Origin of the sequence: Halosimplex halobium, from assembly GCF_051414055.1 — an archaeon.
GTDB lineage: Archaea > Halobacteriota > Halobacteria > Halobacteriales > Haloarculaceae > Halosimplex > Halosimplex halobium.
This window is the reverse complement of record NZ_JBLKNX010000019.1, coordinates 1-53,512: the sequence shown is the minus strand read 5'-3', so window position 1 is coordinate 53,512 and position 53,512 is coordinate 1. Positions and strand designations below refer to the sequence as shown.

The following is a 53,512-nucleotide window of genomic DNA, read 5'->3' as shown; positions in this document are numbered from 1 at the left end:
CACGACCGCCTACCTCGCCGTCGCCGCGGTCGTCGAGGGCGGCTTCTTCGTCGACGTGCTCGTCCGGGACGTGGGGCTGTCGGCGCTCGCGTGGGCCGTGCTGTTCGACGCGATCCGGCGGTCCGGACAGTGACCGCGTGCGCTCGCCGAACCGACCCTTTTGCGGCGCGTCAACCGAGGCTGCGGGTCGCGGTGCTCGGTTGCGACGAGCTAAAAGAGCGGGGCGACTCTCGGTCGGTCACTCCTCGCCGTCGTGTTCGAGCCCTTCGGTGAGCGCGACGATGTTCTCGGCCTCGCCGTCGAGTCGCTGGGGGTAGATGCCGACGGCGACGACGTAGTCACCCTCGTGTTTGAACTTCGCGGCGTGGACGTACACGTCGACCTCGCTACCGCCGAGCGTGGCGGTCCCCTCGAACTGTTCGAGGGTGCGCTGGCTCCCGAGCGCCCGCACGCTCCGGTTGTCGACGCTTTCGCCGACGCTCAGGCCCTCGTACCGGGACTCGAACTGCCGGAGCACCTCGCGGGTGGACATGTCGGAGATGGGGTTGAACGTCCGGGTGGCGACCTCCACCTCCGGGCTGGCGAAGGTGACGAACACGGCCGCGCGCTGGGAACCCAGCGGCCCGAGGTCGACCGCCCGCTCGTAGCGGGCCTGCCGGTTGGTCACCTCGACCTGTCGGGTCTGGCCGGCGGCGCTGAAGTTGCGCGTGACCGTCGTGTTCGTCACGGCCCGCTCCTCGTAGCCGGTCTCCGAGAGCGCGGCGTCGCTCGCGGTCGCCGGCGAGGCGCTGAACGCCAGCGCGCTCCCCCCGGTGATGAACCCGCAACCCGCCGTCACCGTCAGGACGAGGACCGCCAGCGTCGCGAACGCCTGTCGTGTGTGCATGCGCCCCTCGTTGCGCCAGAACCCGGATAAACCTGCTGATGCCCGGAATTCCGGTTCGCTCGCGGGAATGTTCCGGCGGTTGATCGGTCCGCGGCGGTGCGGCGGTCGCTGGTGGCGACGGCCGCGCGTCCGCCGGCAGCCCCGACGGCGGGACCCTCAACAGTTATCGGGGAGCGCGCCCGCCGTGGGAGTATGACGGAGTTCTCCCGACGCGTCGAGCAGGTGTCGATAAGCGGCATTCGCGAGGTCTTCGAGGCCGCGGGCGAGGACGCGATCAACCTCGGGCTGGGCCAGCCCGACTTCCCGACGCCCGAGCACGCCCGCGAGGGCGCCGTCGAGGCCATCCGCACGGGGGAGGCCGACGGCTACACCTCCAACAAAGGCACCGAGTCGCTGCGGGAGGCTATCTCCCATCGGTACGCCGAGGACCGCGGCATCGACGTGGACCCGAACGACGTCATCGCCACCGCCGGCGGCAGCGAGGCGCTCCACATCGCGCTGGAGGCCCACGTCGACCCCGGCGAGGAGGTGATCTTCCCCGACCCCGGGTTCGTCTCCTACGACCCGCTCACACGGCTCGCCGGCGGCGATCCGAAGCCGGTCCCGCTGCGCGACGACCTGACGATGGACCCCGCCACCGTCGAGGAGGCGATCACCGACGACACCGCCGCGTTCGTCGTCAACAGCCCCGCCAACCCCACCGGCGCGGTCCAGCCGCCCGAAGACATGCGGGAGTTCGCCCGCATCGCCGACGAGCACGACGTGCTCTGTATCTCCGACGAGGTCTACGAACACATCGTCTTCGAGGGCGAACACCGCTCGCCGCTGGAGTTCGCCGAGAGCGACAACGTCGTCGTCGTGAGCGCCTGCTCGAAGACCTACTCGATGACGGGCTGGCGGCTGGGCTGGGTCACCGGCTCGAACCGCCGGATAGAGCGGATGCTCCGGGTCCATCAGTACGGCCAGGCCTGCGCGACCGCCGCCGCCCAGCACGCCGCCGAAGCCGCGCTGACCGGGCCGCAGGACCCCGTCGACGAGATGGTCGAATCCTTCGAACAGCGCCGGGACGTGCTGCTCGACGGCCTCGCCGATATCGGCCTGGAGTGCCCGACGCCCAAGGGCGCGTTCTACGCGATGCCGAAGGTGCCGGAGGGGTTCGTCGACGAGGTCATCGACCGCGGGGTCGTCGTCGTCCCCGGCGACGCCTTCGGCGAGCACGGGGAGGGGTACGCCCGCATCTCCTACGCCGTCAACGTCGAGACGCTGAAGGAGGCCCTGGCGATCATGGACGACGCCTACGACGCAGTGGCCTGACTTAGTTCGGCGCGCCGCCGCCGTCGGTTTCCTCGTCCTCGCTGGCGCCCGCCGCGTCCTCGTCGGGGAACGGCGAGCCGAGGACCACGAGCGGGACGGTCGTCGCGACCAGCAGGGCGCCGAGCGCACCGTATGCCGCCACGGGGCCACGAGCGCCCGCTGCGACGCCCGCGAGGACGACGAACGGCGTCCGAGCGAGGCCGACGACCATCGAGACGGCCGACAGCACGGTCGCCCGACCGACGCTCTCGACCCGGTCGTTGACGTGCCCCTCGACCATCGGCCGGAGCAGGTAGTGGACCGCGCGGAGCAGGTAGAACGTCGCGAACGCAGCCAGCGGGGCCGCGAGCGGGACGAGCGTCGCCGCGACGAGGACCAGCGCGGCTCCCGCGAGGACGCGCGAGAGGCCGAACCGCGCCTCGATCGGCCCCGCGTAGTAGCTGACGACGCCCGCGACGACGGCGAAACTCGCGTACAGCGGTCCCAGCCCGGTCGCCGCCGACACCGGGATCTCGACGGGGAGCGATACGGTTCCGATGGCTCCGACGACGCCGCCGACGACCGGGAGCGCGCCGAGGTCGACCCCCTCGACGACTGCGACGGCGATCGGCTGGACGTACTGGTTGCCGGCGCCGACGGCGCCGAAGACGAGCGCGGCGAAGGCAACGAACGACCGCAACGGCGGGCGAGCGAGGCGGTCGCGCAGCAATGGGAGCGCATCGCGGACCGACGGGCCGACCGTCTCCCCGGCCTCGAACTGTTCGGTCCGGGGGAGCGTCGCGACCACGGCCGCGCCGACGAGCATGAGCGCGCCCGCCGCGATGAACGGCGCGCGGGGGTCGACCCCGTAGAGGACGGCGCCGACCACGGTCGTCACAGCGGAGCTCCACCGGGCGATCGACTGCCCGCGGCCGCGGATCGTCGTGAACTGCTCCTCGCCGACGGTCGATTCGAGCACCTCGTAGAGCCAGGCGCCGCCCGTCCCCGAAGTCAGGGCGACTCCGGCTCCCCAGAGCACGTAGACGACCAGGTACGAGGCGAACGAGTCAACGAGGAGAAACCCGAGCAGCGAGGCGGCCATCGCGATCTTGCTCGCGACGAGCGTGTCCCGGCGGCCCGCACGGTCGCCGACGTACCCCGTCGGGATCTCGCCGCCGACCAGCACCAGCGAGTAGACGGCGCTCAGTGTCCCGTACTGCGGGTAGGTCAGATCCCGCAGGACGAACAGCGCGAAGACCGGGGAGACGAACCCGACCGCCGCCAGCGCCTGGAAGAGGTAGTACCGGCGGATCAGCGCCCGCGGGTCCGACAGGTCGACGCGCACGGGCGGTCCGTCGGACGGCGCGGACTTGACGTTTCCCTGAACGCCGTTGAAGTATCCCGTCTGACACTCGGGCCGACATTCGCCTGCGGAACGTAGAAACGTCTCGCGGCCCTACCTCCGGGCGATGGACCAACTGGCGCCGTCGAACGTGCCGACCTACGAGACCAAGGCGGAGGGGCGGTCGCTGTGGGACCGCTGCGCCGACCGCGGGCTCCCCGTCGTGGCCGTCCGCGAGGGCGAGCGCGGCTACGTCGTCCGCTACGACCTCCAGCACCTCGACGGCCAGCTCTCCGAGCGGGCGCTGCGGCGGCTCCGCGAGCACGTCCGCTCGCTGCGCTCCTACTCCGTCCGCGTCGACCCCGACTCCCAGACCGCGGGCGTCGGCGGCGAGACGGGCCACGTCGCCGGCGAACTCCACGCCGAGACCGAGGACGACGCCCGCCGGCTCGCCTCCCACGTCTCCGCGTTCGTCTTCGACGACGACAACCTGGTCTGAGCGGCGCGTCTCGGTCTCCGTCGAAACGCCCCGACGGTCCGCCCCGTCATCCCGACCGGTCGTGGAGCGTCTCGTGGATCCCCAGCACCAGCGCCGGGACGACGAGCATGAACAGGTGTTCCTCGACCGGGATCCCGACGAACTCGACGCCCGTCCGCAGCGGGATGGCGAACACCCCAACCTCCAGCGTGTACCAGTCCCAGACGTACGCCAGCGGGTAGACGACGGCGACGGTCACCGCCGCGCGCCGTAGCGCCGCCCGGCCCGCGCGGACGAGCAGCCCCAGCGCGAGCGACCCGAACACGAGTTCGGTCGCGAGGTAGGTGTACGGACCGAGGACGCCGATGTCGGGCAGTGGAACGCCGGCCAGCGGTTCGACGGCGACGGCGACGACGAGCGCGGCCAGTCCAGCGGCCAGCCCCGACGCCAGGCGCCGCTCCGCCCGCGCTACCGGTCCCCCGGCAACCCCCAGCGCCGTCCCGAACCAGACGACCGCGGCGACGCCACCGCTCGGCGGCACGACCCCGGCCACAGCCGCCCAGAGGACGGCGACGCCGAGGCCGAAGGTGAGGGCGACGAACCCTTTCGCGCGACCGCTGTCCATACCGTCACGTGCGGTGCCACCCACATGAGAACCGGGTCTTCGCTGAGGACGGTCGGTTTCTTCTGCAAATACAACGCCGGAACATCCGCCAGATTGCGTCAAGGTCTACAGCATCGTGACGAATACAGGGCGCAGATCTCGCACGGAGTCGGGTTCCGTCTGCAGGCAGATCGGGTAGTCGATAGATGAGTCGTGGCGCCCGATCAGCGACGGTTAGTGATGACTCTTAGTTATTCTCCCCTTCTATTAGCGAGGAGTGCTACGGCGGAAACGGCAAGCAGTGTAGCTACGATACCGAATCCGGGTCCTCGGGACCCCGAGGCACCGTCACGATCACCGTCTAACTCTGAGTCCTCTTCCGTTTCTGATTTCGTCTGCAGTTGTGCGGAGTTTTCTTCCGCGGTAGATCTCTCCGAATCGGTTACCGTTGGAGTAGCTGATCGTCTGGAGTCCGACTGCTCCGTCTGCTTGGGTGGAACGCTCTCGGGAACGAGCCCGTCGAAACGGGACTCTCTCCAAGGATTGATGTTTACAATCTCTCCCTGACTCGAAACGTTGCCCCCCTCTCCTTCTGGGAGGACAGCTGGGTAATGGGGGCCACTCGGTGCCCCCCAGTAGTTATTTTCCGCGATAACCTCTGCATCAGTCCCTGATTCGTATGTCAGAGCGGCCCCGTTATCATAGATATTGTTCCGGTGAACAGTGAAAACAGTCGCCGAATCAATAGCCGGTCCATCTGCAGCCAGCCGTATCCCCGTCTTATTGTTTCCAACGACGTGGTTCTGTTCTATGACAGTCGGTTTCCCCTTGATCAGTTCGATACCGAACGTATTATTCACAAGATGGTTCCCACTGATCACTGATTTGGCGTCGTCGTCACAGCAGATGTTCGCACTGCGCGAGTTGATAAAAATGCCAGCACCGCCGTTTCGAGCAATCATGTTGTTCGAAATATTGGTACCGGTCACGTCCCCTACGCTGGGGTGCGTTGTTTTAATATAGATCCCCGCCGATTCCGCCCAGTAGATCCGGTTTTGAGTCAACTCAGCGTTCTCGACCTGATGTTCAGCAATCAATTCGATTCCTCGACTCCCCCCGATAAGCGTGTTCTCGCTAGCTTGAATGTTAGAGAGGGAGGAACCGCGGAGCTGAAGCCGTGTATTCTGGAACTCGTTCCCTCGAACAGTGATGTCCTCGAGATCGTCTTCCCCGATGATCTTGATGACACCGTTCTTTCCAGTGTTCGATTGAACCCGGACGTGCTGGGTTGTACCCGAGGATGAAATCAGGAAGCGGCCGCTAGTCAGATTGTTTTCCGTGACGGTGACATCTGAGAGAGTGTCGATAACTGAAACCGACACTTTCCCGGCAGAGGTGATCGTGTTCTGTGTAAAGACGAAACCGCTTCCACCGCCGTATCGCCGCTCAAATGTTACCTCGTCTCTGATTAGGTTATTTTTGAATGTCACCTCATTCGTTCTGCCCGGAAGCGAGAGTTCCCCTCGAAAATCGTTATTTATCGCCGTTAGATTGGTGACTCCGGCATTGTCCGAGTGGCCGCTGATCCCATGCGGGACGACAGAAGAGCGAATCGTGAGCCCACTCCGACCCTCGAAGGATATATCTGAACCGGAGGGCCCATCGCCGACATCTCCGAACTTTGCATCAACTAAAACTGCGGTACCGCCAGAGTCGAGTACGACGGCGGAATGTTGAGTTTCATGGAACTGTATGCTAGTGGCCTCGGCAGCACCGCCGTTGTTTACAACGAGACCACGTGCCGGCTTGTTGATTGATACATTGTTCAACTGGGCCGACCCCTGGATGATCAATCCATCCCAATTACCTGCGCTGGCATCATCATACAACGTTGTGAATTGAACGTTCTCGCTACTATTCTGGCCAGCAACCAGTTCTCCTTTGATTATCAGCGAACCGCCCTCCACAAATTCAACAGTCGTCCCGGGTTCTATCGTCAGCAGAGTTCCATTAGAAACCGTGATATCGTCTGTGACACGATAGGGGCCTTCCCCGGGAGTCCATGTTTCGTCATTGGAGATCGGCTCCTCGACGAAGGTTGGATCGTCACCAGCCGCGACGCCACCGAACAACGAGATTCCAATAAGGAACAGGATCGCAATACAGGTAGCAGTTGTACTCGTAGTAAATTCACTCATATCCCCATCACTCTATCTAATATTGATAAATCTTCGGAAATATCGGTCACTGTGTCAGATTCAGCAAGTATCAGAGGTCTGTACCGACCGATTCATGGCCTATATCTCGCACGCCGCTCTTTGCCAATATCTGATATTTGATTGAGGGGTTCGCTCGTCCCGCTGTACGGAACAGCGGGCGCCTCCGGCACCGGCCCGTTCCCGCTCGTGTGTTCTCGTCCTGTGCCGACAGGGAGCGCAGCGACCGAGAGCAGACGGGTCGCAGACCAGTGAGACGGAAGGCCAATCTTAAGACGGTTCCGGCCGCTCCCGTGTACATGGATTACCAGCTCGCCATCGAGTCGGCGCCGGACACGGTACCCGGCGGGACGGGCATCCTCCTGCTGCATCCGAGCACGGGCGAGACCGACCGCATCGACACGGAGTTTCTGAGCACGGACACCGACGAGATGCTGGTCATCTCGACGCGGACCACCGCCCGCGAGGTGCGCCAGAAGCTCGAACACTACGAGGTCGACGAGGAGCGGGCGACGATTCTCGACGCGCTGTCGGTCGAGCGGGGCTACACCCGCCGCCAGTCCGAGAACGTCAGGTACGTCTCCGCGCCGGACGACCTCGAGGGGATCGTCGAGGAGACGCGCGCCTTCCTCGAATCGACCGAGGGCAAGCGCCGGGTCAGCCTCGACTCGGTGACGGAGATGGTGTACTACTCCGACGCCGAGCGGGCCGCCGAGGCCGTCGACGCCATCCTCGAACTGCTGGACGAGCACGACGCCGTCGGCCTGTTCCACCTGGCGAAGGGGGTCCACGACGACGCGGAACTGGCGGACTTCCGCGCGCGGTTCGACGGCGTCGTCGACCTCTCCGAGGACGGGTCGGTCGCCGCCGACTTCTGACCGGCTCCGGCGCCGCGACGTTTCCCCAGAACCGCCGGGCTGCGGCGCCGTCAGTCGTCCGAGCGGGTCGAGTCGACGCCGCCCGAGGGGCGCACGCGGTCGTAGCCGGCGCGGAGACGGCCGCCGATCCAGCGGCGGTGGTAGACCGCCTCCGTGCCGACCCAGCCGAGGGTCAGCAGGGCGGCGCCGAGCGCCGCGACGAACGCCCACGGGTCCATCCAGACGGGGCGGACCCAGGGGGCGACGTGGGCCCACCGCTCGGCGAACGAGGCGACCGGTCCCGAGATCGGCGTGCCGGCGAACGTGCTGTGGAGCCACGAGGCGAAGGTGGCCCGCTCGGTCGCGCCGGGCGTGAGCGCGGCGCTGCCGTTCAGGCCGTAGGCGCCCTCGGCGTCCTGGTCGGCGATGGTGGGGCCGCCGGGCTCGTCGCCGAGGTGCATCCGCTCGGCCTCGTAGGTGCCCCAGGGGGCGTAGTACTCCCAGACGACCTCGCCCTCGGGGGTGACCTCCATGACGCGGTGGTTGAGCGAGTCGGTGACCAGCGTGTTCCCGTTGGGGAGCCGGTCGGCGTCGCGGGGCCAGTTGAGGTTGCCGTCGACGCCGAGGTTCCAGGTGCGCTCCCAGGTCGCGTTGCGGCCCTCGCCGCCCTCGTACTCGTACTCGACGACGCGGTCGTTCTCGCTGTCAGCGACGACGATGGTCGGGGTCCCGTCCTCGCTGGTGAGGTAGTTGGGGTTGTGCTGCTCGTAGATGACGCTGTGGTTGCCCGGCGCGCCCAGCGACAGCTCGACCTCCTTGGTCGAGCGGTTGATGACGACCACCTCGTCCATGTTGCGTGGCGAGGCCATGTACCGGCCCTCGCCGATCTTGTCCACGTCGTTGACGTGGGTCCAGTCGCCGGTGTAGCTGCCGCCGTCGCCGCGGTCGTAGATGCGCTCGAAGCGGTACTCCCACTCCGTCTCGCCGGTCGTCCGGTTGTAGACGAAGATGCGGTCGTTGTTGGTCTCGGTCATCTCGTTGTAGTTGCGCATGTTGGCGATCAGCAGCTGATCGCCGTTGATCAGGTCCACGTCGTGGGTGTCGTGGATGTCGAGCCGCTCGGTCCAGACGCGGCTGTTCGTGTCGGGGTCGTACTTGAAGACGGTCGTGCCGTCGGGGCGGGCGCCGACGACCAGCAGGGTGCCGTCGTCGAGGGGATCCACGTCGTAGAACCACGTCACGTCCTCCTTTGGCTCGTAGTGCCACTCGAGGTCGCCTGCGGGGCCGACGCCGACGAGCCGCGCGGGCTTCTTGGAGCTGTTCTGTCCGCGTCCCTTGAACCCCTGGACGGCGATGACGGTGGTGCCGTTGGCGGGCTCGTCGATGGCACCCTTCTGGAGTTCGACGGGTTCGTGCGTGAGCGCCGAGACGCCCGACGGCACGAGCAGTGCCGCGATCAGGGCGACCACGCAGAGACGGGCGGCCAGGGGGCGCGTGAGTTCGAGTGAATCCCAGTCCATTCGGAGACCTCCGGAACTGCGGTCCGGTTGTCCGGTTCCAGCCGTCTCTCGGTAATAACCGTACCGCTCTGGTGCAGTTGTGCCCGGCCACCGCTCCGACCGACCGAAGCAGCGAACGGCGTTCCCCATCGTCATCTGGCTGTTCTTAGGGGGGTCGATCCCGTTCTCGATGTCCGGATCGAGATCCGCGCCGTGGCCGCCGTCCGGAACCGGCGCTGACGCCGTCACGCCCGGGTTCGACGGGGTGTGAGTGCTACTACCAAATCACCAACCATTAAGGTCCAGTACTCGAAGGGATGTACTGTATGCCGGAATGCCAGAACTGCGGTTCCTTCGTGACGGCGGACTACGCACGGGTGTTCACGCCCAACGGGGTCGAGTCGCCGCGCGTCTGTCCTCAGTGCGAGGACAAGATCCGCGACGGGGCCGACGTCCGCGAGGCGCGCTCGACCCGTCGCGGCTAGGGTCCTGAATCGTCGTGAACTATCGGGGGGAGGCGACCTGGCGGGTTCGGGGGGACCCGCCCGGGACGCTGCCAGGACGCTTCTCCTGTTCCGTTCTCCGTGGAGCGAACGCCCGCCGAGCGACCGCTCCCCCTGTCGGCTGGTCCACGTCCAGAGAGCCTGGTCCCTCGCGCGGACGGCTGGGCCCTACGCCCCGACGGCGTCGTCCAGCAGCTCCCACGCTTCGGCGAAGACGGCCTCGGCGCGGTCGGCCTCGCGGGCCTCGGCGGTGATCCGGACGAGGGGCTGGGTGCCGCTGGCCCGCAGGAGGAACCAGGCGTCGCCCAGGTCGACGCGGACGCCGTCCAGCGTCGTCACGTCGTCGTACTCCGCGAGGACGCGCTCGGTCACCCGCTCCATGACGGCGCCCTTCTCGGCGGTCTCGACCGAGTCGCGGCGGATCGGGTAGGTCTCGACCGCGGCCAGTCGGTCGGCCAGCGGGCGCTCGGCGGCGAGCGCGGCGACCTTGCAGGCCGCGAGCGGGCCGTCCGGGCAGAGCGTCTCCGCGGGCCAGATCCAGGCGCCGCTGGGCTCGCCGCCGAAGGCGACACCCGACTCGCCCGCGCGCTCGGCGACGTACACGTCGCCCACCTGTGTGCGCTCGACGGACACGTCTATCTCGGCGAGGTGGTCGTCGACGGCGAGGCTGGTGTCGACGGGCGCGGCGACGCGGTCGCCCGGGCTCGCGGCCGCGCGGGCCAGCAGCGCGAGAGTCACGTCGCCCGAGAGGTAGGTGCCGTCGGCGGCGACGCAGCGCATCCGGTCGGCGTCGCCGTCGTGGGCGATCCCGAGGTCGGCGTCCGTCTCCGCCACGAGGGCGGCGAGCGACTCGCAGTTCTCCGGTGTCGGCTCGCTGGGCCGCCCGGGGAAGGAACCGTCGGGCTGGGCGTTGAGCGTCTCGACATCGCAACCCAGCCGCTGGAGGGCGTCGACGGTGACGCCGCCGGCGCCGTTGCCCACGTCGACGACGACCGACAGCGGCTCCGGCACGTCGACGGAGTCGACCAGGGCGTCGACGTGGCGGTCGTCGGCGGTGACGCGGTCGACCCGGTCACCGAGTTCGTCCCACGCCGCCAGGTCGGCGGTGTCCTCGCGGAGTCGCCGTTCGATCTCGGCCCGCAGGTCCGCGTCGTAGGCCTGCCCGGAGGGCTGCCAGAGCTTGATGCCGTTGTCGGGTGCGGGGTTGTGGGAGGCGGTTATCACGGCGCCGGCGTCGGCATCCTCGCGGGCGACACTCCGGGCGACCGTAGGCGTGGCGGACAGGCCGAGGTCGACGACATCGACGCCCGACTCGCGCAGGCCCGCGGCGAGCGCGTCCGCCAGGAGCCGGCCGCTCTCGCGGGCGTCGCGGCCGACGACGACGCGGTCCGCGTCGACGCCGAGGGCTCGCCCGACCGAGAGGGCCAGCTCTGCGGTCACGTCTTCGCCGACCGGTCCCCGGATGCCGCTGGTTCCGAACATAGTCGACGCGACGGCGGGTCGGACCAAAAAACTCGGCCGTCGACGCGGTCGCTCGGCGTCGGCCGGTCGAGGGGAAAAGGGTGGATGCCTGACAGTATCCAGTGACTCGCCGCGCGGGCGGGTGGCTGTACCGCTCGTCCCGGGGTCAGTCGGCGCCGTGGCGCGGCGCGTGACCGCAGTCGCTGCACTCCCAGGACTGGTGTTCGAACGTTATCTCGCCGCCGCAGTCGGGACACCTGTACGCCCCGACGGCTGTGTGCTGCTGCGTTGCCATTACCGGAGTTCAGATCGTTCTCCGATTTAAGCGTTCCTATTATCGCGACTTGAGAATATAAGGACGTACGTCTCGGCCTGTGTGACCGTTTCGCGGGGGTATTGTGAATTGTTCACGCGCTTCTGGGACTCGGTTCCGAGATAATCTCTTTCGGGACAGAAAAATAATAGGGTGTTTAACCACCAATCCATGTACCTATATTATTTTCCGGGAAAACTTATGTCGCTGGACCTGGCCGATTCTGGTATGGCAGCGACAGACTCCTGGAACGACCCCGAGCGGTGTCCGTTCTGCGGCGAGGCGCTCGCGTCGCCGGGCGCGGGCTTCGTCGACCACACGGCCGAGCACCCCGAATGCGAGGCGAAGTTCGAGACCTGGCGCGACCGGGTCGGCGGCGACCTCCGCGGCGGCTGGAGCGGCTGACCGTCGTCGCCGACCGTCGAGGACGGTGAGGGTACCGACCGCCGGCCGTTCGCGGTCGGTAGCGTTTTTGCGACCCCCAGGCGATGGGTGGGGTATGAACCAGAGCGAGCGCGAGGCGGCCAAGCGCCGCGCGGGCGAGCGCGCGGCCGAAGCGGTCGAAGACGGCACCGTCGTCGGACTCGGGAGCGGCAGCACGGCGGCTCACGCCATCCGCCCGCTCGGCCGCGAGGTCGACGCGGGGCTGGACATCGAGGGCGTCCCCACGTCGTTCCAGGCGAGAGAGATCGCCGTCGACGAGGGGATCCCGCTGACGACGCTGGACGAGAGCGATATCGACCTGGCGATCGACGGCGCCGACCAGATCGCGGGCGCCGACCTCGTGAAGGGCGGCGGCGGCGCCCACGCCCGCGAGAAGGTCGTCGACGCCGCGGCCGACCGGCTGCTCGTCGTCGTCGACCCCACGAAGGAGGTCGACGTGCTCGACGACCCGGTGCCCGTCGAGGTGCTACCGGACGCCCGGTCGACCGTCGCCGACGCCGTCCGCCGGCTCGGCGGTCGGCCGGAACTCAGGCGGGCCGACCGCAAGAGCGGCCCCGTCGTCTCCGACAACGGCAACCTGATCCTCGACTGCGAGTTCGGCGCGATGCCCGACCCCGCCGGGCTGGCGGCGGACCTGTCGGCGCTGCCGGGCGTCGTGGAGCACGGGCTGTTCGTCGACTTCGCCGACGAGGTCTACGTCGGGACGGAGACTGACGTAACCGTCTTCGAGCCCTGACGCCGATAAAAATACGCTGTTCCCGTCGACCTTACAGGTCGCGCGGCTGGACCGTCTTCCGGTCGTTGGCCTCGGCGCGTCGCTGCGCCTCGTCGAGCAGCTCCTCGACTTCCTCGTCGAGGGCGTCGTAAAAGTCGCGGGAGACGTTCATGTCTTCGAGCGCTTCCTTGACCGAGTTCTTGACAATGAGGTCTGCCATACAAGTCGCTTGAACAAATGGATGGTTTATAAACTTTCCCAATTAGACGCAGTCTCGCCGGCTTTGTCGGGGGTCTGAGCGGCGCTCCGGCGCGGTCGGCCTCTGCGAACGACGGTAGTTTAAGTATCTTTTGGGAAACCGGGGGTCGAAACGGGCGGAAATCGGCCCCTCCGGAGGTGTGGGACCGCTCGCGCGCGCTCAGCAGGGGCCGAACGCGGGGGCCGCGGGCGCCGGTCCGGAAGGGGACGGTCAAGTGGATCGAACGCCCAGAGGGGGTATGCGCGAACTACTCGAAGCGGTCGCGGCGGGCGACGTCTCGCCGGCCGAGGCCGAGGCGGAGCTGGCGGGCTACGCCACCGGCGAGGCCGGGCGGTTCGACGCGGCCCGGACGACCCGCAGCGGCGTCCCCGAGGCGGTGCTGGCCGACGGCAAGACGCCCGCGGAAGTGGCGGCACTGGCGTCGACGGCCGTCGAGACGACCGGCAGGGCGATCGTGACCCGCGCAGACGAGGCGGTCGCCGAGGCCGTCGCGGACGTGCTGGCGGCCGACCACCCCGAAGCGACCGTCGAGGCGGACGACCGCTCGGGTGTCGTCGTCGCGACGACCCCCGACTTCGAGCGGCCGGACCTGGACGCCGCGGTCGGGGTCGTGACCGCCGGCACCTCCGACGCGGTCCCCGCGGGGGAGGCCGCCGCCGTCGCCCGCGAGATGGGCGCGACCGTCGAGCGGGTCGACGACGTGGGCGTCGCCTCGCTCGCTCGCGTGGTGGACTCGCTCGAAGTCCTGCGCGAGCAGGACGCCCTCGTCGTCGCCGCCGGCCGCGAGGGCGCACTCCCGACCGTGCTCGCGGGACTGGTCGACGTGCCGATCATCGGGCTCCCCGTCTCGACGGGCTACGGCCACGCCGGCGAGGGCGAGGCCGCGCTCTCGGGGATGATCCAGTCGTGTACCGCCCTCTCGGTCGTCAACGTCGACGCCGGGTTCACCGCCGGCGCGCAGGCGGGGCTGATCGCCCGTCGCGTCGACGCCGCGCGGAGCGACGGATGACCGAGAGACGGCCGGTATGGGCTCTCTCATCCGGTTACACGGACGACACCAAACAGCGTTGGTACACTCGTTATATCCGGGGCGCGTCAAGGGACTGGTACCGGTTGACAGCCGGGACAAACGAATGCCAACGTGTAATCACTGCGGTGCGCACGTCTCCGACCAGTTCGCTCGCGTCTTCGCCGACGAGACCGGTGCGGTCCACGCCTGTCCGAGCTGCTCGGCGAACGCGGGTATCGCGGAAGTCGCGAGAGAGCGCGCCCCCGAAGCGTAGTCCCCGCACAGCCCGATGACCGACCAGCGGACCGCCGACCCCGACCACTTCGTCTACGTCCTGCGGTGCGCCGACGACACCTTCTACACGGGGTACACCACCGACGTGGAGCGACGCGTCCGCGAGCACGACGACGGCGCGGGCGCGAAGTACACCCGCGGCCGGACGCCGGTCGAACTCGTCCACGTCGAGGGGTTCGACTCGCAGTCCGCCGCGATGAGTCGCGAGTACGAGATCAAGCAGTGCTCGCGGGCCGAGAAAGAGCGACTGATCGAGTGACGTGCGATCAGTGTCGCCGGCCGGCGAGCACGGTGAAGGCGGCGGCGAGCAGCGCGATCACCGGTCCGAACCCAGAGCCGGTCGCGGGCGTCGCCGTCGCCCGGTCCCGTTCTGTCGCCCGGTCCCGCTCCGGTGCTCGCGTCGTCGTCTCGGTCGGCGTCGACGAAGTGGCCGCGTCGGTCGCCGTCCCGGTCCGCGTTGCGGTCGGTGTCGTGGTCGGCGTCCGAACGGCGCTGGCCGGCAAACTGTCGACGGAGGGGAACGGTTCCTCGCGGCTCCAGAACACGTCGGCGGTCCACTCGCCCGGTGGTTCGCTGTCGCTGGTCGTGTCGACGAACACCATGCTCTTGTTGGGCAGACGGCCCTCGAACACCGGCGGTTCGGCCTCGATGAAGTTGACCCGCCGGATCGACTGCTCGTTGACCGCGGGTACGAGCGGCGACGACGAGCCGTGGATCGTCGAGTCGACGATCCGGAGTTGCCAGTACTCGTTGCCCGACTGGAAGCGACCGAAGGAGACGAGCGTCGAGTTTCGGATCGTCAGCGAACCACCGATGTCGATCCGGTCGGTGTGGGACAGGACGGAGTCGACGACCGTGACCCCGTCAACGCCGCGAAGCCCCTGAGTGTTCCGTATCGTACTGTGTTCGACCCGAAGCGAATGTGCCTCGGCAGTCCTGCCGTTCGTCCGGTTGACGGTGACGTGCCGCAGGACGATATCCTCGCCGTTGAGCCGTCCCACATCGGTCAGTGTGCTGTCCGTCACGGTGATGTCGCTGCTGTACTGGTCGCCGATGCCGCTGGTGTGGCGAAGCCGCGCGTGGTCGATGTCGACACTGCCGCCGTCGACGGCCAGGTCGCCCCGGATATCGACGAGGCGTGAGTCCGATATCTGGACAGCGCCGTCGGTAACGACCGTGCTACCGTCGCTGAGGTAACTGTCTTCGATCGTTACCTCGCCCTCCGCCCAGACCGCACCGTCGGTATCGGCGACCGTCACGTTCCGCGCGACGACCGAGTCGCTCCTGATCCCGCCGACGTTGCGTCCGTCGACGTTGCGAACGGTCGTGTCGGAGAGCCGGACCAGTTCGTCGCCGCGGATCACGCCGTGGTCGTCGTCGCTCGCGTTCTCGATCAGCGTCCCGGAGACGGTCACGGTGCCGTCCGTCTTGACGACCTGCCCGGTCCGGCGGAACGTGCTGTCGACGACACGTACGTCGCCGTCCGTGAAGACGAACCGCCCCGTGTCACGGACAGTCACGTCCCGGAGGACGACGGTACCATCGGCCCGGAGCGCGGCGTGTCCGTAGCCGTTGTTCCGGGGAATCGACGTGATCGTCAGCCCCTGGATCGTGAGGTCGGTGTCACCGCTCAACCTGACCAACGTGGCCCCCGAGTTGGTGAAGCCGCCGCTCCCCCGGAGGACGAGCGGTGCGTCGCCCCCGTATTGAATGGTCGGATCTCGACTCTCCGAGAGATCCAGCGTTGCCGTGACCGCGATCACGACCTGTCCGTCGCCGTTGCTGTCCTCGAATCCGCGGCTGTTGTAGTAGTCGAACGCGTCGACGCTGTCGATCGTGTAGTCCGCCGTCGCCTGCGTTCCGGTCGCGCCGACGACGCCACACGCGGCACCGACCGGTGACAGCGCGAGGACGACTGCGGCGACGATCGAGAGCGCTCGACGGCGACCGAGCACACCCATGTCTGTACGACAGTGGGAACGCGCGTGTTGAATCTGTCCCAACTGGGGCGGGAGCTTTTTGCGACCCCGGGGCGCACTCCCCGCTATGACCGACGAGGCCGCTGCGATCGAGTTCGGCACCGACGGCTGGCGCGCGACGCTCGACGAGTTCACCGAGCCGCGCGTCCGCATGGTCGGCCAGGCAGTCGCGACGTACCTCCGCGAAGAGGCCGACGGGTCCCTCGACGCCAGCGACGGGTCGGGAACCGTCGCCGTCGGCTACGACGCCCGCGAGACCTCCCGCGGGTTCGCCGAGGAGCTCGCCCGCGTGCTCGCCGCGAACGGCTTCGACGTGCTCGTCCCCCCTCGCGACTGCCCGACGCCGGTCGTCGCCTGGACCGTCCGCCAGCGCGACCTCGCGGGCGGGCTGATGGTCACCGCCTCGCACAACCCCCCGGAGTACAACGGCGTGAAGTTCCTCCCCGCGGGCGGTGCGCCCGCGCTCCCCGAAGTCACGGACGCCCTCGCCGACCGCCTCGCCGAGCCCGACCCGCTCCCCGAATCGCAGTGGGGCGGCGTCGAAGAGGCCGACCTCGTCGCCCCGTACACCGACCGCGTGCTCGACGCCGTCGACACCGACCTGTCGGGCCTCTCCGTTGTGTACGACGCGATGCACGGCAGCGGCCGCGGCGTCACCGACCTGCTCCTCGAACGCGCCGGCGCGGACGTGGAGCGGCTCCGCTGTGATCGGGACCCCGACTTCGGCGGCGACTCGCCCGAACCCACCGCCGCCCACCTCGGCGACCTGGCCGACCGCGTCGCCGAGTCGGACGCCGACCTGGGCGTCGCCAACGACGGCGACGCCGACCGGATCGCCGTCGTCACGCCCGACCGAGGCGTCCTCGACCCGAACCTCTTCTTCGCCGCGACCTACGAGGCGCTGCTCGACGGCGGGTTCTGGTCGGTCGACGACGAGGCCCGGGACGGCGAGCCCGACCAGGGGCCGACGGGCGACGTGGTCCGGACGGTCTCGACCAGCAGCATCGTCGATCGTGTCGCCGAGGCCTACGGCCAGTCGGTCCACGAGACGGCAGTCGGCTTCAAGTGGGTCGCACAGGCGATGGCCGACCACGACGCGCTGATGGGCGGCGAGGAGAGCGGCGGGTTCGGCATCACGACCCACGTCCGCAACAAGGACGGCGTCGCAGTGGCCGTCCTCGCCGCGGCCGTCGCCGCCGCCGAACCGTACGACGACCGCGTCGACGGCCTGCTTGAGCGCCACGGCGCCATCGTCCAGGACCGGGTCAGCGTCGACTGCCCCGACGAGCGCAAGGACCCCGTTCTCGGCGACCTGGAGGACGCGCTGCCCGACGAACTCGCCGGCTCGGCGGTCGAGCGCGTCTCGACCGTCGACGGCTTCAAGATCTTCCTCGCGGACGGCACCTGGCTGCTGATGCGTCCCAGCGGCACGGAGCCCAAACTGCGGGTCTACGCCGAGGCGAGTTCACAGGAGCGTGTCGACGAACTGCTCGCGGCCGGCCGCGAGCTGGTCGAGCCGCTGGTCTGAGCCGGCGACGCTCCATCAGGCGTCCTCGTCCGTTATCGCACCGCGCAACACGCCCCGATAGCGGTCGCGCTCCCCGTCGACGGCCTCGACCGCGAACCCCAGCGACTCGTAGAACGGCACCACACCGGCGTCGAACTCGGCGACCAGTCGGCCGTAGCGCTCGGCGGCCGCCGCGACCAGCGCCCGACCGATCCCCTGGCCGCGGCGGCGCCGCCGGACGGCCACCGCGTCGATCTCGGCGCTGTCCGGCCCCGCGCTCTCGGCGCTGTCCGGGACCTCAGAGTCGACCAGCACGAGCGCGCCGAGGACGGTCCCGCTGGCGTCGCCCGCTCCTGACCCCGATCCGCGGACCGCGACGAACGCGTCGCCGCCCGCGGCGCTCGCGCGGACCCGGTCGGCGTCCGTCGCCAGCGCGGCGGCGTCGAGGACGCCGAGCACGCCGGTCAGGTCGTCGGCCGTCGCCGGGCGGACGGTCACGTCGCGGGGCATCGGCGGAGTGGGGGGCGCATCGAGTTCACTCCCGGACGCTGTCGAGGCCTTCGAGGACGGTCGTCATCGAGGGGTGGTCCCACGTCGACCGGCCGCGGTAGGTCCAGGCGACCTCCGGTTCGGCGCCGCGGGTGTCGACGACGGCGACCGCAGGGAGCCGCCCGAATATCGGGAGTTCCGCGAACATCGGGAGCCGGACGGGCTGGCCGTAGTCGGCGCCCGCGGTCCCGTCGGGGTCGACCAGCAGCGGGTGTGGGAGGTCGAAGCGCTCCTGCCAGTCCTCTGCCCGCTCGCGGTCCCGGGGGAGCACGGAGACGGCGACGGCGTCGCGGGCCCGCAGCGCGGCGTAGCGTTCGCCGGCCTTCTTCGCCTGAGCGCGGCAGTCGTGGCAAGCGTCGTCGTGGTGAAAGAGGAGGACGACGAACGACTCGGTGTCCGCAAGCGTCGCCAGCGAACAGGGGTCGGGACCGGCCCCGACGTTGGGTAACTCGAACGCCGGCGCTGGCTGAGAGCCACTCATCGACCGCCGATAGACGCTCCCCGGTCAAAACGACTGCGTCCGAGGTCGCCGACGTGGACCCGCCGGCGGGGTAAGCCGTCGAACCCTGGGCAAACCACTTGAGCGTCGCTCCCGTCCTGTGCTGTATGCCATCGAACGACAGGGTTACCGTCGGAGACGTGATGTCCACGCCGCTGGAGACGATCTCGAAGGACGCCACGGTGAGAGAGGCCGCCCAGCGGATGCGGGACGCGGATATCAACGCGCTGGTGGTGACGACCACGCCGCGAGCGATAATCAGCAGCACGGACGTGCTCGACGCCGTCGCCGAGGGAGACGATGTCTCGGCCCTCCGCGTGAGCGACGTGATGACGACCGACGTGGAGACGGCGACACCCGACCTCTACATGGAGGAGGTCGCCGCGATGATGGCCACGTACGGGATCAAGCACCTCCCGGTCGTCGAAGACGACTACGTCGGGATGATCTCCTCGACCGACGTAACGGCTCACCTCTCGTGACGGTCTCGGCCCTCCCGCGAACGCGACCGCGGTGAGCGACCGCGGGGAGAGACCGACCGGAAGGTTGCCCCCGCCGACACTGGCCCCGGCGCCGCCGGTCACCCGCCCTTGACGAGCCGCAGGACCTCGACCTCCTCGGCCTCGACGGGGGCGTCCTCTGGGACGGGGCGGCCGTCGACGAGGACGGACACCTCGTGGGCGCCGTAGGGCAGCGGCTCCAGCAGGTCGGCGTAGGTCGCCCCGTCGTCGACCTCGACCTCGCGGGTGTCTTCGCCGGCGACGGCGACGGTGACGCGCATACCGGTCGATCCGTCCGCGACGGCTTGAGCGTGTCGTCCGACGACGGGTTGGTGTCGGGCGCTGAGTCTGTTCAGTCCGCGGGTTCGGCCCCGGTCTCGTCCGGGTCGCGGGCGCGCGCGGTCCGTTCGCGGCGGCCGCGACGGTCGCGGTAGGCGTCGGCGATGACGGCGACCAGCGCGCCGAACCCGAGCAGGAAGACGACCAGGCGGGTGAGCGCGCCGACCACGGGGACCAGCCGGAGGACGGCGACCGTGAGGACGCCGACCACCAGCGCGGCCCAGCGGCTCTCGACGTCGGCCAGCGAGAGCAGCCACGTCCCGAGGACGAACCGGCCGTAGACGGTGCCCAGCCAGGCGAGCAGACCGAACGCGAACGTGCCAGCGATCGCTAGCGGGATGCCGACGATCGTGACCGCGACGACCCCGATGACGACCGGGACACCGATCGTCGCCAGCAGGCCGATCCCGCCGGTCCGCAGCGGGTCGCCGGTCGCGCGGTCGGCGACCGCCGCGGCGGTCCCGGGAAACACGAGCAGCAGTATCGCGCCGACGAGCAGCGCGACGAACACGCCGTAAACGGTGAACACGACACCGGGGATCGTGAAGTCCGGTTCGGTGCCGACCGACAGCCTGTCGTCCCGGGTGACGGTCCCGTCGACGACGGCGCCGTCGGCGCGGACGAGGTCGCCGTCGTAAACCAGATCCCCGCCGATACGGGTGTCCTCGCCGAGTCTGATGCTGTCGGCGCCCAGCCGCGCGTCGCCCTCGACCGTCCCGTCGACCGCGACGCTCCCGGCGCCGGCTTCGAGCGTCCCGCCGATCTGCGCGCCCTCGCCCACGTCGACGGCGCCACCCGCCGCGGTCACGTCTCCGCCGACGGTGCCGAGGATCTGGACGCTCCCGGCCGTGGCCTCCACGTCGCCGGTCACGGTCCCCTCCACGACGACCGACCCGCCGAACGCCTGCAGGTCGCCGTCGACCGTCCCGCGGACGACGACGGTCCCCCCGAACGCCTGCAGGTCCTCGTCGACGGTCTCGTCCGCCCCGACGACGACGGTCCCGCCGGTTCGCGACGCCGCTGCGGCCACGCCGGGTAGCACCGACAGGACGACGACCAGTACCACGAGCCCCGTTGCGATCCGTCTCATGGCTCTCTCTACGACGGGCGAGCGGATAAAGATGTCAGCGAGATAATTGCTGGACGGTTTCGTCCGGTCGCCGGTCGGGGACCACTCGGTAGGTTTACGGGCAGCGGTCGCCTCCCTCCGGGCATGAGCGAGGCCGACACGGATTCGGGGTCACGGGCGGGACGGGAGGAGGTCTGGATCGAGAAGTACCGCCCCCAGACCCTCGACGAGATCGTCGGGCAGGAGGACATCGTCGAGCGCCTCCAGAGCTACGTCGACCGCAATAATCTAAGCCATATGTTATTTTCAGGTCCGGCAGGTATAGGAAAAACGACAAGTGCTACAGCAATCGCCCGCGAGCTCTACGGCGACGACTGGCGGGACAACTTCCTCGAACTCAACGCTTCCGACGAGCGGGGCATCGACGTGGTGCGCGACCGCATCAAGTCGTTCGCGCGGACTTCCTTCGGCGGCTACGATTACCGAATAATATTCCTCGACGAGGCCGACGCGCTTACCTCCGACGCTCAAGGAGCGCTGCGGCGGACGATGGAGCAGTTCTCGAACAACGTCCGCTTTATCCTCTCGTGTAACTACTCCAGTCAGATCATCGACCCGATCCAGTCCCGGTGTGCCGTCTTCCGCTTCTCGCCGCTGAGCGACGAGGCGGTCGCCGAGGAGATGCGCCACATCGCCGAAGAGGAGGGCATCGAGGTCACCGAGGACGGTCTCGACGCCCTGGTCTACGCCGCCGACGGCGACATGCGCAAGGCGATCAACGCGCTGCAAGCGGCCTCGGTGACCGGCGACGTGGTCGACGAGGAGGCCGTCTACGCGCTCACCTCGACGGCCAGGCCCGAGGAGATCAGGGAGATGGTCGACCAGGCGCTGGACGGTGACTTCACGGCCGCCCGGTCGACGCTCGACCGGCTGCTGACCGAGGAGGGCATCGCCGGCGGCGACGTGATCGACCAGCTCCACCGCTCGGTGTGGGAGTTCGACCTCGACGACGAGGCCGCGGTCCGGCTGCTCGACCGCATCGGCGAGACGGAGTACCGGATCACGACCGGCGCAAACGAACGCATCCAGCTCGAAGCGCTGCTCGCGTCGGTCGCGCTCGAGGACTGACTCGCCCGCTCTCGCCGTCGGCTCCCTGCTCCCGGACTGTCTCGCGTCGCCGTCGCCGCATGACTACGTCGAGGGGGCCGCGACGGTCCCCTCGACCGGTTCGATCCGGCGCTCGCTGGCGTCGACGTACTCCATGTCCCCCTTCGTGTAGGTGTCCTCGCAGCCCCAGGGAATGATCCCGAGGCCGTCCGGGCGGACGCGGACGCTCACGACGCGCTCGCCGGCCGCCTCGCCGGAGCAGGGGTCGACGACGCCGGTGATCCGGTCGGCGGGCGGCGCGTCGGGCAGCGCCGCGCGCACCTCGTACCCCTGCCCGGGCTCGATCACGTTCTGGAACTCCACCGCGTCGCCTTCCGGAACGCGGTACCAGGCCGCGACGATCGGGTCGGGATCCCGGGTACTACCGCCGGCTCCAGGCCCCTCAGCGGTTCCGCCTGCAGTCCCGGTTTGGTCGCCGGTCTCACCGGGGGTTTCGCCGTCGCCGACCGACCGCTGTGCGACCCACAGCGCGACGCGGTGGGTCGTCTCGTCCGTGTTCTCGACGTAGATGTGGCCTGTCCCCGGGCCGCGCTGGCGGAGGAGACAGCCGCCGAGACCGCCCGAGACGGCGAGTCCGGCCGCCGCGAGCACCTCGCGCCGCGTGCTGGCGCTCATGGTGGCCGGGCTAGCCGCGCGGCGAGGAAGTGCCCGCGCCCGGGGCTGCAAGCCCCGACGGTCCGAATGCGAGTCGGTGGTCCGGCGGTTCGATACCCGGTCAGGCCGACGCCTCGTAGCCGGCGTCCTCGACGGCCGCGACGAGGGCTTCGGTATCGGCGTCGCCCTCGACGGTCGCCGTTTCCCGCTCCCGGTCGGCCGTCGCGTCGGTGACGCCGTCGACATTCTCCAGCGCCGCCTCGACGGACTGTTCGCAGCCGCCGCAGCTCATACCGGTGACGGTGATCTGCTGTTCCATACCCGAGTGGTGGGTCGCGACGCCCTTGGGTCCCACGGAGGCGGTCCGCCGCGTGGGCGATGGACCGGCTATCCCCTGCCGCGCGCGGGGGCGGCAGGGCGCCCCCCGGTCGCCGGGAGTACAGTTTTGTGGCCGGGCGTGGTACGGATTCCCATGAAGTTCGTCATCGTCGGCTTCGGTCGCGTCGGGATGCGGACGGCCCGCATCCTTCGGAGCGAGGGCCACGACCTGGTGATCGTCGACAACGACCCGGACAAGGTCGAGCGCGCCCGCGAGGAGGGGTTCACCGTCGTCGAGGGGGACGGCGCCGAGGAGTCCACCCTGGAGGAGGCCGGCATCGCCGACGCCGACGCCGTCGGCGCGCTGACGGGCGACCTGAACACCAACTTCTCGGCATGTATGCTCGGCAAGCACTACGGCCTGCGGACCGCCCTGCGCATCGACGAGGACTACCGCCAGGAGATCTACGAGAAGTACGCCGAGGACGTCGACGAGATCATCTACCCCGAGCGGCTGGGCGCCGCCGGCGCCAAGACCGCGCTGCTGGGCGGCGACTTCAACGTCCTCGCGGACCTCACTGAGGAACTCTCCGTGGCGACCGTGACCATTCCCGAGGGGTCGCCACAGATCGGTCGCCGCGTCGTCGAGGTCGACCTGCAGGGCGACGCGCACATCTACGCCCACGGCCGCGCCGACGAGCCGATGGAGATCCCCCTGCCCCAGACGAGGATCGAGGCCGGCGACGACGTGGCGCTGATGGCCGCGCCCGCCGACCTGCCGGAGATCCGGGCGTTCCTCCGCGGTGACGAGGCGGCCGCGGCCTGACCGCGCCGACCGCTCGCGGACCTGACAACCGGAAGTAACTTTCCAGAGGGCGGCGACTGCGGAGACGTGTCCCCACCCCCGCTGTTCCCCGCCGGCCCGCCAGGCGGTGTCGCGCTCGCGAGCGTCGTCGTCCAGTTGCTCGTCTTCGTGTTCGTCGGACTCGTGGCCATCGCGCTCTACCGGAAGTTCGTCGCCGACGCGTGAGTCGGCCGGCGCGGAAACGGTGCGGTCGCGGACACGCGACCGCTGGGCGCCTTGGAGTGGATGGGCGGGCGCGCGGTGGGGAGGATGGGAATGAGGCCGTCGCTGCGCGCCCGTGCGAGTGTCCTCCTCCGGCCGACGTAAAGCCCCGTCAGACGGACGGCTGACGCCTCCGTCGCGCGCGCTTCTCGCCCGAGAGCGACTCGTAAGACGACGTGAACCGACCGGGACCGCCGGGCGGGTCAGTCGATGTCGAGCGAGAGCCCGTCCGAGGCGAACCGAACGTCCCCGTCGTAGTGGTCGGCGATCGAGTCGAGCATCTCGTCGTGGCGGCCGTCCGTGTGCGGGTAGAGGTGGGTCAGGTAGACGCGGCCGACCTCCCCGTCCGCCTCCCCGAGGGTCCGGCCCAGTTCGCTCGGGATCGGGTGGTTGTCCACGTCGACGCTGTCGGGGAACGAGCAGTCGTGAGCAAGCACGGCGGCGCCGTCCGCGAAGTCGACCAACTCGGGGAACGCCTCGGTGTCGCCGCTGAAGACGAACGCCGGGCGGTCGGTCCCTGTCGCAGACCCGCCGCTCGCACCGGACGCGCCCTCGCCGGCCGCCGCGAACCGGTAGGCGAGACAGTACATCGAGTGGCGCGTCTCGACCGCGTCCACGTCGAAGCCGGCGAGCGAGAACGGCGACGGGCCGACCTCGCGGAAGTCCAGGTCCATGCGGTCCTGCATGTAGTCGTGGACGCCGAGCAGGTCGGTCACGAGCTCGGCCGTTCCCTCTGGCCCAGCGACCGTCAGGTCGGTCGCGCCGGCGAGCCAGCGAGCCTTCAGCAGCGGCATGAGGTCGGAGACGTGGTCGAGGTGGTGGTGGGTCAGCAGGACGGCGTCGATGCCCTCGTAGCCGACTTCCGTCCGCTGGAGGCCGTGGAGGACGCCGCTGCCGCAGTCGACGAGCAGATTCCCGGCGGTCGACTCCAGCAGGATACCGGTCTGGAACCGCTCGCCGGTCGGCATCGCGCTGCCCGTGCCCAGGAACGTGACGCGCATACCCGACTCGTCGGGCGGGACCGGGAAAAGTCGTGCCGTGGCGTCGGCGCGCCCGCCAGGCAGGGGCTCCCGACGGCGACCCACCCGGTGGCGACTCGCCCGGTGGCGACTCGCCCGGTGGCGACCCGCCGAGTTGCGACCCGCCCGCTCCGGTCCCCGGTGCGGTCGCGTCGGCCCGGAAAAACATATAACTCGAACGCAACGACTCCCGGACATGGGCTTTCGCATCGACTCCCCGCTCGCGAAGGCCACCGGACTGCTGTTCGCGACGGTCGCGCTCGGGTACGTCGTCATCCGGGAGGCCTGGGGGTTCCGGATCGACGCGCTCGGCGGCGGTCCGGTCGAGAGCGCGCTGGCCGTCGGCGCCGTCCTCGCCCTCGGCGCGCTGCTGGTTCTGACGGACAACGCCTTCGAGGGGTGACCACTTTCGCTCCGCGGTCCAAACCCACTTGACGGCGCGGCCCCAACCGGAGAGCCGAGGCCACATGGGCGGACGCGAGTTGCTGGACGCGGCAGACGTGGGTGTCGACGCCGCCGACGCCGAGATCGACGACGGCCACGTGCTCGACCTGCTGGAGCCGCCGGTCCGGGAGTGGTGGGTCGAGCAGTTCGGCGCGTTCGTCCCCGAGAACGGCGGCTTCTTCACGCCGCCCCAGAAGGAGGCCGTCCCGCTCATCCACGAGGGCGAGAACGTACTTATCGCATCTCCAACAGGTTCCGGGAAGACGCTCGCGAGCTTCTCCGCGGTGATCAACGAGTTGTTCCGCCGCGAGCGCGCCGAGGGGCTGGACAACTCCGTCTACTGCCTGTACGTCTCGCCGCTCAAGTCGCTCGCGAACGACATCCACCGCAACCTGGAGGTGCCGCTGGACGGCATCACCGAGAAACTGGACGAGCGCGGCGAGAACGCGGAGATCCGCCACGCCATCCGTCACGGCGACACGAGCGACAGCGACCGGCAGAAGATGCTCGAAGAGACGCCCCACATCCTCAACACGACGCCGGAGACGCTCGCGATCCTCCTGAACAGTCCCAAGTTCCGGGAGAAGCTGCGAACGGTGGAGTACGTCGTCGTCGACGAGATACACAGCCTCGCCGAGAACAAGCGGGGGACGCACCTCTCGGTGTCGCTGGAGCGACTGGAGGCGCTGGCCGACGGGTCGCCGACCCGGATCGGCTGCTCGGCGACGGTCGAACCGCTCGACGCGATGGCGGAGTTCCTCGTGGGACAGGAGTCGCCCGGCGGGGACACTCGGGACTACGAACTCGTCGACGCCCGCTTCGCCCGCGAGTTCGACATGGAGCTGGTGTGTCCGACCGACGACCTGGTGAACACGCCGCCGGACGTGGTCAACGACCGGTTCTACCGCGACCTGCACGAGCTGATCCAGGACCACACGAACACGCTGGTGTTCACGAACACCCGCTCGGGCGCCGAGCGCGTCCTGCACAACCTGCGGGAGCGCAACGACGACTACGACGAGGACAACTCCGGCTGTCACCACGGCAGCCTCTCGAAGGAGCGCCGCCAGGAGATCGAGGGGAAGCTCAAGGACGGCGACCTCGACGTGGTGACGACCTCCACGAGCCTGGAACTGGGCATCGACATGCCGTACATCGACCTCGTGGTGCAGGTCGGCTCGCCCAAGTCCGTCGCCGCCCTGCTCCAGCGGGTGGGGCGGGCGGGCCACCAGCTCGGCGAGACGGTCACGGGGCGGGTCGTCGCGCTGGACCGCGACGAACTCGTCGAGTGCGCGGTGATGCTCAGGAAGGCCGAGGAGGGCTTCGTCGACCGGGTGTTCGTCCCCGAGCGCGCCCAGGACGTGGCCGCCCAGCACGTCTACGGCATGGCCATCGCCGAGGTCCGGCCGGAGGCGGAGATCCGTGGGATCCTCGAACGGGCCTATCCGTATCGGAACTACAGCGACGAGGAGTGGGAGTCGCTGCTGCGCTATCTCACCGCCGACTACGCGGGGATGGAGGATAAAAATGTCTACGCGAAGGTCTGGCGCGACACCAACGACGCCCCCGACGGCGAACACCACTACGAGGACTACCCAGTCGGGGAGGACCTGATGGGCAAGCGCGGCCGGCTCGCGCGGGTCATCTACATGACCAACATCGGCACCATCCCCGACTCCTTTACCTGCGACGTGTTCACCCGCTCGGGCGACGAGTGGGTCGGGCAACTGGACGAGGAGTACCTCGACACCCTCGAATCGGGCGACGTGTTCGTCCTCGGCGGGCAGAACTTCGAGTACCGCTACCGGCGCGGGTCGAAGGTGTACGTCGACCCGACGAGCGCCCGGCCGACCGTCCCGTCGTGGTTCTCCGAGCGGCTGCCGCTCTCCTACGACCTCGGCCGGGAGATCCTGGCCTTCCAGCGGGAACTGCTGGACAAACTCGACCGGGGCGGCGCCGGCGCCGTGCGACACTGGCTGCGGGAGTTCCCGCTGGACGAAAACAGCGTCCGTGCCGTCGCGCGCATGTTCGAGGAACAGATCAGGTACGCGGGCTTCGAGAGCGTCAGCACCGACGAGCGGCTGGCCGTCGAGGAGGAGCTCGACCGCGAGGAGTACGAGCGGCGCTACTACGTCCACTCCAACTACGGCCGGCGGTTCAACGACGGCCTCTCACGGCTGCTGGCCTACCGGATCGCCCGCGAGGCCAACGCGAACGTCCAGGTCGCCGTCGCCGACAACGGCTTCACCCTCTCGATGCCGCTGAACCGGAAGGTCGACGTACTGGGCGTGATCGACGACATCGATCCCGCCGACGTACGCGATGACTTGCGAGCGAGCCTGGAGGGGACCGACCTCCTCCAGCGGTACTTCCGCATCAACGCGACCCGGGCGCTGATGATCCTGAAGCGGTACAAAGGCTACGAGAAGTCGGCGGCCGAACAGCAGATGAACTCCGAGATGCTGCTGGGGTTCGCCGAGGACCTCGACGGGTTCGCCGTGATCGAGGAGACATACCGCGAGATCCTGGAAGACAAGCTCAACGTCGACGCCATCGAGGACGTGCTCGGGGCCGTCCAACGCGGCGAGGTCGCCGTCGAGCACTTCCGCGTCCAGTCGCCGTCGCCGCGGGCGTTCGGGCTCGCGACCCTGATGGCCTCTGACGTGGTGCTCGCCGAGGACGAGAGCGAGGTGCTCCAGCGCTTCCACGAGCGCGTCATGGAGGAGATCGACGACGAGAGCGCCGAGCGCGGGCTCGGCGAAACCTGACCGTCGGCGAAGCGCGGCCGCAGAACCGTCGCTTACATCCCGTCGTCCGTCTCGGATCCGCTATCCATCGTCTCGTTGCCGCCCATGCCGCTGTCGGTCTCCGTCGCCCCCATTCCGCCCATCCCGTCGTCCGTCGCGGTCCCGTCGTCCATCCCGCTCATGCCGCCCTCCGTTTCGGTCGTACCCATCCCGTCGTCCATGCCCTCGGTGTCGTCCATCGACTCGTCCATGGCGTCGGTGGAATCATCCATCGATTCGCCGGAGCCGTCCATCGAGTTTTCGTTCGAGCCGTCCATCGACTCGCCGGAGTCGTCCATCGACTCGCTGGAGCCGTCCATCGACTCGCCGCTGTCGCCGGTCGGCGTTCCGTTCCCCTGGTCGGAGCAGCCGGCGAGCGCGCCGACTGCGGCGGTCGCGAGCGCTCCGCGAACGAACGAGCGTCGAGTGTGGTCCGTCATGCTTCGTCCGGCTCCGCGCCCGGACGCCGGAAAAGGTATTTTCGAACTCCCCTCGGAGGGTCGGCAAACTCCGTTCGGTCCGCGGTCGGACTGCGTGCAAACTCCGTTCAAAATTCGGCTGCCGACCGCCGCGGGTCGACGGGGTTCGCGCCCGCTCAGACCAGCAGCGTGTCGAGCGCGTCGGGGACGACCAGCACGTCGCTGCCGGGTTCGACGGCGTCGGCGACCGACTCGCGAGCGCCCATCAGACACTCCTCGACCACCTCGGGCGCCTCGCTGTTCGTGACGTAGATGTCGTGGTCCCGGAGTGCGCGGGCGACGACGAACGCCCGCTGTGCGCCCGGCTCGTAGCCCTCGCGCATCTCGTCGTACAGCGCCTCGGCGCTCTCGGCCGAGGAGAGCCAGTCGTAGAACCGCCGCTCGCCCGTTCCCTCGCCGGCGCCCTCGGGCAGGGCCGCCGGGATCACGACCCGGCCGCCCTCGCGGAGGGGATTGTGCGCCCCCAGCACGACGTACGTGGCGGCCCGCGTGGTCTGGTAGAGGTTGGCGTCCTTCGGCGCGCCGACGCCGGCGACGACGGCGTCGTAGCCGTCCGCGACGGGCGTCGCGAGCGCCTCCCTGGCGGTGTCGGCCAGGTTGCGGACCACACTCCGGGGATCGCCCGCGGCGGCGCCGAGGATGCCGCTCGGCCCGTGGGTGACGTTCAGGGAGAACTCGACGCCAGCCAGGTCGCCCGCCTCGTCGACGAACGCGCGGAAGGGGTTGTCGTCGACGCGACCGAGACGGACGCCGTCGCGCGCGAGCAGTGCGGGGCCGTGGGAGTAGCCGATCTGCGACTCGCCGCCGGCGCCGACGACGACGGTCTTCGCGCCGCCCGAGAAGCCGGCGTACTGGTGGGGCTCGACCATCCCCGTCGCGAGGACAGTGTCGACCCGCGTCAGCGTCTCGTTGATCTCGATCGGGACGCCGTCCACCTTGCCGACCTCGACCGTCGCGTCTGGGTCGTGGTTGACTGCGAGGTCGGCGTGGTCGCCGAGCGCGCGCTCGATCTCCTCGTCGTCCATCGGTCGGTGCAGTCCGAGACCGATGATCACGGTCACCTGCTCGCGGGCGACGCCCGTGGCGGCGAGTTCGTCGAGCAGTACGTCGAGCAGCACGTCGTCGGGGGTGGCGCGCGTCACGTCGGTCACGACGATCCCCACCGTGTCGTCGGGGTCGACGCGGCGGGCGAGCCGCGGCCCGTGCGGGTCGGCGACCGCCGCTTCGGCCGCCTCTCGCGGGTCGACCGCCTTTCCGCCCGGTGGTCGGCAGACGGTCACGTCGCAGTCGGGGAGCGAGACGGAGACGGTCCCCTCGCCCAGTGGGAGTTCGACCGGCATGACCGCTCGTAGTACGGCCGCCGCCGAGAACCTGCCGGTCGGTGGTCACCTGGCGCCTCAGCGCCGCCCACCGGCTCAGTCGGCCGCGCTCGCCCCCGCGAACGCGTCGAACCGACCGACCAGCGACGGGAGGGCGACGATCCCGAAGGTCAGCGCGGCGTTGGCGGCCGCGGCGGGGAGAAACAGCGGTTCCACCGTCTCGACGACGGCGATGGCTGCCACGAGGTACGCGACACCGCCGGCGGTGACCGCGGCGCGCTCGACCAGCGAGCGGAACCGCTCGGCGCCGGTTCGCCACGCCGCACCAGCCAGGCCGCCGACGCTGCCGCCCATCGCGAGCGCCGCGTCGCCCGGGGCCGCAGCCAGGAGCACCGCCGGGACCGAACAGACGACCGCGAGGCCGAACACCGGGGTCGGGCCGCGGTCGAGGGCGACGGCGACCACGCCGACCATCACCAGTCCCACAGCGAAGCCTGCGAGCACGTCGCCGAGGTAGTGGACGCCGATGACGACCCGCGAGAGGCCGACGAGCGCCACCAGTGCGCCGGCTCCCGCGAGGAGTTTCGGGTCGCGGTAGCGGTCGAGCGCGACCAGCACGCCCCCGTAGACGGTCGTCGCCGCGATGGCGTGGCCGCTGGGGAAGCCGACGGGGCTGGGGTCGGCCGCGACCCGCCGGGCGGCCGCCGGCGGCCTCGGCAGGTCGAACCCGTACTTCAGCGCCAGCGTCACCGACACCGCGACGAACGCGACGCCGACCACCGTCAGCAGTTCCCGCCGGCGGGCCTCGTCGTTCCAGTACGCCAGCGACAGCGCCACCATCAGGAACTTCGACCCGCCGAGGACCGTGACGAGCCCGAACACCGGCACCAGCTCCGCCGGGACCGCCCCGCGGACCGCCTCGCTCGCCGCGACCAGCCGAAACATACCCGCCTCCGTGTCCGCCGCCCGCTTATACTTTCCCACCCCGGCGACATCTCTCGGCGTCGAGACCACTACTAAAATCCCCGCCACGGAGTGAAACTGAAACGGTACGGAACTAGCGATAAAACCTCGCCACACGGTGAAAGTGGAGCGACGATTCGCTAGTCAAAAATGATAGCCACGGGGTGAAAGTGGAACTCGGCGAATGACGCGGTTGTCGAGGGGAATCCTGTCGTCAGGGTCAGCGCGCCCACTCGACCATGCGGCCGTAGGTGTCGTCGGTGGCGAGGGCGTCGGCGTCGCCGACGAGGACGAGCGCCTTCTTGGCGCGGGTGAGGGCGACGTTGACGCGGCGGTAGTCCTCGAAGATCGGGGAATCGAGCGACCCCGTGGCGACGAACGAGATGACGACGACCTCCTTGCTGGAGCCCTGGAAGCGGTCGACGGTGTCCACGGCCACCGCGTCGGGGAGGCGCTTGCCGATCTCGGCGACCTGCGCGCGGAACGGCGCGATGACGCCGATCTCCCCGGCCGGGACGCCCGCCTCGCGGTAGGCCGCGACGGTCTCGGCGACCGCGTCGGCCTCCGTCGGGTTCGTGTTGCCCCGCGCGCTCCCGTCGGGGTCGACGAACGCCACCTGGTCCCGGAGGTGGTCGGGCAGCGTGTCCACGTCGACGCCGTCGAGCTGACGGAGGTGCTGGCCGGCGACCTCGCCGGTCGCCGGTCGCAGCTGGCCGTCGTAGAACTCCCGTGAGGCGAACGCCTGGATGCGCTGGGCCATGCGGTACTGGCGGTCGAGCATGACGCCGGCGTCGGGGTACCGTTCGATGAGCCGTTCGAACAGCGACCGGGAGAGCGTGGCCCCGGGCGCCGGATTCCCGTCGTCGCCGGTCGGCAGGTCGTCGGGCTCGGGTTCGTCCGCCTGGACCACGGGCGGGAGTTGCTGATGGTCGCCGACGAGGACGAACCGCTCGGCGAGGTTCGTCGCCGCGAGCGTCCCGGGTTCGGTGAGCTGGCCCGCCTCGTCGACGACCGCGGCGTCGAACTCCTGCTCGCGCATGATCCGCGAGCCGCAGGTGGCGGTCGTCGCCGCGACGACCTGCGCGTCCCGCAACTCGGCCACGCGCTCGTCGGGGTCGCCGGCCTTCTCCAGCCGGTATTCCTGCATATCCTCGCGGACCCCGCTCTCGGTGCCGACGCGGACGAACTCGTCGAACCCCTGCTCGACGAGCGCTTCGAGCGCGTTGTCGACCGCGCGATTCGTAAAGGCCGAGAGCAGGACCCGTTCACCACGGTCGACCAGCGCTTGCACGATGTGTGCCAGCGTATACGTCTTGCCGGTCCCCGGCGGTCCGTGGATCAGCGCGCAGTCCTCGCAACCGACGGCGAGCGAGACGGCCTCGTCCTGGGCGTCGTTGTTCGGGACGAACGTCTCCGCGACGGCCTCGAACTCGGGCTCGCGGCGGCCGAACAGCACGTCCTTCTCGTCGGGCGACTGCGTGAGGACGGCGTCGTGCAAAGCGGTGAGCATCCGGTCGGTCGAGAGTTCGGAGGGGTACACGTCGATGCGGCGCAGTTCGACCGGCTCGTCGGCCGTAACGACGATCTCTGGCCCCCTCTCGTCGGATTCGGGGTCGTCGACGCCTCCGCCCAGGCGCTCGACACGAGCCAGTTCGGCCTCGCCGCGGATCGGGTCGCCGTCGCTGGCCAGCACGAGGTCGCCCTCGCGGATCTTCGAGACGGCGCCGGTCCCGCGGGCGCGCAGTTCCCACCGGCCGCCGTCGAGTTCGGTCCGTTCCGTGGGTTCGAGGTCCACCAGCGCCCGGTCGTCGTCGGCCCGCTCCTCGGGGCTCTGCTCCCAGAGTTTGGCGTACTCGCGGTGGACGGCCCGCCGCTCGCGCTCGATGGACTCGTAGACGCGGTCGAAGTACTCGCGCTCCTCCTCGGGGATCGGCGAGCCGACCTGGCCGGCTTTGGACTCCTGGTCCAGCCGGCCGGAAACGGCCATGCAGGTGTCCTGCTCGAAACAGTACTCGCACTTGGCGTCGGCCTCGTAGCCCGTCGGCACGTCGACGCCGTACTCCATCGCAGCCAGCGCGTTCCGGGTGCGGAGGACGAACTTCAGGAAGCCCGACCCGATGGAGAACTCCTTGGCCGGCGAGAGGTCGCCGCTCTCCTCGGTCCGCTCGACGGCCGCGTTCTTGGTGTAGAGGAGGGTCCCGGTGTCCGGCGGCTCCCCGCGGCGCTCGCCGAGGATGAGCGCGTAACACGTCGCCTGCACCTTGTCGTGGAAGCGGGGGTCGCGCTTGGTGTTCTTGCCCGTCTTCAGCTCGACGGGCATCCCGCGGCGAACGGCGTCGGCCCGCCCCTTCAGCCCGTAGGTTTCGCTGACCAGCGTCATCTCGGAGCGCCACTCGTCCCCGTCGGTCAGCGTCCCCTGCTGGAGCCACCCCTTGATGGCCGAGGCGTGCTGGCGCACCTCCTCGCGCACCTCGTCGGCGCTCCGGCCGAGCATCCCGAGTTCGAGGCCGGCCTCCTCGACGCGTTCGTCGATCGATTCGTCGAGGTCCCGCCCGCGCAGGAGGTCGCCGAACACCTCGTGGACGATGGTCCCCTTGACGACCGGGTAGGCGTTGGGCGTGCCGCCGATCTTGTTGAGGTAGTACATCCGCGGGCACTGCACCCACGAGCGCACGTCTGTCACGTCCACGAGGAAGTCCGGTTCGACGACGACCATGGAGTCGCCGGTCGTCGAGAACTGCTGCTCGCCGCGGTACTCCCGCTCCTCGGGGTTCGTGACGGCGAGTTCCATCCCGGCCTCGAGGTACGTCGCCGTCTCGGTCCACTTGTCCCACAGCGTGACGGTCGTCGGTTCGCCCCGGCCCCGGTCGGGCCGCAGGTCCACCTCGACGAGTTCACTCTCGCCGTACTGCGTCGAGACGGTCTTCGGGTCGCTCACGTCGACGACGACGCCGCGGATAGTCACGCTCCGATCACGGGTGGGCCGCGGGAAAAACGCTGTCGATCAGAGGGGGTCGCCGGGTTCCGGATCCCTCCGGTCGCCGGATTCCTGGCCCCGTCGGCCCCCCTGTTCGTCGCTGCCGCGGTCGCGGCCGTCGTCCCGGGGGTCCCGACTGTCGTCCCCGCCGTCGACGCGGGGCGGTTCGGACCGCTCGTCCGGCTCGGTAGCGGCGCCGTGTCCGTCCTCGCGCCGTCCACCGCTCCCGCCGGGGTCGGGGGCGTCGGGGGAGACGGCGGGCACGTCGACCGCCGAGAGCGCGTCGGCGACCACCTGTTCCGGGTCGACGCCCTCGACGGTCGCCTCGGTCGTCAGCACGAGTCGGTGGGCCATCGTCGCCCGGGCGAGCCGTTTCACGTCGTCCGGCGTCGCGTAGTCGCGCCCCGCGACGACGGCCCCCGCCCGCACCGCCTCGAAGACGCGCTGGATGCCCCGGGGGGAGACGCCGATGTCGGTCCGGCCGTCCTCGCGCGTCTCCCGCGCGATGTCGATGATGTAGCGGCGCACCTTGTCGTCGACGCGCACGTCCTCGGCGAGGTCCTGCAGCGCGAGCACGGTGTCGGGACCGACCACGGGGTCGACGCTGGGCGCGAGCGACCGCCTGCCGGCCCGCTTGTCCAGCAGGTCCATCTCGCCGTCCACGTCGGGGTAGCCCATCGAGGTCTTCACCGCGAAGCGGTCGCGCTGGGCCTCGGGCAGCCGGAAGGTTCCCTCCTGCTCGACGGGGTTCTGCGTGGCGATCACGACGAACGGCTCCGGCAGCCGGTGGGTCGTCCCGTCGACGCTGACCTGGCCCTCCTCCATCGATTCGAGGAGGGCGGCCTGTGTCTTCGGCGGCGCGCGGTTGATCTCGTCGGCGAGGACGACGTTGGTGAACACCGGGCCCTCCGCGAACTCGAACTCCCGTTCGTGCTCGTTGTAGACGTTCGAGCCCGTCACGTCGGCGGGGAGGAGGTCGGGCGTGAACTGCAGGCGGGTGAACCCCAGCCCCAGCGACTCGGCGAGCACCCGAGCGAGCACCGTCTTCCCCGTCCCCGGTACGTCCTCGACGAGGACGTGACCCCTGGCGATGACTGCCGAGAGCGTCTCGAACAGCACCGACCGTTCGACGACGACGGCCTCCTCGACCCGCTCGACCACGTCGAGACAGACCTCCGTCGCCTCGTCGACGGTCAGCTCCTGGTCGGCCATACCGACGCCTGTGACCCCACCGACAAGAAGCTATGCGTTCGGGCGGAGCCGGCGGCTCCGGCCGGTCACCCCCGCAACAGCGCGCCGAGCAGCAGCGTCCCGACGACGGCGGCGGTCATGGCGAGCGTGTGGCCGCCCCCGGCGCTCGTCCGGACGGCGTACAGCGCGGTCGCGCCGAGGACGGCCGCCGCGCCGATCCCGACGGTGAAGACGCCGTGGTACAGTTCGAGCCGCCTGGTCTCGGGCCGGTGGCCGAGTTCGGCGGTCAGGCCCAGGCCGAACGAGCCGGCGTCCCAGACGACCAGCGCGCCGGCGACGGTTGCGAACACGAGCGGCGCGGGCAGGCCCATGGAGTCGGCGCCGACGGCCGCGACGACGAGCCCGGCGGCCGCGAGCGCGGGGCCGCCGACCCGCTCGGGGAACAGGTCGACCCGGACGGCGACGAGCGCGGCGCCGACCGCGAGAAACACCGCCAGCGGCGCGAGCAACACGCCGGCGAGAAAGAGGAAGGGGCTGAAGGCGAGGAGCCCGACCACTTGCGGGACGACGCCGAACAGGAGGACGACCAGGTAGCCGCCGCCTGCGACGCCGGCCGCGACCGTCCGCGTCTTCCGCTCGTCGTAGCGCTGGGTGACCTGCCGGGCGGCGACCGCGGCGCCCGCGGCCAGGAGCGCGACGGCACCGACCGCCAGCAGCGGGCCGACGACGAACGCCGACGTGAGCGCCGACACGACGGCGGTCGCGCCTGGGACCGGTGCGAGGGCGGGCGAGTCAGTAGCGGTAAACACCAGCGAGAGGAGTCCGACACCCACGGTCACGGCGGCCCCGACCGCGAGCCATCGTCTGACCCGTCCGAGCCGCGTCCGGACGGCGTCGCGCCGGCCCCTGGGCGTCAGCTGGACGACCGGGATCCCCTCCAGCGAGAGGCGGACGGCACCGAGGGCGGCGCCGAGCACGAACAGGAAGCCGATCGCGGCGACGGTGGGGTCCTCGGCGGCGACGGTGCTGTCGACGAGCCGCCAGGCGAGATACCCCGCGGCGACGGCGATCGCGGCCCCGAACAGCCAGACCAGGCCGAAGACGTACGAGAGGATACCCTGCGAGAGCGCCCCCTCCAGCGCGTCGTCGTCGGCCACGTCCGCCCAGGCGGCCGCCGTCCCCAGCAGGGCGAGCGCGTAGCCCCCGACGAGGTAGGGGTCGCCCGGCGTGGCGACGACGAGCACGCCCAGCAGCGCCGCGCCGGGGAGAAAGAGCAGGTGTCCGACCACCGTCTCGCCGAGGGTGTCCCGGTCGAGGAGCGCGACGCCGGCGGTCGCGAGGCCGGCGACGAGTCCCAGCCCCGTGAGAAACGTCGGCTGTCCGACGGCGAACCCCGTCGCCAGGGCGAGGCCGACGACGGTCACGGCGGCGATCCCGAGGCTCGTCGCCCGCGGGCGGCCCTCGTCGCCGACCGCCGAGGGCCGGTCCAGGCGCGGCCCGAACGGCATCAGGCGCCACCCCCCGCGGTCCCCGCCGACTGCCTGGCCTCGACCGCCAGGGCGTACTCCAGCGCGAGCGCCAGCGGCGTGCCGCGCCGCCAGTCGATGGTCCGGGCCCCGGTCGACTGACAGCGCGCGAGCCGGGTCCGCCGCCGGACGGCGTCCAGCCGCCCGCCGACGGTCGTCGCCGACACCACGTCCGGCGAGAGGACGGTCCGCGCCCGGTCGAGCGAGGCCCACGTCTCGACGGCCTCGACCGGGCGTCCGTCCAGCAGCGGCGAGACGAGCAACAGCTGCGCCCGCGGGCCCGAGAGCTCGGCGGCCTTCCGGAACTGGTAGGTCGCGTCGACCGGCGTGTCCACGTCGTACTCGACGGCGCGCTCGACGCCCGCGGTCAGCCGAGACCGGTGCTCCGACCCCGCGCCGGGTTCGATCCAGTCCAGCCCGCCCGGACCTCTGGCGTTGCGGCCGACGACCGCCAGGCCCACGTCGTGGCCGGCGCGCATGAGCGCGGTGACGGTCCGGACGGCGGCGTAGGCCGACCGCTCGACCGCCGTCGGCCGACCGGGCCCCGGGGCGACCCGGTTGCGCTCGCGGGCGTCGAGGACGACCACGACCGTCGTCGACACGGGCCGCTCGTACTCGACGGTGGCGAGTTCGCCGCGGCGGGCGTAGCCCCGCCAGTCGATGCGGTCGGCGGCGTCGCCGTGGCGGTACTCCCGGGTGGAGTGGAACTGCACGCCCCGACCCGGCCGGTCGACCGCGAGCCGGCCGACGAAGTCGTCGCCGCGCTCGGCCAGCGGCGGCGCGTCGGCGTCCAGCCGGCAGACCAGCCGCTCGTCGCCCGCCGGGGCCGGTTCGGTCGTCGCGACCATCCCGGCGCCGGCCGACCGGAGACGCGCCCGCGGCGGGGCGAAGTCGTACTCGCCGCGGCGGGCGACCACCGTGTACTCGACGGTGCAGGACTCTCCAGGGTCGAGCGTGGTCCCCGCCCGCGGCGACCCGTCGACGACCTGCAGGTCGTCGGGCACCCCGTCGACCAGCCGCAGGTCCGACAGCGTCCGGTCGCCCTCGTTGGTCGCGGTGAGCGTGACCGTGACCGGTCGCCCCGGCGGCGCCGGCGTCGGGTCGACCGTCCGACTGACCGCCAGGTCCCCCGGGGAGTCGACCGTCGAGAGCGACCCGTAAGCGACGAAGACAAGCGGGATAGCGGCCCCGAGCAGCAGCGCCGCGCTTCGGTTCCAGACGCCCGCGACGGCGAGCACGAGCGCCGCCGCGACCGCCCCGCGCCAGCGGACCCGCCGCCTACGCGTCATCCCACACCTCCCCGACCAGATCCGCCGTCTCGTCCGCCTCGTCCACCTCGGCGGGGGTCCCGTCGTCGTCAGGTGCGCCGCCGCTGTCGGTGTCGGACCCGTCACCAACGGCGTCCTCGTCGTCGTCGTTCGGGTCTCCGCCGTCCTGCTTCGGCCCTCGCTCGACCGCACCGGCCCGCTGGACGGTCCCGTCGGCGGCCCGCTCGAGAGTCCCGATGGCGGGCGCGACCGTCGGGGCCGTCCGCGGCGCGTCCGCGCCGACGACGGGCGGGAGTTCGCGCTCGGCGGCGTCGTCGATGGCCGCGACCGCGCGGGCGGTCCCGCGCCTGACGACCCGCTCGGGGAACAGCCAGGCGCGCAGGCGCCCCCACAGCGACGCCCGCGGGAGGTCGACCCGCTCGTCGACGACCGCCGCGGCGACGCGGTCGTCCGTCCAGGCGCCGGTCGCCAGCGCACCCTCCACCTGGTCGGGGTCGGCGCCGCCGGCCGCGAGGACGCGGGTCAGCGCCTCCCGGAGCGGGCGGCGCACGACCGCGAACCCCTCCTCGACCGTCTCGGCCTCGCGGGCCCGCTCGCGCGCCTCGTCGACGAGTCCCGCGAGTTCGGCGCCGGTCACGTCCGCCGGGTCGGCGGTCTCCTCCGGCGTCCCCGCGACCAGCTCGCCCCCCTCTTCCCAGGGCGCCGGCGCGACCGTCTCGGCGTCCGCGCCCGACCGGTAGAGTTTGGCGGCCGCGAGCGCGGCGCCGACCAGCGCGACGGCCAGCGCGCCCGCGCCCGCCTCCGACGCCGTCACCGGCGTGAGCGCGACCGCCAGCAGGAGCGCGGCGCCGATGGCGACGGTCCCCAGCACGGCGACCAGCCCCGCGATCCAGCGGTTCACGACTCCTCTCCCTCCCGTTGGTGCTCCCGCTCGTGGTCGATGGCCTCGAAGGCCTCGCGAGCCCGCTCGCTCCGGTCGTCGGCGCTCCGGTCGCCGTACTCGACCTCGCGGAACGCGTCGGTCAGCGCCCGCACCGGCCGCTCGGGCCACCCGCGCTCGACGGCCGCCCGCGACACCTCGCCCGGCGTCGACTGCCGCCACTGCCCCGGCAGGACCCACCGGGCGAACCGCCGCCAGAGCGCCCGGATCGAGCGGTCCGTCGGACTGTCCTCGTCGCCCCCCGTCGCGGTCCGGCCGGTCGTGACCGCGGAGCGAGCGTCCGTCCCGTCTCCGCCATCGGCGTCGGACTCCTCGCGAGTCCACCGGCGGTAGGCGACGACTGCGACCCAGAGCGCGACCAGCCCGGCGAGCAAGCCGAGGGCGCCGAACCGGTACGTGAGCCCCGCGAGCAGGCCTGTCGCGAGCGCGGCGGCCGCGACGCGCCGGAGCGTGAGACGGGTCGCGAGGGACCGGCGGGCGCGACCGGGGAGCGCCCGGAGCCAGGCCCCGAGCCGGGCGGCCAGCCCCCGGACCGACAGCGGGAGGGCGGCGACGCGACCCGCGATCCGGCCCAGCAGCGCCGCGAGCCGGTCGAGGCCGGCCGCCACGCCGTCGGCGACCGCGAGCGCGGTCCGGCGAGCCCAGGCGACGACCCCGCTCGACTGTTCGGCGAGCGTCCGCCCGCCGGCCCCGACCGCCCGGCGGTGACGGACCGCGGCGACGAGTGCGACGAGCCCCGCCGCGGCGAGCAGCCCGCGCCCCTCGCCGACGGCGAGGCCGACGAACAGGACGGCCAGCGCGACCCACCACGTCGCGACGCGCCTGGCCGCGCCCCGGCCGCGGCGACGTGCGGCGACGCCGGTCCCGACGACGCCGCCGACCACCAGGAGCGCGCTCGCCAGTATCGTCGACGCGTAGGCGGTCCACAGCGGCACCGTCGTCGACTGCCGGCCCGTCCGGACTGTGATCGTGCCCCTGGGGTCCGCCGGCAGCGCGAACCCGACCGTCCCGTTCTCGTCGGCGCGCCCCAGCCGCGCTCCGTCGAGGGCGACCCGGGCGTCCTGCGCTGGTTCGGGCCCCGCGGCGGCGGTCACAAGCGCCGGCTCGCCGGGGACCGGGAGCCCCTCCTGGGGACGGACCGCGGCGTCGAGCACCCACACGTCGATGGTCCGCGACCCCGAGAAGTCGCCGCGCTCGACGGTCACGGACACCGACTCGGCGTCGGTCGGAACCGCGAGCTCGTACCGCCCGTTCGCGGTCGTCCGGCCGACACGCTCGCCGTCGACACTGACGGCCGCCCGGCGCATCGGCACGTCCTCCACTGCCGCGAGGAGGGTCACGTCCGTCCCCGGGTAGGGGTCGCCGACCACCGAGAGCTCGACTGCGCCGTCGACCTCGTAGGCGGCGGTGTCGTTCCCGTCGGTCTCCTGTCCCTGTGCGGCCGCCGCTCCGCCGCCGCCGACTCCACCGGCGAGCGCCCGCGGGTCGATATCCCCGGCGACGGATGCGATGCGGGCGCCCGACAGGTCGACACTCCCGGCGGCCGCGCCCTCGGCGCCCCCGCCGGTGTCGTAGGGCCGCCGGAAGAACTCGCAGTCCTCGCCCGGCACCCGGACGGTGACGTTCAGCTCGCGGGTGTAGGGCGCGCGGCCCTCGACCTGGCCGCCCGGGCCGGTCCGGCCGACCAGGCGGTCGCCGAACCAGACCGGGACCCCCTCGGCGGGTTCCAGGTCGTCGTAGACGCTGACGCGGACGACCCCACCCGGCACCGGCTCGTTCTCGACGACGACGCCGCAGCCCCGTTCCGCGGGGGGCGAGTCGCCGCCGGGGACCGGGATCGGCTCGCCGTCCTCGCCGATGACGCGGCTGCCCCCGCCGTCACCCCCGCCGTCGATACTGTCCCCTTCGCCCCCGGCGCCGCCTCCGCCGGCGCCGCCCTCGCCACCGTCACCGGTCCCACCGTCGGACCCATCGTTGCCGCCACTGCCGTCCCTGGCCTCGTCGCCTGGTCCGGTGCCGCTCCCGCCGCTCCCGAAGACCCCCGCGTCGGGCGCGACGGGCGCGACGAACGCGGCGACGACCAGCCCGAGCAGACAGAGCGCGACGAGCGCGGCCTGGCGGCGGTCGACACCCGCGGCTGGGTCGCCGGTCTCGCCCGTCGGTTCGGTCTCTGACACCGTCGTGGCCCCCTCGGCCGGCGCCGCGTCCTCGCGGTCGCCGGGCAGTTGTACACCTGTCAGGTGGGGCGGATAATCAATCGTCCGGTCGCCGGAGTCGCGGGGGCGTCCCGGCCGGGTCGGGGGACCGAGGTGGGAGAAGTGGCCGCGACCGATGCCTTCATTCACGGGGGGCGCCTACCCGCGACCGACATGCGCGTCCGCGACTGGCAGGACATCCTGGAAGACGTCGTGGAGAGCGACGCCGACCCCGCCGGCTGGCGCGCGGCCGGCGGCGACCGCGCGAACGGCATCGGGGAGGACCTGTACTTCGGCCACCCCGCCGTGGGGGTGTTCCACGTCAAGACCTACGCGAGGAACCCCTACGAGGTCCAGGGGGTCGGCGCCGAGGTCGCCCGCAAGATCGACGACGACCTGGACCCGCTGTTCCCGGCGGAGCCCGGCGAGGGCGGGATGTTCGGCGTCCGCCAGCCCGTCGGCGACGAGGACGAGGCCGAGGAGGCGGCCTCCGAGCTGGAGGAGGTCGTCCAGGCCCACGCCGACGCGCCGACGACGCCCGACGCCCTGTTCGAGGACGTGATGGACACGCTGGACTCGCCGGCCTACGGCCCGATGGAGTACGACCAGTACGGCCGCCCCGACCGGGTCGACGACCTCGCGGACACCTTCGAGGAGGCCGAACAGCTGCTCGACTCCGAACTCGACGACCTGATCGACGAGAACGTCGACAGAGGGTTCCAGTGATGGGCGCCGCCGACCGGGTCCGGGCGTACTACGACGCGCTCCGCGAGGGGGAGCCGCTGGCTCCTTTCTTCGCCCCGGTCGACGGCGCCGTCAAGGTCGGCATCTCCGAGCGGCTCGTCGGCGACGACGCCGTCGCCGAGGGGCTGCGCGAGCAGACCGAGCGGACGACCGACTGGAGCGTCGGGAGTCGCGACCTGTGGGTCACCGAGCGCGACCGCCACGCCTGGTTCGGCGACCGCGTCTCGCTCGCCTGGACCGACACCGAACGGCGGATCCGCTACGAGTTCGACACCCGCTGGACCGGGACGCTCGAACTGCGCGGCGCCGCCGACTCGTCGGCCGACGGGGTCGACGAAGGCGAGCCTACTGCGGCCGGCGAAGACGGGGCTACTACGGACGGCGGGAGCGCCGACGCGTGGCAGTTCGTCTCGATGCACGTCAGCACGGCGAGGGATCTCTGATGGCCGGGACGAACCCGGCTTCGGGGAGTGAGCGCTGATGGTCGGCCCCATCCCCGAGGAGGAGCGCTCGGCGTTCAACCGGAAGGTCGTCTACGGGACGACCCTGCTGGTCGGCCTGTCGGGCGGACTCATCACGCTGCAGATCGAGACGACGGCGGTCCAGACCGCTGGCGCGGTCGTCCTCGGGATGCTCGTCGGCTACCCGCTCGCGAAGTACGTCGTCCCGACCGGCCCCGCGCCGGCGGACCGCCAGCGGCGGCGGATCGAGCGGGAGAACCCCTTCGCCGACGGCGGCGACGGTGGCGAGGACGACGGAACGACCGCCGAGCGCGACGGACGGACCGACCGGTCCGACCGCTGAGACGCCGTCGTCTCCACTTGCTGGGACCGTTCCGTCGGACTGACCGGCCGGACCGATCCCCCGAAATATAAACGGAATGACGTTCATCCGGCGGCCATGGAGGGGATCTCGCGGCGGCAGTTACTCGCCGGGGGCGGTGCTGGTATCGCCGGCGTGGGGGCGTTCGCCTACGCCGACCCGCTGGGCATCCGGACTCGGGACGGGGGCGAGTCGGGTCCGTCGACGGCCTCGACCCCGGGTTCCGAGACGGCCGTCCGTTCGCCGACGGCCACGCCCGACGGGACGACGGTCCCGGCGACTGCGACTTCGGCGTCACGCCCGCGTCCGGGGGACCTGCCCGGGTACGCGAGGTGGTTCGGGACCGGTATCTGTGGCGCGGGCAGCGGGAGCGACGGCCGGTCGGGGTGGGAGAGCGTCGTCGGCTTCGACCGGGAGCGGTTCGGGGTGGTCCGCGACGCGCTCCCCGAGCGAGTAGCCCGCTCGTGGGCCGAGACCGAGTGGCTGCCGACGGAGCCCTACCGGAGCGCGATCGACCCGGCGGACAGCGTCCACGGCCGCGTCGGCCTCGCTGCGTCGGGGACCGTCGACGCGGACCTGCTCCGGTCCGAGAACTTCGACGACGCCGTCGAGCGGGCGATACTCTCCCGTCAGCTCTACGAATCGGACTACGAGGCGGCCGTCGAGCGGGTGGGCGACCACCGCGGTCTCGCCGTGTACCACAGGCAGATCCCGGTCGGCGAGGGGATCCACAAGGGGATCGCCGTGAGTGGCGACCGTTACGTCCACACGCGGCTCCACGAGTCGCGGGCGGCAGCGCTCGACTCGGTCCGGGCCATCGTCGACGACCGGGCGGGCGAGACGAACGGTGACGGCGAGACGAGCGCCGACGGCGAGGCGGCGGCGACGCTCGCCCGGTTGCTGTCGGCGCTCGACCCCGGGGTCACCGCGACCGTCCACGTCGGCGGCTCGAGGCGGGGGTCGGGCGCGACGCTCGCCGTCGACGGCGACACCGCCGTCCACCGCCAGGTCACGGTCTACGACGAGCCGCTGGACCCGGACTGCGTCGACGAGGAGTTCGTCCCGCTCGAACGCGAACTGTCGAACGCGGAGTCCCGGCCGTTCGAGCCGTCGGAGGTCGCCGTCTCGGTCGACGGCCGGACGCTCCTCGCGGCGGTCGAGTTCCCGGCCGCGGAGGTCGAGCCGCACCACCTCGACGGGGTACTGAAGGCGCCGCAGTACCTGCGCCGGCGGTGTTGACCGGGCGGCCGTCCCGCCCGTCGCGAGGCGGTCAGGCGTCGACCCGGGCGAGCCACAGCGACGGGTCGTCGAGTTCGGCGTCGGTCGGGAGGTTGTCGGGCGACTCCCAGACGGCGGCGGCGCCGGCGAGGCCGCGCTCGTCGGCGACGGCGTCGAAGAAGGCCTTGCCGCGCTCGTACTGGCGGCGTTTCATCCCGAGGCCGAGCAGCCGGCGGATCACGCGCGAGAGCGGGCCGCGGCCGCGACGGCGGGCCTCGACCTTCTCGCGGAGGTCGGCGTACTCGTCGTCGAACGCCCGGTCCATGACGAGCTCGGCGTACCCCTCCACGGCGGTCATCGTGGCGTCCAGATCCTTCAGGGCCTCGCGGTCGAGCGTGCCCTCGCCGAGCGCCGCGACAGCGCCCTCCATCGTCGACTCGAGGTGGTCCGAGAGCCAGGGCGCGGCGCCGAACTCCGCGGCGTGGGCCACCTCGTGGAAGGCGATCCACCGGCGGAAGCGGTCGAAGTCGACCTGCAGCGCGTCGGCCACCGTCTCGATGTTCGGGTGGACGAAATACAGCGCGTGGTCGTCGCCCTCGGCGAGCAGCAGAGGGTCGTACTGGCCGAGGACGTTGTTGCCGAGAAAGGCGAGCGCGACGCTCATCGTCCCGGTGTTGACGACGCGGCTGGCGCCCGGGAACATCGTGACCTGCTCCTCCAGCGGGCGCATCACCCGCTCGAAGGTGGCGACGTTGGCGTCGATCCAGTGGTGGCGGTTCTGGATCTCGACGACCTCCGGCAGGTCGAACGCCACCTCCCCGACCGACCGCACGCGGTCGCGTGCGTCGCGCACGTCCGCTGCGTAGGCCTCCTCCTCCTCGCGGGTGAGCGCGATCGACCCCGGGTCGGTCGAGGACTTCGCGGCGTCGGCGACGGCGGTCCAGTCGACCGGGCCGTCGCCGGAGGCCGCCGTGACCGCCCGGACGCTCTCGTACAGTCCCATACCCGAACCAGGCGACGCGGGCGGATAGGCCTTCTCCCCGCCCGGTCGCGGTCGGAGCCGTGTCCGTCGCGGTCAGAGCCGCGCGCGGATGCCGCCCCCGGATTCGGACTCCGCCTCGTCGAGGACGGGCTCGCCCGACCCGCCGAGGATGCGGCGGAACGCGACCGCGAGGACGACCAGCCCGACGAACGCGAAGACGATCCCGAACGGGCTCGCCCCGCCCTCGTCGGTCGCCTCCCCCGCCTCGTCCCCGTCTTCACCGGAGCCGAGCGAGAGGTCGGCGAGTCCCTCGGCCTCCTCGGCGGATTCGGCGCCGCTGAAGGGTGCGTTGGCCATGAACTCCGCGCCGTCGAGGTGGACTTCCAGAAACGTGAACTTCGCCATACAGGGCGTTCGCCGACCGGGCGGAAAGGGGTTTCGCCGGCGACTGCGCCGTCGTGTGGCTACTCGTCGTCGACCGGGTCCCCCTCGTCGTCGACCGGCCACCCTCCGCCGTCGCCCGGTCGCTCCCCCGGAGCGACCCGCCGCATCCCGGCACTTCTTTGCGGAGGCCGCCGAGGCGGAGATATGGCCCCGACGATCACCAAGATCGAGAGCGTCGAGTTCGCCTACGAGATCCCCGACATGGGGACGGACCACCACGGGTTCAACCTCGTCTACGAGCCCGGCGGCAGCGTCGAGCGGAAGCTGTTCGCCGTCACGGTCCACACCGACGAGGGGATCACCGGCGAGTACGTCGGCGGCAACTCCCCCGGCGCCGCCCAGATCAACACCTTCGCCGACTACCTCGTCGGCAAGAACCCCCTCGAACGCGAGAAACACTGGTCGGAGATCAAGCGGGCGCTCCGCAAGTACGACCGCATGGGCATCGGCCCGGTCGACATCGCGCTGTGGGACTTCGCCGGCAAGTACCACGACGCGCCGATCCACGAACTGCTGGGCACCTACCGCGAGCGCCTGCCCGCCTACGCGTCGACCTACCACGGCGACGAGAACGGCGGCCTCGAAACCCCCGAGGACTTCGCCGACTTCGCCGAGGAGTGTCTGGAGATGGGGTACCCCGGCTTCAAGATCCACGGCTGGGGCGGCAGCGACGGATCACGGGACCTGGAGCGGGAACTCGACGCGGTCCACGCCGTCGGCGAGCGCGTCGGCGACGAGATGGACCTGATGCACGACCCCGCCTGCGAACTGGAGACGCTGGCCGACGCCGTCAAGCTCGGCCGCGCGCTCGACGAGCAGGACTTCTTCTGGTACGAGGACCCCTACCGCGACGGCGGCATCTCCCAGCACGCCCACCGGAAGCTCCGCCAGCAACTCGACACGCCGATCCTCCAGACCGAGCACGTCCGCGGGCTGGAACCCTTTACCGACTTCATCGACGCCGAGGCGACCGACTTCGTCCGTGCCGACCCCGAGTACGACGGCGGGATCACCGGCGCCATCAAGCGCGCCCGCGTCGCCGAGGGCCACGGCCTCGACGTGGAGTTCCACGCACCCGGCCCCGCACAGCGCCACTGCATGGCCGCCGTCCGCAACTCCAACTACTACGAGATGGCGCTCGTCCACCCCGACGCGCCCAACACCACGCCGCCGGTCTACGCCGGCGACTACGAGGACCAGCTCGACTCGGTCGACGACGAGGGGACCGTCCCCGTTCCCCAGGGGCCGGGCCTGGGCGTCGACTACGACTGGGACTACATCGAGGCCAACGCGACCGGCAGCGTCCACGTCTACGAGTAGTCCGGCGGGTCGCTAGCCCGGCTGTGGTCGATCGCCCGTCGGCCGTCTGATCTCGACCGGGAACGAGCACTCGGCGGTCCGGTCGAACATCGCGACGGAGACGTTCACCCGGTCGGGCAGGCTGTGGCGGAGCGCCCGGCGGGTGGGACCGGTCAGCGGTACGTCGCGGACGACGACCCGGTCGAAGCCGCCCGCAAACCGTACGCCGCTGTCGCCGGTGGTGAACCGGCTGTCGAGAATCCTCCGGATTCGGTCCGTAGCAGCCTCTTTCCCGGACCAGCAGGCGTACACCTCGAACGGTTCGAACGCGCGCTCGTTGCCGCTCCCCGACACCCACAAGCGGACGGTGTCGTTCTCGGGATAGTAGTGGGCGGGGCCGTAGTCGTCGGGCGCGTGGTCGATCGCCAGGGTGTCGTCGACCGGCTGGACGGCCGTCGGCCAGAACCCGACCAGAACGAACCCGACGATCAGGAGCGGCACGGCGACCGCACCACCCTTCGCGAGCGCGCGGAGCACGCCCGACAGTTCCGCCGGACCGACAAATGCTTTCCCCGTCCCGAGGTCCGCTGCCCGTCCGCGGTGGCTCCGTCGAAGCCACTAAGCCGCCGTCGTCCTGACCGGTCGCCATGCGCCTGTTCTGGCACCGGCGGGATCCCCGCGTCCCGGACAACCGCGGCCTGGCGACCGCCGCGGCGGACGGCCCGGTCGTCCCCGTGTTCGTCCGCGACACGGACCTCCTCGACCGCCTGGGCGACCGACAGCGCGCCTTCTTCCTGCGCGGCGTCCGCCGCCTGCGCGAGGCCTACCGCGAGCGCGGGAGCGACCTGCTCGTCCGCGAGGGCGCGCCGAGCGACGTGCTGCCCGAGTTGGCCCCGGAGTTCGGCGCCGACGCCGTCGTCTACAACGAACACTACCGCCCCGAGCGTCGCGAGCGACAGGAGGCCGTCGAGGCGGCCTGCGCCGAGGCGGGGGTCGACACCGCCAGCGAAACCGATCTCGTGCTCGTCGACCCCGCTAGACTCGACGAGCGGTACCCGACCCACAGCCAGTTCCACAACGATTGGCAGCAGGTGTCCAAGCCCGCGCCCGCGCCGGCGCCCGAACCGGGCGACCTGGCCGACGTGGACGGCGGCGGCGGGACGGTCCCCATCCCCGACGCGGACATCGACCTCCCGGAGGCGGGCTACGGGGCCGCGCGCGAGCGGTACGACGACTTCCTCGACCGGGGCATCCGCAGCTACGGCGACACCCGCGACGACCTCGCGCTCGCCGTCGAGGCGCCGGCGCAAGCGGTTTCCCGGCTGTCTCCGTACGTCGCCGCCGGGATGATCGGGATCCGAGAGGTGTGGCGGGACGCGACGGAGGCCCACGACGCCATCTCGGGGGACGAACGGCGAAACGTGGGGAAGTACCGCTACGAGCTGTCCTGGCGCGAGGGGAACTACCACCTGCTGTACCACAACCCCGACCTGCCGACGGCGAACTACAGGTCGATCCCCAACGCTATCGAGTGGCGGAACGACCGCGAGGAGTTCGCGGCGTGGAAGCGCGGCGAGACGGGGTATCCGCTGGTCGACGCGGGGATGCGCCAGCTCCGCGAGGAGGGGTATATCCACAACCGGCCGCGCCAGGTCGTCGCCTCGTTCCTGACGAAACACCTGCTGGTCGACTGGCGGAAGGGGCGGCGCCACTTCGCCGAGCAGCTGGTCGACCACGACCCCGCCTCGAACGCGGGCAACTGGCAGTGGATCGCCTCGACGGGCACCGACTCCGTGGACGTGCGTATCTTCGACCCCGTCGCGCAGGCGAGCAAGTACGACGACGACGCGCGGTTCGTGAAGGCCTACGTCCCGGAGATTCGGGACGTGCCGGCGGGGAAGGTGGTCGACTGGCCGACCCTCTCGCCCGACGAGCGCGAGCGGCTGGCGCCCGACTACCCCGACCCGATCGTCGACCGGACGGAAGCCTACGAGCGCGCCCAGCGCGTCTACGAGCGGGCGCTCGGGAAGCGATGACCGACGGCGACGACTCGGTGTTGGCCGGGGCGGACCCGGGGGCCCGCGTCTGCGTCGTGGCGACGCGGCCGGCGACGTTCGAGCGCGTCCGCGAGGGGTTCTACCCGGCCCCGGCGTCGTACGACCGGACCGACGAGCCGTTCGAGTACATGGCGTTCTACCGCACGGCGCCAGTCTCGGCGGTCACGCACGTCGCCCCGGTGAGCGACCGGGTCGAGCAACGCCGCGGCGAACCCGGCCCCCTCTCCGAGCGCGACTGGCGGGCGACCGTCGACCCGTTCGTCGACACAGACGCAGCCGTCGTCTTCGAACTCGCCGACCTCGAAGGGCTGGCCGAGCCGGTCGAGAACGACCTCTCGGGGCTGCGCGGCGCCTGGTACTGCACGGTCGGGGACCTGGCCGACGCCGCGGCCCTCTCCGACCTGACCGACCGCGAGGGGTCGGGCTGACGGGTGCGGGGGAGCGGCCGCGGTGACGAGTCGACGGAGAGCGACCGCGGTAACGGGCCACCGGGAAACGGCCACGGCGACGAACCGCCTGGGAGCGGCCGCGGCGACGGCCGCCGGGCAAACACCAAGACCCCTCCGCGTCATGCGGACGACATGGCACCCTACCGCGCGGGCATCGTCGGGGCCGGCGGCATCGCCGGGCTCGGCATCCTCGGGATGCACGACGAGGCGGACATCGGCGAGAAGAAGTTCACCGCCAGCCACGCCGGCGGCTACGCGGCGACCGACGACATCGAACTCGTCGCGGTCGCCGACGTGGACGAGGACAAGCTCGACCGCTTCGGCGACGCCTGGGAGATCCCGCCCGAGCGCCGCTACGTCGGCCACGAGGCGATGCTCGACGCCGAGGACCTGGACGCCGTCTCGGTGTGTACGCCCTCCTTTCTCCACCGCGACCACGTCGTCGACGCGGCCCGGTCGGCCGCCGACCCGGACGTGGTCTGGTGCGAGAAGCCCATCGCCGCCTCCGTGACCGGCGCCGAGGAGATGGTCGAGGTCTGCGACGAGACCGACACCGAACTGCTGGTCAACCACTCGTTCCGGTTCACCGAGAAACAGGAGCGGCTGCGCGAACTCGTGCGCGAGGAGGGGCTGCTCGGGGACGTACACGCCGTGTCGATGCAGTTCCGGATGGAACTGCTCCGGAACTCGACGCACCTGCTCGATATGCTCGTCTCGCTGCTCGACGCCCGAGCCGAGCGCGTCTCGGGGTACATCACCGGCGAGAACGAGGCCGTCGACACGCTCGAAGCGGAGGAGGCGGTCGACGACGCCGGCGGCGGCGGGTTCGTCGTGCTCGACGACGGCACGTTCGCGACCGTCGACTGCACGATCCCGCGGGCGGACTCCTCGATGACGATGCAGTTCGTCGGGACGGAGGGCAAACTCTACCTGAACAACGACGACGGCGAGTGGCGCTACTGGCGGCTGGACGAGGGCGACCACGTCGAGGAGGACCTCGCCGAGTACGGCATCGAGGGCGCCTGGACGTGGGACGACGACTACCGGCGGGCGTTCCCGAACGCGGCGCGTCACGTCGAGGAGCTGCTGGACGGGACCGCCGAGAACCGCTCGACCGGCCGCGAGGCGACCCGCTCGCTGGAGATCATCGTCGGGTTCTACCTGTCGCACTACACCGGCGGCCAGGTGTCGATCCCGCTTGATCGCCCGCTGCGGGACGCCGAGATCACGTCGTGGTGAAGCGGGAGGGTCACGGTCGCTCTCGCCTACCCCGTCGGCCGCCAGCCACACGATTCAAGCCCGTTCGCCCGAACGGGAGGGCATGGAACGCGAACACAGGGAGTTTCTGGAGGAACTGCTCTCGACGGCGAGCCCGTCGGGCTACGAGGTACCGGGCCAGCGAGTCTGGGTGGAGTACGTCGAGTCGTTCGCCGACGACGTGCGGGTCGACGAGTACGGCAACGCGGTCGCCGTCCACGAGGGCGACGAGGACACCGACGCGTCGGTCGCCTTCGCCGGCCACGGCGACGAGATCGGGTTCATCGTCCGCGAGGTCACCGACGACGGGTTCCTGACGATCGGTCGGGTCGGCGGCTCGGACAAGACCGTCGTCCAGGGCCAGCACGTCACCGTCCACACCGACGACGGGCCGGTCGCGGGCGTCGTCGGGCAGACGGCGATCCACCTGCGCGACGCGGACGACGACTCGGCGCCGGACATCGCCGAGCAGCACGTCGACATCGGCGTCGACGAGGGCGAGGACGCCGAGGAACTCGTCGAGGTGGGCGACCCGGTCACCTTCGTCCAGCGGGTGCGCGAACTCGAAGACGGCCGGCTGACCGCCCGCGGGATGGACAACCGCGTGGGCGTCTGGGCGGCCGCCGAGGGGCTGCGCCGGGCGGTCGAGGCGGGCGCCGACGCGACGGTCTACGCCGTCAGCACGGTCCAGGAGGAGGTCGGGCTCCGGGGCGCGGAGATGGTCGGGTTCGACCTGGCCCCCGACGCCGTGATCGCCTGCGACGTGACCCACGCGACGGACTCGCCGGGCGTCCCCGGGGAGAAGTCGACCGGCGTCGAACTCGGCGAGGGGCCCGTGGTCGCCCGCGGGAGCGCGAACCACCCGGCGCTGGTCGCGACCGTGCGCGAGGTGGCCGACGAGCGGGGGATCGACGTGCAGCTCCAGGCGACCGGCTCGCGGACCGGCACGGACGCCGACGCCTTCTACACCGCCCGCGGCGGGACGCCGACGCTGAGCCTCGGCTTGCCCAACCGCTACATGCACACGCCGGTCGAGGTGGTCGACGCCGACGACCTCGACGCGATGGCCGACCTGCTGGGCGCCGTCGGCGCCGCCACCGAGTCGCACGCGCCGTTCGGCGTCGACATCTGAACGCGGTCGGGTCGTCGGCGGGCCGGTGCCCTCCCGGAGCTGGCGTCCAGGGACGACCCCGCAAGCGGTACGTTTATGCACGCGACGACAGGCAGTCAGGGTATGAGTGGACGACCGCTGGACGTGCTGGAGGCGTCGCTCGGCGAGGAGGTCACGGTTCGTCTCAAGGGCGGCGAGGAGTACGTCGGCGACCTCTCGGGGTACGACCAGCACATGAATCTGGTCCTCGAGGACGGCCAAGACACAACGATTATACGCGGCGACAACGTCGTCTCGATCAACCCATGACTGGCGCAGGAACCCCGAGTCAGGGAAAGAAGAACACGACGACACACGTCAAGTGTCGCCGCTGCGGCGAGAAATCGTACCACGTCAAGAACAAGGTCTGTGCGTCCTGCGGGTTCGGCGAGTCGGCCAAGCGACGGGACTACGCCTGGCAGGACAAAGCGGGCGAGTGAGGAATGCACGAGAAGTGCGGCGTTGTCGGCATCTCCACCGCCGGCCGTGACGTCGCCCGCCCCCTCTACTATTCGCTCTACGCCCTCCAGCACCGCGGCCAGGAGTCGGCCGGGATCGTCACCCACGACGGCTTCCAGCAGTACGAGCACGTCGAGATGGGCCTCGTCGGCGACGTCTTCGACGAGGACGACCTGGACTCGCTGAACGGCTCCAACGGCATCGGCCACGTCCGCTACCCCACCTCGGGGTCGGTCAACAACTGCTGTGCGCAGCCCTTTTCCGTCTCGTTCAAGAGCGGGTCGCTCGGGCTCGCGCACAACGGCAACCTCATCAACACCGAGGAGATCCGCGAGGAACTCGCGGCGCTGGGCCACGCCTTCACCTCCGACGGCGACACGGAGGTCATCGCACACGACCTGGCCCGCAACCTCCTCGAGGAGGATCTGGTCCGGGCGGTCAAGCGGACGATGAGCCGGATCCACGGTTCGTACTCGCTGACGATCACCCACGACGAGACGGTCCTCGGCGTGCGCGACCCGCAGGGCAACCGCCCGCTCTGTATCGGCGAACTCGACGACGGCTACGTCCTCGCCTCGGAGAGCGCCGCCATCGACACGCTTGACGGCGAACTCGTCCGGGACGTGCGGCCGGGCGAGCTGGTCGTCCTCCACGACGACGGCAGCGGCTTCGACACCTACCAGCTCGTCGAGACCGAGCAGACCGCCCACTGCTTCTTCGAGCACGTCTACTTCGCGCGGCCCGATTCGGTCATCGACGACGAGCTCGTCTACGAGGTCCGCCGGGACCTCGGCCGGGCGCTCTGGGAGGAGTCCGGTATCGAGACCGACGTGGTGATGCCCGTCCCCGACTCCGGGCGCTCGTTCGCCTCGGGCTACGCCGACGCCGCGCCGGAGGGTGTGGAGTTCGCCGAGGGACTGATGAAAAATCGGTACGTCGGCCGCACGTTCATCATGCCAACGCAGGACGAGCGCGAGCGCGCGGTCCGCCTGAAGCTCAACCCGATCAAGTCGACGGTGGAGGGCAAGACCGTCACGGTCATCGACGACTCCATCGTCCGCGGGACGACCTCCTCGCAGCTCGTGGAGCTGCTCTACGAGGCGGGCGCCGAGGAGGTCCACGTCCGCATCGGCGCGCCGCCGATCGTCGCCCCCTGTTACATGGGCATCGACATGGCGAGCCGCGACGAACTCATCGCTTCCGACCGGTCGGTCGAGGAGATCCGCGAGGAGATCCAGGCCGACTCGCTGTCGTACCTCTCGATCGAGGCCGTCGCCGACGCGCTGGGCAAGTCCGACTCGGACCTCTGCCTCGGTTGTGTCACGGGCGAGTACCCCTACGACATCGAAGGCGAACGGACGGACCGCGAGGTCCAGCGCCCCGCCGTCGGCCACTCCTCGGCCGACGACTGACCGGCCGTTCCGGACCGGCCCGTTTCGGCCGACTGTCTCTCCGTCGACCGCTCAGAGGTACCCGAGCAGGTCGACCCCCACGTCGAAGTGGTCGAGGACGACGTAGCCCAGGTAGATCCCGACGATGCCGAGGACGCCGGCCGCGTTCGGCGGGGCCGGGATCGGGACGTTCAGGAACCGGAAGACGGCGCCCGTCAGAAAGCCGGTCAGCAGGGCGAGCCCCGCGGTGGTGGCCGAGACCATACCCGTCCTACAGGGAGTCGCCACTCAGGGGTTTCGGCACGGGCGCGACGTGGACTGCACTACCGCTCGGGGGGTGACTCCCGCAGAAAGGTGGGGTGGGTGGGTGTGG

Annotated in this window: 58 protein-coding genes (1 of these 58 cut by a window edge); 29 read left to right on the top strand and 29 right to left on the bottom strand. The window is 70.7% G+C overall.

What is annotated here, in order from left to right; genetic code table 11:
* Window positions 1-133: the final stretch of a DoxX family membrane protein gene (locus ACMGFG_RS19060; RefSeq protein ID WP_436931896.1), read on the top strand. 299 nt of this gene lie to the left of the window's left edge; 133 of the gene's 432 nt are visible here — the last part of the coding sequence; its start codon lies beyond the left edge, outside the window; its stop codon occupies window positions 131-133.
* Window positions 134-238: 105 nt separating this feature from the next.
* Here the strand turns inward: ACMGFG_RS19060 and ACMGFG_RS19055 are convergent, their stop codons facing one another.
* Window positions 239-886, bottom strand: coding sequence for a DUF6517 family protein (locus ACMGFG_RS19055; protein WP_436931895.1), 648 nt, complete (start codon window positions 884-886; stop codon window positions 239-241).
* A gap of 192 nt (window positions 887-1,078) precedes the next feature.
* On the opposite strand from ACMGFG_RS19055, the gene ACMGFG_RS19050 reads away from it, so the two are divergent.
* Complete coding sequence (locus tag ACMGFG_RS19050; protein ID WP_436931894.1) at window positions 1,079-2,200, top strand: pyridoxal phosphate-dependent aminotransferase; 1,122 nt, start codon at window positions 1,079-1,081, stop codon at window positions 2,198-2,200.
* Window position 2,201: 1 nt separating this feature from the next.
* Here ACMGFG_RS19050 and ACMGFG_RS19045 read toward each other — a convergent pair whose 3' ends face one another.
* Window positions 2,202-3,524, bottom strand: coding sequence for an MFS transporter (locus ACMGFG_RS19045; RefSeq protein WP_436931893.1), 1,323 nt, complete (start codon window positions 3,522-3,524; stop codon window positions 2,202-2,204).
* Between the two features lie 124 nt (window positions 3,525-3,648).
* Here ACMGFG_RS19045 and ACMGFG_RS19040 point away from each other — a divergent pair, with 124 nt between their 5' ends.
* Complete coding sequence (locus ACMGFG_RS19040) at window positions 3,649-4,020, top strand: hypothetical protein (protein WP_436931892.1); 372 nt, start codon at window positions 3,649-3,651, stop codon at window positions 4,018-4,020.
* A 46-nt stretch (window positions 4,021-4,066) separates the two neighbouring features.
* Here the strand turns inward: ACMGFG_RS19040 and ACMGFG_RS19035 are convergent, their stop codons facing one another.
* Entirely contained in the window at window positions 4,067-4,624 is a 558-nt protein-coding gene (locus tag ACMGFG_RS19035) for a lycopene cyclase domain-containing protein (protein ID WP_436931891.1), read from the bottom strand.
* A gap of 230 nt (window positions 4,625-4,854) precedes the next feature.
* Window positions 4,855-6,801, bottom strand: a complete 1,947-nt coding sequence (locus tag ACMGFG_RS19030) for a right-handed parallel beta-helix repeat-containing protein (protein WP_436931890.1) — start codon at window positions 6,799-6,801, stop codon at window positions 4,855-4,857.
* Window positions 6,802-7,118: 317 nt separating this feature from the next.
* On the opposite strand from ACMGFG_RS19030, the gene ACMGFG_RS19025 reads away from it, so the two are divergent.
* Window positions 7,119-7,697 carry a DUF7090 family protein gene (locus ACMGFG_RS19025; RefSeq protein WP_436931889.1) on the top strand — a complete coding sequence of 193 codons (579 nt, stop codon included), beginning with the start codon at window positions 7,119-7,121 and terminating at the stop codon, window positions 7,695-7,697.
* 50 nt (window positions 7,698-7,747) lie between these two features.
* On the opposite strand, the gene ACMGFG_RS19020 is transcribed toward ACMGFG_RS19025, so the two are convergent.
* Complete coding sequence (locus ACMGFG_RS19020) at window positions 7,748-9,196, bottom strand: aryl-sulfate sulfotransferase (protein WP_436931888.1); 1,449 nt, start codon at window positions 9,194-9,196, stop codon at window positions 7,748-7,750.
* A gap of 305 nt (window positions 9,197-9,501) precedes the next feature.
* On the opposite strand from ACMGFG_RS19020, the gene ACMGFG_RS19015 reads away from it, so the two are divergent.
* Window positions 9,502-9,660, top strand: a complete 159-nt coding sequence (locus tag ACMGFG_RS19015) for a DUF7563 family protein (protein WP_006883194.1) — start codon at window positions 9,502-9,504, stop codon at window positions 9,658-9,660.
* A gap of 186 nt (window positions 9,661-9,846) precedes the next feature.
* On the opposite strand, the gene glmM is transcribed toward ACMGFG_RS19015, so the two are convergent.
* Together glmM and ACMGFG_RS19005 are read right to left on the bottom strand one after the other, a co-directional pair.
* Window positions 9,847-11,160, bottom strand: coding sequence for a phosphoglucosamine mutase (gene glmM / locus ACMGFG_RS19010; RefSeq protein WP_436931887.1), 1,314 nt, complete (start codon window positions 11,158-11,160; stop codon window positions 9,847-9,849).
* A gap of 145 nt (window positions 11,161-11,305) precedes the next feature.
* On the bottom strand, window positions 11,306-11,434 hold the full coding sequence (locus ACMGFG_RS19005) for a hypothetical protein (RefSeq protein ID WP_436931886.1): 129 nt from the start codon (window positions 11,432-11,434) through the stop codon (window positions 11,306-11,308).
* 246 nt (window positions 11,435-11,680) lie between these two features.
* Between ACMGFG_RS19005 and ACMGFG_RS19000 the strand changes: the two genes are divergently transcribed.
* Window positions 11,681-11,857, top strand: a complete 177-nt coding sequence (locus ACMGFG_RS19000; protein ID WP_436931885.1) for a DUF7501 family protein — start codon at window positions 11,681-11,683, stop codon at window positions 11,855-11,857.
* Between the two features lie 94 nt (window positions 11,858-11,951).
* Window positions 11,952-12,632, top strand: a complete 681-nt coding sequence (rpiA, locus tag ACMGFG_RS18995; protein WP_436931884.1) for a ribose-5-phosphate isomerase RpiA — start codon at window positions 11,952-11,954, stop codon at window positions 12,630-12,632.
* Window positions 12,633-12,663: 31 nt separating this feature from the next.
* On the opposite strand, the gene ACMGFG_RS18990 is transcribed toward rpiA, so the two are convergent.
* Window positions 12,664-12,831 (bottom strand): DUF1931 family protein, encoded by a 168-nt coding sequence (locus tag ACMGFG_RS18990; RefSeq protein ID WP_006883199.1) that lies wholly within the window; start codon window positions 12,829-12,831, stop codon window positions 12,664-12,666.
* Window positions 12,832-13,108: 277 nt separating this feature from the next.
* Between ACMGFG_RS18990 and larB the strand changes: the two genes are divergently transcribed.
* From larB to ACMGFG_RS18975, 3 genes are all read left to right on the top strand, one after another.
* Window positions 13,109-13,879, top strand: coding sequence for a nickel pincer cofactor biosynthesis protein LarB (larB, locus tag ACMGFG_RS18985; protein ID WP_436931883.1), 771 nt, complete (start codon window positions 13,109-13,111; stop codon window positions 13,877-13,879).
* Window positions 13,880-14,003: 124 nt separating this feature from the next.
* The gene (locus ACMGFG_RS18980; RefSeq protein ID WP_006883201.1) at window positions 14,004-14,153 is read left to right on the top strand and encodes a DUF7563 family protein; all 150 of its coding nucleotides are present in this window, start codon (window positions 14,004-14,006) and stop codon (window positions 14,151-14,153) included.
* A gap of 15 nt (window positions 14,154-14,168) precedes the next feature.
* A complete protein-coding gene (locus tag ACMGFG_RS18975; RefSeq protein ID WP_436931882.1) occupies window positions 14,169-14,432 on the top strand; it encodes a GIY-YIG nuclease family protein in 264 nt (87 codons plus the stop codon).
* Window positions 14,433-14,439: 7 nt separating this feature from the next.
* Here the strand turns inward: ACMGFG_RS18975 and ACMGFG_RS18970 are convergent, their stop codons facing one another.
* The gene (locus ACMGFG_RS18970) at window positions 14,440-16,134 is read right to left on the bottom strand and encodes an autotransporter outer membrane beta-barrel domain-containing protein (RefSeq protein WP_436931881.1); all 1,695 of its coding nucleotides are present in this window, start codon (window positions 16,132-16,134) and stop codon (window positions 14,440-14,442) included.
* Between the two features lie 85 nt (window positions 16,135-16,219).
* Here ACMGFG_RS18970 and ACMGFG_RS18965 point away from each other — a divergent pair, with 85 nt between their 5' ends.
* Window positions 16,220-17,680 carry a phosphoglucomutase/phosphomannomutase family protein gene (locus tag ACMGFG_RS18965; RefSeq protein ID WP_436931880.1) on the top strand — a complete coding sequence of 487 codons (1,461 nt, stop codon included), beginning with the start codon at window positions 16,220-16,222 and terminating at the stop codon, window positions 17,678-17,680.
* A gap of 15 nt (window positions 17,681-17,695) precedes the next feature.
* Here the strand turns inward: ACMGFG_RS18965 and ACMGFG_RS18960 are convergent, their stop codons facing one another.
* The gene (locus tag ACMGFG_RS18960) at window positions 17,696-18,169 is read right to left on the bottom strand and encodes a GNAT family N-acetyltransferase (protein WP_436931879.1); all 474 of its coding nucleotides are present in this window, start codon (window positions 18,167-18,169) and stop codon (window positions 17,696-17,698) included.
* A gap of 25 nt (window positions 18,170-18,194) precedes the next feature.
* Window positions 18,195-18,689 carry a redoxin domain-containing protein gene (locus tag ACMGFG_RS18955; RefSeq protein WP_436931878.1) on the bottom strand — a complete coding sequence of 165 codons (495 nt, stop codon included), beginning with the start codon at window positions 18,687-18,689 and terminating at the stop codon, window positions 18,195-18,197.
* A gap of 125 nt (window positions 18,690-18,814) precedes the next feature.
* On the opposite strand from ACMGFG_RS18955, the gene ACMGFG_RS18950 reads away from it, so the two are divergent.
* Window positions 18,815-19,189, top strand: a complete 375-nt coding sequence (locus ACMGFG_RS18950) for a CBS domain-containing protein (RefSeq protein WP_436931877.1) — start codon at window positions 18,815-18,817, stop codon at window positions 19,187-19,189.
* Window positions 19,190-19,287: 98 nt separating this feature from the next.
* Here the strand turns inward: ACMGFG_RS18950 and samp2 are convergent, their stop codons facing one another.
* A complete protein-coding gene (gene samp2 / locus ACMGFG_RS18945; protein ID WP_436931876.1) occupies window positions 19,288-19,488 on the bottom strand; it encodes a ubiquitin-like small modifier protein SAMP2 in 201 nt (66 codons plus the stop codon).
* A 71-nt stretch (window positions 19,489-19,559) separates the two neighbouring features.
* Window positions 19,560-20,636 (bottom strand): bactofilin family protein, encoded by a 1,077-nt coding sequence (locus ACMGFG_RS18940; RefSeq protein WP_436931875.1) that lies wholly within the window; start codon window positions 20,634-20,636, stop codon window positions 19,560-19,562.
* Window positions 20,637-20,759: 123 nt separating this feature from the next.
* Here ACMGFG_RS18940 and ACMGFG_RS18935 point away from each other — a divergent pair, with 123 nt between their 5' ends.
* A complete protein-coding gene (locus ACMGFG_RS18935; protein ID WP_436931874.1) occupies window positions 20,760-21,743 on the top strand; it encodes a replication factor C small subunit in 984 nt (327 codons plus the stop codon).
* A 63-nt stretch (window positions 21,744-21,806) separates the two neighbouring features.
* On the opposite strand, the gene ACMGFG_RS18930 is transcribed toward ACMGFG_RS18935, so the two are convergent.
* Together ACMGFG_RS18930 and ACMGFG_RS18925 are read right to left on the bottom strand one after the other, a co-directional pair.
* Complete coding sequence (locus ACMGFG_RS18930) at window positions 21,807-22,397, bottom strand: hypothetical protein (protein WP_436931873.1); 591 nt, start codon at window positions 22,395-22,397, stop codon at window positions 21,807-21,809.
* A gap of 100 nt (window positions 22,398-22,497) precedes the next feature.
* Window positions 22,498-22,695: a heavy-metal-associated domain-containing protein gene (locus ACMGFG_RS18925; protein WP_436931872.1), complete on the bottom strand. Its 198-nt coding sequence runs from the start codon at window positions 22,693-22,695 to the stop codon at window positions 22,498-22,500.
* A 153-nt stretch (window positions 22,696-22,848) separates the two neighbouring features.
* Between ACMGFG_RS18925 and ACMGFG_RS18920 the strand changes: the two genes are divergently transcribed.
* Together ACMGFG_RS18920 and ACMGFG_RS18915 are read left to right on the top strand one after the other, a co-directional pair.
* Window positions 22,849-23,520, top strand: coding sequence for a potassium channel family protein (locus tag ACMGFG_RS18920; protein WP_436931871.1), 672 nt, complete (start codon window positions 22,849-22,851; stop codon window positions 23,518-23,520).
* A 66-nt stretch (window positions 23,521-23,586) separates the two neighbouring features.
* Window positions 23,587-23,724 carry a hypothetical protein gene (locus ACMGFG_RS18915; protein ID WP_436931870.1) on the top strand — a complete coding sequence of 46 codons (138 nt, stop codon included), beginning with the start codon at window positions 23,587-23,589 and terminating at the stop codon, window positions 23,722-23,724.
* A 239-nt stretch (window positions 23,725-23,963) separates the two neighbouring features.
* Here ACMGFG_RS18915 and ACMGFG_RS18910 read toward each other — a convergent pair whose 3' ends face one another.
* Complete coding sequence (locus ACMGFG_RS18910; protein WP_436931869.1) at window positions 23,964-24,761, bottom strand: MBL fold metallo-hydrolase; 798 nt, start codon at window positions 24,759-24,761, stop codon at window positions 23,964-23,966.
* A gap of 214 nt (window positions 24,762-24,975) precedes the next feature.
* On the opposite strand from ACMGFG_RS18910, the gene ACMGFG_RS18905 reads away from it, so the two are divergent.
* Together ACMGFG_RS18905 and ACMGFG_RS18900 are read left to right on the top strand one after the other, a co-directional pair.
* Window positions 24,976-25,182, top strand: coding sequence for a hypothetical protein (locus ACMGFG_RS18905; protein WP_436931868.1), 207 nt, complete (start codon window positions 24,976-24,978; stop codon window positions 25,180-25,182).
* A gap of 64 nt (window positions 25,183-25,246) precedes the next feature.
* Window positions 25,247-27,991 carry an ATP-dependent helicase gene (locus tag ACMGFG_RS18900; RefSeq protein WP_436931867.1) on the top strand — a complete coding sequence of 915 codons (2,745 nt, stop codon included), beginning with the start codon at window positions 25,247-25,249 and terminating at the stop codon, window positions 27,989-27,991.
* A gap of 32 nt (window positions 27,992-28,023) precedes the next feature.
* Here ACMGFG_RS18900 and ACMGFG_RS18895 read toward each other — a convergent pair whose 3' ends face one another.
* The 9 genes from ACMGFG_RS18895 to ACMGFG_RS18855 form a co-directional block, all read right to left on the bottom strand.
* Complete coding sequence (locus ACMGFG_RS18895) at window positions 28,024-28,449, bottom strand: twin-arginine translocation signal domain-containing protein (RefSeq protein ID WP_436931866.1); 426 nt, start codon at window positions 28,447-28,449, stop codon at window positions 28,024-28,026.
* Window positions 28,450-28,604: 155 nt separating this feature from the next.
* Window positions 28,605-29,828: a lactate racemase domain-containing protein gene (locus tag ACMGFG_RS18890; protein ID WP_436931865.1), complete on the bottom strand. Its 1,224-nt coding sequence runs from the start codon at window positions 29,826-29,828 to the stop codon at window positions 28,605-28,607.
* 75 nt (window positions 29,829-29,903) lie between these two features.
* Window positions 29,904-30,752: a phosphatase PAP2 family protein gene (locus ACMGFG_RS18885; protein ID WP_436931864.1), complete on the bottom strand. Its 849-nt coding sequence runs from the start codon at window positions 30,750-30,752 to the stop codon at window positions 29,904-29,906.
* Between the two features lie 238 nt (window positions 30,753-30,990).
* A complete protein-coding gene (locus ACMGFG_RS18880; protein WP_436931863.1) occupies window positions 30,991-33,735 on the bottom strand; it encodes an AAA domain-containing protein in 2,745 nt (914 codons plus the stop codon).
* Window positions 33,736-33,774: 39 nt separating this feature from the next.
* Entirely contained in the window at window positions 33,775-34,959 is a 1,185-nt protein-coding gene (locus ACMGFG_RS18875; protein ID WP_436931862.1) for an AAA family ATPase, read from the bottom strand.
* Window positions 34,960-35,024: 65 nt separating this feature from the next.
* Window positions 35,025-36,446, bottom strand: coding sequence for a DUF7519 family protein (locus ACMGFG_RS18870; RefSeq protein WP_436931861.1), 1,422 nt, complete (start codon window positions 36,444-36,446; stop codon window positions 35,025-35,027).
* Window positions 36,446-37,753 carry a DUF58 domain-containing protein gene (locus ACMGFG_RS18865; RefSeq protein ID WP_436931860.1) on the bottom strand — a complete coding sequence of 436 codons (1,308 nt, stop codon included), beginning with the start codon at window positions 37,751-37,753 and terminating at the stop codon, window positions 36,446-36,448. Before ACMGFG_RS18865 ends, ACMGFG_RS18870 begins: the two co-directional genes overlap by 1 nt.
* On the bottom strand, window positions 37,743-38,633 hold the full coding sequence (locus tag ACMGFG_RS18860; protein WP_436931859.1) for a DUF7269 family protein: 891 nt from the start codon (window positions 38,631-38,633) through the stop codon (window positions 37,743-37,745). Before ACMGFG_RS18860 ends, ACMGFG_RS18865 begins: the two co-directional genes overlap by 11 nt.
* The gene (locus ACMGFG_RS18855) at window positions 38,630-41,017 is read right to left on the bottom strand and encodes a DUF4129 domain-containing protein (protein WP_436931858.1); all 2,388 of its coding nucleotides are present in this window, start codon (window positions 41,015-41,017) and stop codon (window positions 38,630-38,632) included. Before ACMGFG_RS18855 ends, ACMGFG_RS18860 begins: the two co-directional genes overlap by 4 nt.
* Before the next feature lie 24 nt (window positions 41,018-41,041).
* Between ACMGFG_RS18855 and ACMGFG_RS18850 the strand changes: the two genes are divergently transcribed.
* The 4 genes from ACMGFG_RS18850 to ACMGFG_RS18835 all read left to right on the top strand — a co-directional run bounded on the left by ACMGFG_RS18850 (window position 41,042) and on the right by ACMGFG_RS18835 (window position 43,672).
* Window positions 41,042-41,593, top strand: coding sequence for a hypothetical protein (locus tag ACMGFG_RS18850; RefSeq protein WP_436931857.1), 552 nt, complete (start codon window positions 41,042-41,044; stop codon window positions 41,591-41,593).
* A complete protein-coding gene (locus tag ACMGFG_RS18845; RefSeq protein WP_436931856.1) occupies window positions 41,593-42,054 on the top strand; it encodes a hypothetical protein in 462 nt (153 codons plus the stop codon). The genes ACMGFG_RS18850 and ACMGFG_RS18845 overlap by 1 nt, the downstream gene beginning before the upstream one ends.
* 37 nt (window positions 42,055-42,091) lie before the next feature.
* Complete coding sequence (locus ACMGFG_RS18840) at window positions 42,092-42,415, top strand: DUF8527 family protein (RefSeq protein ID WP_436931855.1); 324 nt, start codon at window positions 42,092-42,094, stop codon at window positions 42,413-42,415.
* 96 nt (window positions 42,416-42,511) lie between these two features.
* A complete protein-coding gene (locus ACMGFG_RS18835; RefSeq protein WP_436931854.1) occupies window positions 42,512-43,672 on the top strand; it encodes a hypothetical protein in 1,161 nt (386 codons plus the stop codon).
* 31 nt (window positions 43,673-43,703) lie between these two features.
* Here ACMGFG_RS18835 and ACMGFG_RS18830 read toward each other — a convergent pair whose 3' ends face one another.
* Together ACMGFG_RS18830 and ACMGFG_RS18825 are read right to left on the bottom strand one after the other, a co-directional pair.
* Entirely contained in the window at window positions 43,704-44,654 is a 951-nt protein-coding gene (locus tag ACMGFG_RS18830; RefSeq protein ID WP_436931853.1) for a zinc-dependent metalloprotease, read from the bottom strand.
* Window positions 44,655-44,726: 72 nt separating this feature from the next.
* Window positions 44,727-45,038: a hypothetical protein gene (locus ACMGFG_RS18825; RefSeq protein WP_436931852.1), complete on the bottom strand. Its 312-nt coding sequence runs from the start codon at window positions 45,036-45,038 to the stop codon at window positions 44,727-44,729.
* Window positions 45,039-45,221: 183 nt separating this feature from the next.
* Here ACMGFG_RS18825 and ACMGFG_RS18820 point away from each other — a divergent pair, with 183 nt between their 5' ends.
* Window positions 45,222-46,397, top strand: coding sequence for a mandelate racemase family protein (locus ACMGFG_RS18820; RefSeq protein WP_436931851.1), 1,176 nt, complete (start codon window positions 45,222-45,224; stop codon window positions 46,395-46,397).
* Window positions 46,398-46,409: 12 nt separating this feature from the next.
* Here the strand turns inward: ACMGFG_RS18820 and ACMGFG_RS18815 are convergent, their stop codons facing one another.
* Entirely contained in the window at window positions 46,410-46,913 is a 504-nt protein-coding gene (locus ACMGFG_RS18815; protein ID WP_436931850.1) for a hypothetical protein, read from the bottom strand.
* Between the two features lie 110 nt (window positions 46,914-47,023).
* Here ACMGFG_RS18815 and ACMGFG_RS18810 point away from each other — a divergent pair, with 110 nt between their 5' ends.
* The 7 genes from ACMGFG_RS18810 to purF all read left to right on the top strand — a co-directional run bounded on the left by ACMGFG_RS18810 (window position 47,024) and on the right by purF (window position 53,160).
* The gene (locus tag ACMGFG_RS18810) at window positions 47,024-48,412 is read left to right on the top strand and encodes a cryptochrome/photolyase family protein (RefSeq protein WP_436931849.1); all 1,389 of its coding nucleotides are present in this window, start codon (window positions 47,024-47,026) and stop codon (window positions 48,410-48,412) included.
* Window positions 48,409-48,861, top strand: a complete 453-nt coding sequence (locus ACMGFG_RS18805; RefSeq protein WP_436931848.1) for a DUF8743 domain-containing protein — start codon at window positions 48,409-48,411, stop codon at window positions 48,859-48,861. The genes ACMGFG_RS18810 and ACMGFG_RS18805 overlap by 4 nt, the downstream gene beginning before the upstream one ends.
* A 153-nt stretch (window positions 48,862-49,014) precedes the next feature.
* A complete protein-coding gene (locus tag ACMGFG_RS18800; protein WP_436931847.1) occupies window positions 49,015-50,121 on the top strand; it encodes a Gfo/Idh/MocA family protein in 1,107 nt (368 codons plus the stop codon).
* An 82-nt stretch (window positions 50,122-50,203) separates the two neighbouring features.
* Complete coding sequence (locus ACMGFG_RS18795; protein ID WP_436931846.1) at window positions 50,204-51,271, top strand: M20/M25/M40 family metallo-hydrolase; 1,068 nt, start codon at window positions 50,204-50,206, stop codon at window positions 51,269-51,271.
* 102 nt (window positions 51,272-51,373) lie between these two features.
* Window positions 51,374-51,559: an LSM domain-containing protein gene (locus tag ACMGFG_RS18790; protein WP_135363064.1), complete on the top strand. Its 186-nt coding sequence runs from the start codon at window positions 51,374-51,376 to the stop codon at window positions 51,557-51,559.
* The gene (locus tag ACMGFG_RS18785; RefSeq protein WP_135363063.1) at window positions 51,556-51,729 is read left to right on the top strand and encodes a 50S ribosomal protein L37e; all 174 of its coding nucleotides are present in this window, start codon (window positions 51,556-51,558) and stop codon (window positions 51,727-51,729) included. Before ACMGFG_RS18790 ends, ACMGFG_RS18785 begins: the two co-directional genes overlap by 4 nt.
* Window positions 51,730-51,732: 3 nt before the next feature.
* Window positions 51,733-53,160, top strand: coding sequence for an amidophosphoribosyltransferase (gene purF / locus ACMGFG_RS18780; protein WP_436931845.1), 1,428 nt, complete (start codon window positions 51,733-51,735; stop codon window positions 53,158-53,160).
* 51 nt (window positions 53,161-53,211) lie between these two features.
* Here purF and ACMGFG_RS18775 read toward each other — a convergent pair whose 3' ends face one another.
* Window positions 53,212-53,403 carry a XapX domain-containing protein gene (locus ACMGFG_RS18775; RefSeq protein WP_436931844.1) on the bottom strand — a complete coding sequence of 64 codons (192 nt, stop codon included), beginning with the start codon at window positions 53,401-53,403 and terminating at the stop codon, window positions 53,212-53,214.
* Between the last annotated feature and the right edge of the window lie 109 nt (window positions 53,404-53,512).

What these genes read in the sequence shown, in the direction of transcription:
- ACMGFG_RS18950 (WP_436931877.1), top strand. Translation starts at nt 18,815, where the DNA reads ATGCCATCGAACGACAGGGTTACCGTCGGAGACGTGATGTCCACGCCG.
- ACMGFG_RS19005 (WP_436931886.1), bottom strand. Translation starts at nt 11,434, where the DNA reads ATGGCAACGCAGCAGCACACAGCCGTCGGGGCGTACAGGTGTCCCGAC.
- ACMGFG_RS18870 (WP_436931861.1), bottom strand. Translation starts at nt 36,446, where the DNA reads ATGCCGTTCGGGCCGCGCCTGGACCGGCCCTCGGCGGTCGGCGACGAG.
- ACMGFG_RS18810 (WP_436931849.1), top strand. Translation starts at nt 47,024, where the DNA reads ATGCGCCTGTTCTGGCACCGGCGGGATCCCCGCGTCCCGGACAACCGC.
- ACMGFG_RS19020 (WP_436931888.1), bottom strand. Translation starts at nt 9,196, where the DNA reads ATGGACTGGGATTCACTCGAACTCACGCGCCCCCTGGCCGCCCGTCTC.
- ACMGFG_RS18800 (WP_436931847.1), top strand. Translation starts at nt 49,015, where the DNA reads ATGGCACCCTACCGCGCGGGCATCGTCGGGGCCGGCGGCATCGCCGGG.
- ACMGFG_RS18845 (WP_436931856.1), top strand. Translation starts at nt 41,593, where the DNA reads ATGGGCGCCGCCGACCGGGTCCGGGCGTACTACGACGCGCTCCGCGAG.
- ACMGFG_RS19050 (WP_436931894.1), top strand. Translation starts at nt 1,079, where the DNA reads ATGACGGAGTTCTCCCGACGCGTCGAGCAGGTGTCGATAAGCGGCATT.
- ACMGFG_RS18830 (WP_436931853.1), bottom strand. Translation starts at nt 44,654, where the DNA reads ATGGGACTGTACGAGAGCGTCCGGGCGGTCACGGCGGCCTCCGGCGAC.
- ACMGFG_RS18900 (WP_436931867.1), top strand. Translation starts at nt 25,247, where the DNA reads ATGGGCGGACGCGAGTTGCTGGACGCGGCAGACGTGGGTGTCGACGCC.
- ACMGFG_RS19025 (WP_436931889.1), top strand. Translation starts at nt 7,119, where the DNA reads ATGGATTACCAGCTCGCCATCGAGTCGGCGCCGGACACGGTACCCGGC.
- ACMGFG_RS18940 (WP_436931875.1), bottom strand. Translation starts at nt 20,636, where the DNA reads ATGAGACGGATCGCAACGGGGCTCGTGGTACTGGTCGTCGTCCTGTCG.
- ACMGFG_RS18795 (WP_436931846.1), top strand. Translation starts at nt 50,204, where the DNA reads ATGGAACGCGAACACAGGGAGTTTCTGGAGGAACTGCTCTCGACGGCG.
- ACMGFG_RS18890 (WP_436931865.1), bottom strand. Translation starts at nt 29,828, where the DNA reads ATGCCGGTCGAACTCCCACTGGGCGAGGGGACCGTCTCCGTCTCGCTC.
- ACMGFG_RS19040 (WP_436931892.1), top strand. Translation starts at nt 3,649, where the DNA reads ATGGACCAACTGGCGCCGTCGAACGTGCCGACCTACGAGACCAAGGCG.
- ACMGFG_RS18875 (WP_436931862.1), bottom strand. Translation starts at nt 34,959, where the DNA reads ATGGCCGACCAGGAGCTGACCGTCGACGAGGCGACGGAGGTCTGTCTC.
- ACMGFG_RS18925 (WP_436931872.1), bottom strand. Translation starts at nt 22,695, where the DNA reads ATGGAACAGCAGATCACCGTCACCGGTATGAGCTGCGGCGGCTGCGAA.
- glmM (WP_436931887.1), bottom strand. Translation starts at nt 11,160, where the DNA reads ATGTTCGGAACCAGCGGCATCCGGGGACCGGTCGGCGAAGACGTGACC.
- ACMGFG_RS19030 (WP_436931890.1), bottom strand. Translation starts at nt 6,801, where the DNA reads ATGAGTGAATTTACTACGAGTACAACTGCTACCTGTATTGCGATCCTG.
- ACMGFG_RS18960 (WP_436931879.1), bottom strand. Translation starts at nt 18,169, where the DNA reads ATGCCCCGCGACGTGACCGTCCGCCCGGCGACGGCCGACGACCTGACC.
- ACMGFG_RS19000 (WP_436931885.1), top strand. Translation starts at nt 11,681, where the DNA reads ATGGCAGCGACAGACTCCTGGAACGACCCCGAGCGGTGTCCGTTCTGC.
- ACMGFG_RS18905 (WP_436931868.1), top strand. Translation starts at nt 24,976, where the DNA reads ATGGGCTTTCGCATCGACTCCCCGCTCGCGAAGGCCACCGGACTGCTG.
- ACMGFG_RS19055 (WP_436931895.1), bottom strand. Translation starts at nt 886, where the DNA reads ATGCACACACGACAGGCGTTCGCGACGCTGGCGGTCCTCGTCCTGACG.
- ACMGFG_RS18785 (WP_135363063.1), top strand. Translation starts at nt 51,556, where the DNA reads ATGACTGGCGCAGGAACCCCGAGTCAGGGAAAGAAGAACACGACGACA.
- ACMGFG_RS18910 (WP_436931869.1), bottom strand. Translation starts at nt 24,761, where the DNA reads ATGCGCGTCACGTTCCTGGGCACGGGCAGCGCGATGCCGACCGGCGAG.
- ACMGFG_RS19035 (WP_436931891.1), bottom strand. Translation starts at nt 4,624, where the DNA reads ATGGACAGCGGTCGCGCGAAAGGGTTCGTCGCCCTCACCTTCGGCCTC.
- ACMGFG_RS19015 (WP_006883194.1), top strand. Translation starts at nt 9,502, where the DNA reads ATGCCGGAATGCCAGAACTGCGGTTCCTTCGTGACGGCGGACTACGCA.
- ACMGFG_RS18865 (WP_436931860.1), bottom strand. Translation starts at nt 37,753, where the DNA reads ATGACGCGTAGGCGGCGGGTCCGCTGGCGCGGGGCGGTCGCGGCGGCG.
- ACMGFG_RS18805 (WP_436931848.1), top strand. Translation starts at nt 48,409, where the DNA reads ATGACCGACGGCGACGACTCGGTGTTGGCCGGGGCGGACCCGGGGGCC.
- ACMGFG_RS18965 (WP_436931880.1), top strand. Translation starts at nt 16,220, where the DNA reads ATGACCGACGAGGCCGCTGCGATCGAGTTCGGCACCGACGGCTGGCGC.
- ACMGFG_RS18840 (WP_436931855.1), top strand. Translation starts at nt 42,092, where the DNA reads ATGGTCGGCCCCATCCCCGAGGAGGAGCGCTCGGCGTTCAACCGGAAG.
- ACMGFG_RS18970 (WP_436931881.1), bottom strand. Translation starts at nt 16,134, where the DNA reads ATGGGTGTGCTCGGTCGCCGTCGAGCGCTCTCGATCGTCGCCGCAGTC.
- larB (WP_436931883.1), top strand. Translation starts at nt 13,109, where the DNA reads ATGCGCGAACTACTCGAAGCGGTCGCGGCGGGCGACGTCTCGCCGGCC.
- ACMGFG_RS18975 (WP_436931882.1), top strand. Translation starts at nt 14,169, where the DNA reads ATGACCGACCAGCGGACCGCCGACCCCGACCACTTCGTCTACGTCCTG.
- ACMGFG_RS18895 (WP_436931866.1), bottom strand. Translation starts at nt 28,449, where the DNA reads ATGACGGACCACACTCGACGCTCGTTCGTTCGCGGAGCGCTCGCGACC.
- ACMGFG_RS18935 (WP_436931874.1), top strand. Translation starts at nt 20,760, where the DNA reads ATGAGCGAGGCCGACACGGATTCGGGGTCACGGGCGGGACGGGAGGAG.
- ACMGFG_RS18825 (WP_436931852.1), bottom strand. Translation starts at nt 45,038, where the DNA reads ATGGCGAAGTTCACGTTTCTGGAAGTCCACCTCGACGGCGCGGAGTTC.
- ACMGFG_RS18835 (WP_436931854.1), top strand. Translation starts at nt 42,512, where the DNA reads ATGGAGGGGATCTCGCGGCGGCAGTTACTCGCCGGGGGCGGTGCTGGT.
- ACMGFG_RS18820 (WP_436931851.1), top strand. Translation starts at nt 45,222, where the DNA reads ATGGCCCCGACGATCACCAAGATCGAGAGCGTCGAGTTCGCCTACGAG.
- ACMGFG_RS18955 (WP_436931878.1), bottom strand. Translation starts at nt 18,689, where the DNA reads ATGAGTGGCTCTCAGCCAGCGCCGGCGTTCGAGTTACCCAACGTCGGG.
- ACMGFG_RS18790 (WP_135363064.1), top strand. Translation starts at nt 51,374, where the DNA reads ATGAGTGGACGACCGCTGGACGTGCTGGAGGCGTCGCTCGGCGAGGAG.
- ACMGFG_RS18920 (WP_436931871.1), top strand. Translation starts at nt 22,849, where the DNA reads ATGAAGTTCGTCATCGTCGGCTTCGGTCGCGTCGGGATGCGGACGGCC.
- ACMGFG_RS18850 (WP_436931857.1), top strand. Translation starts at nt 41,042, where the DNA reads ATGCGCGTCCGCGACTGGCAGGACATCCTGGAAGACGTCGTGGAGAGC.
- ACMGFG_RS18885 (WP_436931864.1), bottom strand. Translation starts at nt 30,752, where the DNA reads ATGTTTCGGCTGGTCGCGGCGAGCGAGGCGGTCCGCGGGGCGGTCCCG.
- purF (WP_436931845.1), top strand. Translation starts at nt 51,733, where the DNA reads ATGCACGAGAAGTGCGGCGTTGTCGGCATCTCCACCGCCGGCCGTGAC.
- ACMGFG_RS18930 (WP_436931873.1), bottom strand. Translation starts at nt 22,397, where the DNA reads ATGAGCGCCAGCACGCGGCGCGAGGTGCTCGCGGCGGCCGGACTCGCC.
- ACMGFG_RS18775 (WP_436931844.1), bottom strand. Translation starts at nt 53,403, where the DNA reads ATGGTCTCGGCCACCACCGCGGGGCTCGCCCTGCTGACCGGCTTTCTG.
- ACMGFG_RS18980 (WP_006883201.1), top strand. Translation starts at nt 14,004, where the DNA reads ATGCCAACGTGTAATCACTGCGGTGCGCACGTCTCCGACCAGTTCGCT.
- ACMGFG_RS18990 (WP_006883199.1), bottom strand. Translation starts at nt 12,831, where the DNA reads ATGGCAGACCTCATTGTCAAGAACTCGGTCAAGGAAGCGCTCGAAGAC.
- samp2 (WP_436931876.1), bottom strand. Translation starts at nt 19,488, where the DNA reads ATGCGCGTCACCGTCGCCGTCGCCGGCGAAGACACCCGCGAGGTCGAG.
- rpiA (WP_436931884.1), top strand. Translation starts at nt 11,952, where the DNA reads ATGAACCAGAGCGAGCGCGAGGCGGCCAAGCGCCGCGCGGGCGAGCGC.